The following is a 55285-nucleotide window of genomic DNA, read 5'->3' as shown; positions in this document are numbered from 1 at the left end:
CCTCTGCCCGGCGAAGCGACGCTGGGCGGGGCCGACGCCGCCGAAGTCTCGTCTGACGCCGCCCGCGCCCTGTTCGCCTATGCCCCGCAACAGGCCGTGCTGCTAGCCGGAAGCGTGCGCGAGAACCTGAAGCTGGCCCTGCCGGGCGCCGACGACGAGGCCCTGTGGGCCGCGCTGGAAGACGCCGATCTGGCCGAGCGCGTCCGCGCCGCCCCCGCCGGGTTGAACGCCCCCCTCGGCGAGAACGGCGCGCGGCTGTCGGGCGGTGAGCGTCGTCGTCTGGGTCTGGCCCGCGCCTATCTGCGCCCCGCCCCCTGGCTGGTGCTGGACGAGCCGACCGAGGGTCTGGACGCCGTCACGGAGGCGCGGGTGCTGGAACGGCTGGCGGCGCGTCTGGCGCGCACCGGCCAGGGCCTGATCCTGGTCAGCCATCGCCCCGCCCCCCTGGCCCTGTGCGACCAGCGCCTGACGGTGACGGGCCTGTCGCCGTCCGGCGCGGTTCAGATGGCGCTGCGAAAGGCCCCGACGACGGTCTGATCCGTTCGCATGCCTTTGATCTCCATCAAGGCGAAGCTGTCCGCAAACGGCTTTGCTGGGATCAAAGGAGATACCTCATGCCCGCAGACGTCGTTCCCGTCATCGCCGCCATTGTTTCGGCCTTCCTGGTCTTCATGGCCGCCCTCGGATTCGCCTCGGTGTGGAGCAACATGGGCGACAAGACCAGGCACTGACGCCCCTGGACCATGCATGAAAAAAGCGCACGCCCGCTGACCGGACGTGCGCTTTTTGTTTGCGTGAGCCGTGGCTCGCCGCCCGATCAATCGATGTCGGTCGGCCCGCTGCCCTGTCCCGGAATGATCGCCCGGAACAGCAGCTTGTCGATCCGGCGATCATCCATGTCGATCACCTCGACCTCGAACCGCCCCAGTTGCAGGATCTCGCCCTCGTGGGGCAGACGCGACAGGTGGTGCAGCACCAGACCGGCGACGGTGTGGAAGCTCTCGTGCTCGCCGAAGTCTTCGCCCAGTTCGTCGCCCAGTTCGTCCAGATCAGCCTGACCGTCCACGGCCCAACTGCCGTCCTCGCGCTTGCGGATCGACAGGTCCTGCTCGTCGTGGCTCTCGTTGAAGTCGCCGGCGATCATTTCCAGCAGGTCGGTGGCCGTGACCACGCCTTCGAAGGCGCCGTATTCGTCGACGACGAAGGCCATATGGACCTTGGAGCCCTTCAGGATCTCCAGCGCCTTCAGCACCGAGGTCGACTGCGGGATGAAGGCGGGCTCGGCCACCAGCTTCTCGATGTCATAGGCGCCGTCGGTCAGCAGGGCGTCCAGCAGGTCCTTCTTGTGGACCACGCCAAGGGGATTATCGACGTCGCTCTCGCGCGCCACCACGATCCGCGAATAGGGGCAGGTGCGAATTTCCTCGCGCAGCACTTCCTCAGGATCATCCAGAGCGATCCAGAAGACCTCGTGACGCGGCGTCATGGCGACGCGCACGGCGCGGTCCCCCAGGCGAAGGATTTCCTCGATCATCACCTGCTCTTCGGGCTCGATCAGGCCGGCGGACGCGCCCTCGGCCAGGATGCTCTCGACCTCTTCTTGCGTGACATCAGAACCGTCACGGTCCTTGACGCCCATGATCTTGAGGATGCCCGAGGTCGAAGCCGTCAGCAGCAGGACAAAAGGCTTCATCACCAGGGCCATCGTCGAGATCGGCGCCGCCATCTTCGACGCGATCGTCTCGGGGAAGATCAGGGCCAGGCGCTTGGGCACAAGTTCGCCGACGATCAGCGAGACATAGGTGATCAGGACGACCACCAGAGCGGTCGAGGCGATCTCGGAATAGGGTGCAAAGGCCGGAAAGCTGGTCTCCAGAATGCGGTCCAGCTCGCCCGCGATGGTCGCCTGACCATAGGCGCCCGCCAGGATCCCGATCAGGGTGATGCCGACCTGCACCGCCGACAGGAACTGCGTCGGTTCTTCAGACAGCTTCAGGGCCGTCCTGGCGCCGCGATCCCCGCGTTCGGCACGACTTTGAAGCTTGGATTTACGCGATGAAACGACCGCAAGCTCGGTCATGGCGAACAGGCCGTTCAGCACCACAAGCAGCAGCACGACGGCGATAGCGATGGTCAACATCGAAAGGGGAGAAACCCGCGGCGCGGCGCGACAACCGGCGTCCGCGCGGCGACAATAAGGCCGATCGTCCCGCTACGCCAGCATTTGATTGCCTAGAAGGCGCGGCCCGCGCCGATCGAGCCATAGACGCCGGACGAAGCTCGGCCGTCAGGATCGGGCGCCGACGCGCAAGCGCTCATGCCAATGATGGTGCCGATGAACAAGCCCAACCTGATCGCGCGCCGCATTTATGGTTACCCGTTTCTTAACGTCGAGCAGCAACGTCAGGCACGGGCCATGGTTCCAACAGCGGATTCAATCAGGCGGCGATCTCAGCCCGGGACCCGAGCCCGGCCGCAGCCATGCCGTGGCGCAGGCCCTCCAGCAGGATTTCCAGCGTCACCGGTTTGGCGACCAAGGCATCAGCCCCCGCCCTCATGGCCCGCTCATGATGCGCGTCCGTCGTGTTGGCCGTCAGCATGACAATGGGAGTGCGCCGCAGCTCATGTCGGGCCTCGTGCGCACGAATCTCGGCGATGGCGCTCAGTCCATCCATGACCGGCATCTGCATATCCATCAGGATCATGTCGAAGTCGCCGCTCAGAAAGCCGTTCACGCCTTCGCGCCCGTTGTCCGCCGTCACGATATCGAAGCCCAGAGGCCCCAGCAGGCAGCGAACCACCATCTGGTTGGCGGCGTTATCCTCCACCAGCAGAATTTGCTGCGCCCGGGCCGCCAATCCGTCGCTCTCGCCGCCTGTACGGTCCAGCGGCTGCTGCAGCCGTTCAATCGGCAGGACAACCGTGAACAGACTGCCTTTGCCTGGTGTGGATTCGGCGGTGATCTCGCCCCCCATCAGTTCAGCCAGGGAACGACAGATCGACAGACCCAGTCCCGTACCGCCGAACTCCCGCGATATGGTGTCGTCGGCTTGCACGAAGGGATGGAACAGGCGCGCCGCCGTTTCGGGATCAAAGCCGATCCCTGTGTCCTGCACTTCGATCATCAAGCGCTCGCCGGCGCTACCGGAATACAGATCGACGCGAACCTCAACCCGCCCCGCCGGGGTGAACTTGACCGCATTGGACACCAGATTGGACACGATCTGGGTGACACGGACACCATCCCCCATCACCAGCCCATCCGCCGCATCCGAAAAGACCACGGACAGCGCCACGTCACCCTGCTCGGCCGTAGCCGCTCGCATGTCCACGACCGCTGCGATCTCTTCACGCAAATCGAAAGGCGCGGGGGCGAGGCGGAACTGCCCCGCCTGCATCTTCGACAGGTCCAGCATGTCGTCCAGCACTCGACGCAGGGAATCACCCGCACCGGTGATCAGGGCCAGCATCTGCGCCTGACGTTCCGTCAGCGCCGTGTGCGCCAGGGCCGAAGCCAGGCCAAGGACGGCGTTCAACGGCGTGCGGACCTCATGGCTGATGTTTGCGAAGAAACGGTCTCGCACCTGGGCGGCGCGGCGCGCCTCGTCCTGGGCGACCTCCAGGGCCTTTAACGCCCGGACGTGATCGGAAACATCGAAGCGGATGGCCGTGTAGGTCTCGGGTCGGCCATCCGCCCCGAGGTTGGGCACGATGGTGGTGTCGACCCAATAGAGCTCGCCGTTCTTCTTGCGATTCTGGATCGTGCCGCGCCACACCGCGCCGCTGGCGATGGTGCGATACAGGGCCTGGAAGAATTCACGCGGGTGATGGCCGGAATTGACCAGCCGGTGATTCCGCCCGACCAACTCCTCACGACTGTAGCCGCTGACCTCTGCGAACTTCTGATTGCAGTACAGGATCTGGCCGGCGCGATCCGTAATCGCCACAATCGCCGCTTCATCCAACGCGCCGGACAGGCCTGCTCGTCGCGGCCAGTCGATGTCAGTCATGAACTTCCCTTTCCAATAGGAAGTCATGCGACGATCCCGTCGTCGGGTCGTTAATATCCCTGATATTCAGCCGCTTATAGCAAATTCCAAGGCTGTTTTGATTCAGGTCAATTGCCGAACACACCCAGGCCGCCCGCTGCAAGGGCGGAGGTTTTGTCCGGACGGCAAAACGGCCCCCCGGAGATCCGGAGGGCCGCTCTGTTACGCTTACTGTTCGGGTCCGGGGACCCGGATCGATCGATTACTCGACGATCTTGGCCACGACGCCGGCGCCGACGGTGCGGCCGCCTTCACGGATGGCGAAGCGCAGCTTCTCTTCCATCGCGATCGGCGTGATCAGTTCGACGTTCAGCTCGGCGTTGTCGCCCGGCATGATCATCTCGACGCCTTCCTTCAGGTGCACGATGCCGGTCACGTCGGTCGTGCGGAAGTAGAACTGCGGACGATAGTTCGTGAAGAACGGCGTGTGACGGCCGCCCTCTTCCTTCGTCAGGATGTAGGCTTCGGCCACGAACTTGGTGTGCGGCGTGATCGAACCCGGCTTGCACAGCACCTGGCCGCGCTCGACGTCTTCACGCTTGGTGCCGCGCAGCAGCACGCCCACGTTGTCGCCAGCCTGGCCCTGGTCCAGCAGCTTGCGGAACATTTCGACGCCCGTGCAGGTCGTCTTCTGAACCGGACGGATGCCGACGATTTCGACTTCCTCACCGACCTTGACGATGCCGCGCTCGACGCGACCCGTCACCACGGTGCCGCGGCCCGAGATCGAGAAGACGTCTTCCACCGGCATCAGGAACGGCAGGTCGATCGGGCGTTCCGGCTGCGGAATGTAGGCGTCGACCGCCTCCATCAGCTTCAGGATGGCTTCTTCGCCGATGGCGGCGTCGCGGCCTTCGACGGCGGCCAGGGCCGAACCCTTCACGACCGGGATGTCGTCGCCCGGGAACTGGTAGGACGACAGAAGCTCACGAACTTCCATCTCGACCAGCTCGAGCAGCTCTTCGTCGTCGACCATGTCCACCTTGTTCAGGAAGACCACCAGGGCCGGAACGCCGACCTGACGCGACAGCAGGATGTGCTCGCGCGTCTGCGGCATCGGGCCGTCAGCGGCCGAGCACACCAGGATCGCGCCGTCCATCTGCGCCGCGCCCGTGATCATGTTCTTCACGTAGTCGGCGTGGCCGGGGCAGTCGACGTGCGCGTAGTGACGGTTGGCCGTCTCATATTCCACGTGCGCCGTGTTGATCGTGATGCCGCGGGCCTTTTCTTCCGGCGCGGCGTCGATGTCGGCGTAGTTCATCGCCTTCGCGCCACCGGCCTTCGCCAGCGTCATCGTGATCGCCGCCGTCAGCGTCGTCTTGCCGTGGTCAACGTGACCAATCGTGCCGATGTTGCAGTGCGGCTTAGTGCGTTCGAACTTTTCCTTGGCCATGGCCAAACTCCTGTGGCCCGGGTCCAAAGCGGAGGGGCGCTTCTGCTCAGTTCAAAAAACCTGGAGCGGGTAGACGGGATCGAACCGACATCCTCAGCTTGGAAGGCTGCTGCACTACCATTGTGCTATACCCGCGCGAAGAATGCGTTGCCCCAACCCCGCAAGAGGTTGGCGTTTCCGCACTCGATTCCTTTTCTGGGTTTCCGTCCTCTCGGCCTCGAAACGCGCGTGGTGGGGGAAGAAGGACTCGAACCTTCGAAGCTTTCGCAGCGGATTTACAGTCCGCCCCCTTTGCCACTCGGGACATTCCCCCAGCGCGCGTTTTCAAAACCGGTCTGGATACGCAACTTAGCGATCTTTCGATCATTTTCGTCGCGAAAGCCTTCGTGTCCGGCGACGCCTGCAGTAGAGGAAGCGCCTGACCCGAAGCCCTGGGGCCCAAATCGGAGGCCGTCTTATAGTGTCGTCATTTCCAGAACGCAACGACCGGAAAACCGGTAAAAAACAATCTTTCCACAAGCGAGGCGAAAGCCGGCCCGAGAAGGGTCGGTCGCCTGCGCCGATTAGCCGTTCCGGGGGCGATTCCGCCCCCCGATCGCCGCGAAACAAGGCTGATGCGGATAATTTTATCTGGGGTCGCCATCCTGTTCTGGCCGCTCTGGCCAATCCGGCTCGTCGCGGCATGGGCCGTTTGATGGTCACAGAGGACCGCGCCGCTGAAATCGAACGGGAAAATCTGGCGAACGGCCACCGAATCGAGGTGATCGATTCGACCGCTCTCGCCCGACTTCTGCCCGCCGGCGCCGTTCACCAGGGCATGGTCTTCAAGGTTCAACCCCTGGAAGGCGTCTCGCTGGAAGACCTCGCCGAGGACGCTCGAGGCGTCATCGTCATGCTGGATCAGTTGACCGACACCCAGAACGTCGGCGCCATCTTCCGTTCCGCCCTGGCCTTCGGGGCCAGGGGCATCGTGGTGCAGGACCGGCATTCGCCTGCCCTGGCCGGCGCCCTGGCCAAGGCGGCCGTGGGCGCGACCGAACGCCTGCCCTGCGCCCGCGTCACCAACCTGAGCCGCGCTTTGGAAAAGCTGGCCGACATGGGCTGGCGCGCCGTGGCCCTGGACGGGGCCGCAGAGCTGACGCTGGAAGAGGCCCTCGATTCGCGCCCGACCGTCCTGGTCATGGGGTCCGAAGGCGACGGCGTGCGTCGTCTGGTGGCCGAGCATTGCGACGTCCTGGCCAAGATCCCCATGCCCGGCGGCTTCGAGAGCCTGAACGTCTCCAATGCGGCGGCCATCGCCCTCTATGAAGCCGCGCGCGCGCAGCGCTCAGCCTGATAAGCCGCCCTCCCGCCGGCCAAAGGTCGGCGGGAGCGTGACTTTGCCGCAGCGGCGTCTTGGCGCAGCCCGGCCCCGGGCCTAAGAAACCCGGATGGAATTCCTTTCAGACCCCCATCTGCTCAGTCAGGCCTCCGCCCTTGGCAAGGTCCTGATGATCGACCTCGTCCTGGCTGGCGATAACGCCGTAGCCGTCGGCCTGGCCGCCGCCGCCCTGCCCCAGGAACAACGCCGAAAGGCCATCCTGATCGGTCTGGCCGCCGCCGTCGTCATGCGCATCGGCCTGGCCCTGATCACCGTGCAACTGCTGGCCATCGTCGGCCTGCTGCTGGCGGGCGGCTTCCTGCTGCTCTGGGTGTGCTGGAAGATGTGGCGCGAACTGCGCGAACAGGCCACCCACGACCAGGCTGAGGCGGAGGCCGAGATCGAGCGGGCCATGGCCATCGAACACGGCGGCGGACCGTCGCCCGAGGAACTGGGTCTGAAGCGCAAGACCTTCGGCGCCGCCCTGATCCAGATCATGATCGCCGACCTGACCATGAGCCTGGACAATGTGCTGGCCGTCGCCGGCGCCAGCCATGACCACCCCTGGATCATGGTCTTCGGCCTGATCCTGTCGATCGCCCTGATGGGCCTGGCCGCCAGCTTCATTGCCAAGCTGCTGAACCGCTATCGCTGGATCGCCTATGTGGGTCTGGTCATCGTCCTCTATGTCGCCTTGCACATGATCTGGGACGGCGGCCGCTCCGTGATCGTCCGCACCGGCCATGCCGATCAGTTCAACGCCTCGGCCCCCGCCTTCCTCGACATCGGCGCGGAAGAACAGGCCAAGCATATGAAACACGCCAGTGCGGGCAGCAAGGACGCCACCCCGGCCGCCCTTCCCGGCGGCAGAGAACAACGAACGCCGCCGCCGGAACCGACCGCAGCAGCCGCCCCTTAGCCAGACCACAAAAGGCCCGGATTACTCCGGGCCTTTCTTGTATCCAGCCGGTTCAACGTCCGCGTAGCCAGCCCGTGATGGACAAACGGTGCGCGCCCGCCGATAGCGCCACCTGGGTGACGGAATGGGGCGCCGGCACGCGCAGGAGGCTCAGCGCGTTGAAGCGCGGGGTGAAGGCCTCGGCCACGTTGCCGTCCTCTCCATGGAAGGCCAGCAATCCGCCCCAGTCGATCCGCCAACCGGGGGTAAGCCCCAGGACATAGGCGAAGTAGCGCTGCTTGCCGTCCGCGCTGTCGTCATGCTGGTTCAGGAAATGGGCGGGCCGGAAGCGCGTCAGCTGGGCGTCGGCCATGGCGATGCGGGGTTCCCCCGTCAGGTCGCGCATCAGGCCCAGGAAGGCCTCGCCGTTCAGGAAGGCGACCAACTCGGACCAGACCGCCTCGGCCTGGCCCGCCTGATCCAGGTCATAGATCGGGTGGTTGTCGTAGAGATACTGAAACCCGTCCGTGGCCGAGGCCTGGACCCGTTCGCCCAGGGCCTGCTTCTGCGTCGGCTCCAGACTGGCCAGCCAGGCGGCGGGCAGATCGACATGGCCGTCGCCCCTGCGCGTCACCGTGTTGAACGGGGCGTCAGCGGCGCTGGCGGCCAGATGGTCCGCATAGGCGCCGCTCAGCAGATCGACGACCTGCGCCCGCCCGGTCGCCGCCAGCCGATCGCGGATCGACTGGCGCTGCGGGTCCGACAGGGGCGCGAGTTCAGGCGTCACTCGGCGCCGCCGAAGCGTTCGGTCCATTCCGCGACCTGGGCGTCCTCGATCTTGGCGAACAGGACGGCGGGGGCGGCGACCGTCTGGCCGGCGGGAACCAGGGTCAGCAGATCGGCGTCGGCGTTCGGCCACGACAGGTCGGTCGCGCCGACCGTGGCGCCGATGCGCTCGGCGCTGCCGGGCATGAAGGGCACGGTGATGCGGGCGAACAGGGCGACCAGCGACAGGCCGGTGCGCACCACCACGGCGGCGCGGTCACGGTCGGTCTTCAGCGCCGTCCAGGGGGCGGCTTCCTGAAGGTACTCATTGCCCAGAACCCAGAGGGCGCGCGCGGCCTGGGCCGCCTTGCGGAACTCCATGGCCTCGAACTCGGCGGTCAGGGTTTCCAGACCGGCCTTGATGTCGGCGGCCAGCTTGATCTCCAGCGGACCGGCCTCGCCGCCCTCGGGCACGACGCCGTCGAACTTGGATTCCGTGAACTTGACGATGCGGTTGACGAAGTTACCCAGCACGTCGGCCAGGTCCTTGTTCGTCGTCGCCTGGAACTGCTCCCAGGTGAAGGCGGCGTCGGAATGTTCCGGGCCATAGGCCGTCAGGTGCCAGCGCCAGTAGTCGGCGGGCAGCAGTTCCAGCGCCTGATCCATGAAGACGCCCCGGCCCATGCTGGTCGAGAACTTGCCGCCGTACCAGTTCAGCCAATTGAAGGCCTTCAGCTGGTCGACCGTCTTCCACGGCTCGCCCGAGCCCAGGATGGTGGCGGGGAAGCTGACGGTGTGGAAGGCCACGTTGTCCTTGCCCATGAACTGGACGTAGCGCACGTCGTCCGCGCCCTCGTCCAGACGCCACCACGAGCGCCAGTTTCCTCCGGACTGTTCGGCCCATTCCTCGGTCGCGCCGATGTATTCGATGGGGGCGTCGAACCAGACGTAGAAGACCTTGCCCTCCATGCCCGGACGCGGGCCGCCGTCGGGACCGACGACCGGCACGCCCCACTTCAGGTCGCGGGTGATACCGCGGTCGATCAGGCCCTCGTCCAGATGCTTGTAGGCGATGGAACGGGCCAGCGGCTGCCAGCCTTCCGAGCGGGCATCGACCCAGGCGCGCACATCGTCGGCCACCTTGGTCTGCAGCAGATAGAGGTGGCGCGTGTCGCGGACCTCAAGATTGCGGCTGCCCGAGACCGAGGAATAGGGATTGATCAGATCCATCGGGTCCAGCAGGCGGCCGCAGTTGTCGCACTGGTCGCCCCGCGCCTTGGGATAGGCGCAGTGGGGGCAGGTCCCTTCGACATAGCGGTCGGGCAGGAAGCGGGCGTCGTCGATCGAATAGATCATCCGGTCGACGCGCTCCTCGATCAGGCCGCGCTCCTCCAGCACCTTGGCGAAGTGCTGGGTCAGGCGGGTGTTCGGAGCGTTGGAGCTGCGGCCGAAGACGTCGAACGACAGGTTGAAGGCCGCGCCGGCCTTCTTCTGAACCTGATGCTGCTCGTCGCAATAGGTGCGAACGTCCTGCCCTGCGGCGGCGGCGGCCAGCTCAGCCGGGGTGCCGTGCTCGTCGGTGGCGCAGACATAGAGGACGTCGTGGCCGCGCCCGCGCATGAACCGCGCCCAGACATCGGCGGGCAACATGGACCCGGCCAGATTCCCAAGGTGCTTGATGCCGTTGATGTAGGGCAGCGCCGAGGTGATGAGGATGCGGGCCATGGTCGTCCAGTCTGCGGGAGGAAGCAGACGGATATAGAGGCCCGTTACGCCCGCGTCACCCCGCCGTCACGCCTCAGCTCAGGCCGGAAGCCGCCTGGCGATCCGCACGAAGCGCCCGGTCAGCAGCGCGCCGGAGATCAGGCTGGCCACGATGACCGACCAGACCAGACCATCGACGCCGATCCGGTGCGCCAGCCACCAGCCCAGCGGGATCATGATGACGCCATAGGACAGCAGATGCATCAGCGTCGGCCAGACCACGTCGCCCGCCGCGCGGTTGGCCTGGGCGGCGACGACCTGCTGGGCGTCAGCGACGAAGAAGAGGGTCGCCAGCACCAGGGCCGGGGCCGCGATGGCCAGGATGGCCGGGTCGGTCGTATAGGCGCTGACCACCAGAGGCGCGGTCAGCCACAGGCCGATGGCGATGATGAAGGCCAGAACCGTAACCACGCCGATGCCCGCGAGGCCGCCGCGCATGACGCCGGCCCGATCGCCCGCGCCGTAGCTGCGGCCGACCAGAACCGCCGTCGCCGATGACAGGCCCATGGGCACCATGAAGACGATCGCGGAGACGTTGATGACAACGGCCCAGCTGGCGGTCTCGGCCGCGCCCAGTTGCCCGGCGAACAGGGTCATGGCGGCAAACGCCCCGACCTCGATGAAATTGGACGAGCCCGCGCCGAAACCGACCTTCATCTGCTCGCGCTCGACGACCTTGTCGCGCTTCGGCTTGTTGAACAGGCCCCAGGCCTTCGCCTCGGGCAGGCGCAGAATGAAGATGACCAGGAAGACGGCCAGCGCCATGCGGGCGCCGAACGTCGCCCAGGCCGAGGCCTGTGCGCCGTGCAGACCGAGGCCCAGAATGTCCGGCACCAGCAGCAGGTTCAGGCCCAGGTTGACCGCATTGGCCACCCACATGGCGACCATGCCGGCCTTGGGCCGATGCAGGCCCTCAAGGAAGAACTGGGCCGCGACCGAAATCAGATAGGCGGGCATGGACAGGGCGAAGATCATCAGCACCGGCGAGGCGCCCTCGCCCAGCCCGTCCTCCAGACCCATGTGCTTCAGGCCGAACGGCCCCAGCGCCATCAGGGCGATCATGGAAACGACGCCGATCTGCAGGGCATAGACCATGCCGCGACGCAGGACCGCGCCGACCTCGTCCTTGCGGCCCTCGCCCAGCAGGCGGGCGGTCATGACCTGCACGCCCATCATCAGGCCGACCGCCGTGGTCAGCACGACCGACGACGGCGCCCAGGCCAGGGAGTGGAAGGCCAGTTCGCGGCTGGCGTAGTGGCCGACGACGATGGCGTCGGTCAGGCCCATGGTCATGATGCCCAGACGCGCCAGCACGACCGGCCAGGCCAGCTTCAGCAGCTCGGACAGGGTTTCGCGGGTCTTGAAGCTGAGCAGAGCATTGGTCATGGGAGCCGGGACAGGCCACGGGCGCGGCCAAAGGTCAACACCTGGCCCCTAATGCCACAAAAGGGTCACCAGGCGCCGAGTTCACGCAGCTCGCGCGCCAGATCGTCGGGCAGGTCCGTCGCCTCGGCCACCGACAGGTCCGGCGGCGCGTCCTTGGGCTCGAAATAGCGCCAGCCCTGAAACGGCCGCCGGGCCAGGGGCGCGGTGCGGATGACATTGCTGTCCAGCTTGATCTCACAGCGACTGGCCTTGCCCTCGCCGATGGTCGTGATCTCCAGGATGCGCTGACGGCAGGTCACCGAGCCCTTCATGACCCAATAGAGCGAGCCGCCGTCCTCGATCTCGGCGGCGCGCTTGGGCGTCATGCGGGTGTGGACGATGCGCCAGTCGGACCGCGCGGCGTTCGCCTCCAGCGTCTCGACCTCGGACACGCCGACGCAGAGTTTGATCATGTGAAGGGGCATGGGGTGCAGATAGTCTCTTGGCGCGATGGGCGAAACCACCCAGTCCGTCATCCCGAGGCCGCGCAGCAGAACCCGGGACCCAGGCGGCGGATCTTGCACGGCCCTGTCAGTGAGTGAGGCGAAGGCCTGGGTCCCGGATCGGCCTGACGGCCGTCCGAGATGACGGCGGATTAGTCGGCGGCTTTCACCACGGCCAGAACCGCGCCGTCTGTGACCTGATCGCCGACAGCGACGTTGAACTCGGCCACCACGCCGTCGAAGGGCGCGGTCAGGGCGTGCTCCATCTTCATCGCTTCCAGCACAACGACCGGCTGGCCCTTGGTCACGACGTCGCCGGCCTTGGCGGGCGCGGCGACGATCTTGCCGGGCATGGGGGCGCGAAGGCCGCCGTCGGAGGCCGAGCCGCCCGCACCCGCAGCGGCCTTGCGGCGGCGGAATTCGATGACGTCGCCGTCGTCGAAGACCACGATCCGCTCGGCGTCCGGGGCGAAGGCGGTGACGACGTCGCCGTCGACCACGACCAGATCGGTCTCGCCATAGACGCGGGCGGTTTCGCCCTCCACCCCGACGTCAAAGCTGGACTGGCGCCCGTGCCAGCCCGGCTCGCCCGCCAGGGTCACGGCGTGCTGCTGGTCTCCGTGGTGCAGGGCCGTGTGCGACTGGGCGGCGCCGTTCATGCGGAAGCCGAACAGGCCCGCCCGCCACGGAGCCAGCGACTTGTCCTCGACGTCAAAGGCTGCGGCGTCGGCCTCCAGCCCGATCAGGCCAGCGGCGCCGACGATGGCGCGCGCCGAGACGGACGCACCGAGGAGCACCCCCTCCTCTGCTGCGATGAAGCCCGTGTCCACGTCGCCTTCGACAAAGCGAGGGTGGTCCAGGCAGCGGGCCAGGAAGCCGGCGTTGGTGCGGACGGGCCAGACCTCGACCTCGCGGCAGGCATTGGCCAGACGGGCGGCGGCGGCTTCGCGGCTGTCGGCGTGGACGATCAGCTTGGCGATCATCGGGTCGTAGAACTGGCTGACCTCGCCGCCCTGCTCCACCCCGGTATCGACGCGGATGTCGTCAGGCATGACGAAGTGATCCAGCCGACCGATGGAGGGCAGGAAGCCGTGGGCCGGATCTTCGGCGTAGAGACGAGCCTCCATGGCCCAGCCCTTCATCGGGATGTCGGCCTGCGCCAGCGGGATGGGCTGGCCCGCCGCGACGCGCAGCTGCCATTCGACCAGATCGACGCCGGTGATGGATTCCGTGACCGGATGCTCGACCTGCAGCCGGGTGTTCATCTCCATGAACCAGATGCGGTCGGCCTTCAGCCCGTCGGAGGCGTCGGCGATGAACTCGATGGTCCCCGCGCCCTGATAGTTCACGGCCTTGGCGGCGCGGACGGCGGCGGCGGTGACGGCCTCGCGCGTGGCGGCGTTCATGCCGGGGGCCGGAGCCTCTTCAATCACCTTCTGGTGGCGGCGTTGCAGCGAGCAATCGCGCTCGTGCAGGTGGACGACATTGCCGTGGCTGTCGCCGAAGACCTGCACCTCGATGTGGCGCGGACGGGTGATGTAGCTCTCGATCAGGACGCGCGGATCGCCGAAGGACGACTGCCCCTCGCGCTGGGCGCTGGCCAGACCGTCGGCGAAGTCCTCAGGCCTATCGACCTTCTTCATGCCCTTGCCGCCGCCGCCGGCGATCGCCTTGATCAGGACCGGGAAGCCGATGCGGTTGGCCTCGGCCGTCAGGGTCTCAACCGACTGGTCCTCGCCCTGATAGCCGGGGGTGACGGGCACGCCCGCCTCGATCATCAGCTTCTTGGCCGCGTCCTTCAGGCCCATGGCGCGGATCGAGGACGGCTGCGGGCCGATCCAGACGATGCCCGCCGCCATGACCGCCTCGGCGAAGTCGGCGTTCTCGGACAGGAAGCCGTAGCCGGGGTGGATGGCCTCCGCCCCCGTCGTCTTGGCCGCCGCCAGCACCTTGGCCGCATCCAGATAGGATTCGCGCGCCGCCGCCGGGCCGATCAGCACCGCCTCGTCCGCCTCGCGAACGTGCAGGGCGTTAGCGTCGGCCTCGGAATAGACGGCGATGGTCCGCAGGCCCATGCGGCGAGCGGTGCGGAAGACGCGGCAGGCGATCTCGCCGCGATTGGCGACCAGGATGGACTTGAACATTCGGCTACCTTATTGCGCCCAGCTCGGGGCGCGCTTGTCGAGGAAGGCGCGGACGCCTTCCTGGCCTTCTTCCGAGACGCGGGCGCGGGCGATCCGTTTGGCGGTTTCTTCCAGCAAACGATGGTCGATGGCCTCGCCCGCCACGTCGTTCACCAGACGCTTGGCCTCGCCCATGGCGCCGGGGGCGCAGGTCGTCAGGCTGTCGGTCAGCATGGAGATGAACTCGTCGACCGAGCCCTCCGGCAGGACCAGGTCGATCAGGCCCGCGTGGGCGGCGTAGTCGGCGTCGAAGATATTGGCCGTCAGGAACAGCTGACGGGCGCGACGCGCGCCGACGGCCTCGATGACATAGGGGGCGATGGTCGCAGGGATCAGGCCCAGCTTGACCTCGGAGAAGGCGAAGCGCGCGCCCTCGACGGCCACGGCCATGTCGCAGGCGGCGACGATGCCCGCACCGCCGCCCATGGCCGCGCCCTCGACCAGGGCCACCGTCAGGGCCGGCACGTCGTGCAGGGCCTTGAGCATCTTGGCCAGGCCCATGGCGTCGTCGCGGTTGTCGGCCTCGGACCAGCCGGCGGCGTCGCGCATCCAGTTCAGGTCTGCGCCCGCGCTGAAGGTGCCGCCCGCGCCCCGGATAAAGACCACGCGCACCCGGTCGGCGCCCTGCAGGGTCTCGAAGGCTTCGAACAGGGCCGCGATGGTGGCCGCGTCGAAGGCGTTCTTCTTCTGCGGGCGGTTGATGGTCACGAAGACCACGCCCGACGGCAAGGCGTCGATCTTCACCAGATCATTGTCCGCATCCGGCGCCGGATCGGCGACGAAGGGATGGGCGATGGCGTTGATCTCAGCGGCCTCGGCGTCGGTGACGTCCAGGGCGTTCAGGTCTTCTTCAGTCGGCTTCTGGTCGGTCATGGTCGGCTCCTTCGCCGAAGTGAAACGCGGCAGCAGGGCTTTGGTCCTTGCTGCGGATCAAAGTTGAGCTTTCGCCCGATTACATCCGGAACACGCCGAAGGTCGTCTCGGGGATGGGGGCGTTCAGGCTGGCGCTGATGGCCAGGCCCAGGACGTCGCGGGTCTGGGCCGGGTCGATGACGCCGTCGTCCCACAGGCGGGCGGTGGCGTAATAGGGATTGCCCTCGTCCTCGTACTTCTGACGGATCGGCGCCTTGAAGGTCTCGGCCTCTTCCAGCGTCCAGGTGTCGGCGTCGCGGTGGACGGTGGCCAGGACGCTGGCCGCCTGCTCGCCGCCCATCACCGAAATCCGGCTGTTGGGCCAGGTGAAGAGGAAGCGCGGGGAATAGGCCCGGCCGCACATGCCGTAGTTGCCGGCGCCGAAGCTGCCGCCGATCAGGACGGTGAACTTGGGCACCTCGGCGCTGGCGACGGCGGTCACCAGTTTGGCGCCGTGCTTGGCGATGCCCTCGGCCTCATACTTGCCGCCGACCATGAAGCCCGAGATGTTCTGCAGGAAGAGCAGCGGAATCTTGCGCTTGCAGGCCAGTTCGATGAAGTGCGCGCCCTTCTGGGCGCTCTCCGAGAACAGGACGCCGTTGTTGGCCAGGATGGCCACCGGCTGGCCCCAGATGCGGGCGAAACCGCACACCAGAGACGTGCCGTACAGGGCCTTGAACTCGTCCATCTCCGAGCCATCGACGATGCGGGCGATGACCTCGCGCACGTCATAGGGGGCGCGGACGTCCTCGGGGATGATCCCGTAAAGCTCGGCCGGGTCATAGGCCGGGACGCGCGGCTCGCGCACATCGAGCGGCTGCGGCTTGATGGTGTTCAGGTTGGCCACGATGGAGCGGACGATCTCCAGCGCGTGCTCGTCGTTCTCGGCCACATGGTCGACCACGCCGGACTTGCGGCCGTGGGTCTCGGCGCCGCCCAGTTCCTCGGCCGAGATGACCTCGCCCGTCGCGGCCTTCACCAGCGGCGGACCGGCCAGGAAGATGGTGCCCTGGTTGCGCACGATCACCGTCTCGTCGGACATGGCGGGCACATAGGCGCCGCCGGCGGTGCAGGAGCCCATGACGCAGGCGATCTGCGGGATCGACTTGGCGCTCATCCGCGCCTGGTTGAAGAAGATACGGCCGAAGTGGTCCCGATCGGGGAAGACCTCGGCCTGGTGCGGCAGGTTGGCGCCGCCCGAATCGACCAGATAGACGCAGGGCAGGTTGTTCTGCTCGGCGATCTCTTGCGCACGTAGATGCTTCTTCACCGTCAGCGGGAAGTAGGCGCCGCCCTTCACCGTCGGGTCGTTGGCGACGATCATGACCTCGCGACCCGAAACCCGGCCGACGCCGCAAATCATGCCCGCGCCTGGCGCTTCGTCCCGATACATGCCGTTGGCGGCCAGCTGGCCGACCTCGAGGAAGGGCGAGCCGGGGTCCAGCAGGCGCTCGACCCGGTCGCGCGGCAGCAGCTTGCCGCGCGCCACATGACGGTCGCGGCTGGCGTCGGAGCCGCCGCGCGCGGCCTTGGCCACCTTCTCGTAAAGCTCATCCCGCAGGGCGCGATTGTGCGCATCCAGCGATTTGAAAGCAGGACTGTTGCGATCGACGGCGGAAATCAGCTTGGGCATGCCCCAAGGTTTAGGAGGCTTCCGCGCCGGTGGGAAGCGTCCGCTTTCCTGTCGAACAGATTCCGGCCTAAACCATGCTCATGGCTGCTGAACGTCCCGACACGCCGCCCGACTCGCTGGAAGCCGCCCTCGCGCGGGTCTTCGAGGGCACGAAGAACACCCGCGCCAGCTGGTTCGCCCTGACGCGGGGCGAACGGCTGTTCTCGGCGGGCGATCCCGCCGACACCCTCTATCTGCTGCGCGCCGGCCGGCTGGGCGTATTCCGCGACGACAACGGACGCGGCCCCCAGTTCATCGGCGTCATCAAGCCCGGCGATCCGGTCGGGGAAATGGCCATGCTGGCGGGCACCACCCACATGGCCAATGTCGTGGCCCTGCGTGACAGCGACGTGGTCGCCCTGCCCCGCGACGCCTTCTTCGAGGCCGCCCGCACCGAGCCCGCCCTGATGGCGGAGCTGGGCCAGGTCATGCTGACCCGCGCCCGCGATCGCAACTCCACCGGCTCTGATCCGACCGTTTTCGGTTTCATCTCGGCGCGAGCCCAGCCGATCAGAAGCTTCGTCGAGCGCGTGGCCCGCGCGGTCGAGGCCCAGGGCTTCACCTGCCGCATCATCGACCACACGGCCCTGTCGTCCGCCGCCGAATGGTTTTCAGGCGTGGAAGACGCCCACGACTACGTCCTCTACGTCGCCGAATCCGACGAGCCCGGCTGGGCCGCCCTGTGCGCTCGTCAGGTGGACCGGGTCTTCATGGTGGGCGACGCGGACCGCAGGCCGCAGGCGCCCATCCTGCCGTCCGAGATCGAAGACGAAGCCCACCCGCTGACCGATCTCATCCTGCTGCGTCCCGCGCACATGGGACGACCGACCCGCACCCGCGACTGGCTGGAGGCTTTCAAGCCGGGTCGCTGGTTCCATGCCGTCGAGGGCCTGTTCGACGACACGGCGCGCATCGCCCGCATCGTCACCGGCTCGGCGGTCGGGGTGGTGCTTTCAGGCGGCGGCGCCCGCGCCTACGCCCACATCGGCGCGCTGAAGGCCCTGCGCGAGGCTGGCATGCCGATCGACTTCGTCGGCGGATCGTCGATGGGCGCCGTCATAGCCGCCGGACCGGGTCTGGGCTGGTCCGACGAGGAACTGGACGAGCGCATCCGCAAGGCCTTTGTCCTGTCCGACCCCCTGTCGGACATCGCCTTCCCCATCATCGCCATGACTCACGCCCGTAAGGTCGCGCGCCTGATGCAGGACGCCTATGGCGACGTGAGTATCGAGGACATGCCTCTCCCCTTCTTCGCCGTCTCGACCAATCTGACCTCGGGCAAGGTCGAGGTGCATCGCGAGGGGATGCTGCGCCACGCTCTGCGGGCCTCCATCTCCCTGCCCGGCGTCATGCCGCCTGTGGTGATGAACGGTCAGGTCCTGGTCGACGGCGCGGTGCTGCGGAATTTTCCCAGCGAGGTCATGCGCCGCCTGAACAGCGGCCCGGTCGTCGGCGTGGACGTGTCCCAGACCCGCGGCGTCGATCCCAAGGCGCTGGAGGACCCGCCGTCCTGGTGGCGCTGGATCCTGTCAGGCGCGTGGAAGAAGGGACCGCCCATCGTCTCGGTGCTGATGCGCTCCGCGACCCTGTCGACCGAGGCCGAACTGATGCAGGCGCGAGCCGACACCGACCTGCTGATCCTGCCCCGACCCGAGGGCGTCGATATCCGCGACTGGAAGGCCTACGACCCCGCCGTGTCCTCAGGCTACGCCGCCGCCCAAGCCGCGCTGGCGACGCTGAAATGCCCGGTCGAGCACCTGCATCGCCACCGCGTCAACGCCTTTGCGCCACAAGAAACAGACGAGGAAATGGTAGAAGAGTCTGCCCCTGCGCCCGTCTAGGGAAGGCCGCTGACAACCGCCGGCCCAGCGCCTCGAGAAAGGCGTCCCGCGCCGACGGCTCGCCATCCAGGGCGGTCAGGTAAGGCCGCAGCGCCGTGCCCTTCATCCATTCCAGCACAGCGTCGTCGCCCGTCAGCACGTGCAGATAGGTCGTCGACCAGATGTCGATATCGTCGCACAGCGGCGCCAGTGCCTCATAATAGACCTCCGCCGGCAGCAGGGGCGCGATCGTGTCCACCCCCGCCAGCAGCGGCGCCCACGGACCGTCCGCCGCCGTCTCACGCATGATCGTGTGGTGGCGCGTCTCCCAGGCCATCGGCATCTGCACCGCCAGCAGACCGCCGGGCGCCAGGGTCCCGGCCAGGCGCGCGAAAAGGGCCGCGTGATCCGCCAACCATTGCAGCGAGGCATTGGCCAGAATCAGATCAGCGGGCCTGGTCGGCGTCCAGCTGGCGATGTCGCCGGCAGACCAGTCGACTTCGACCGACAGGGCGCGGGCCTGCTCCAGCATGGCCGTACTGGAATCCATGCCATGAACATGGGCGGTCGGATGGCGGCGTTTCAGCAGGGCCGCGTGCTGGCCCGCGCCGCAACCCAGATCCCAGATCTCGGTCGGCGCGAAATCCTCGGGCAGGCGCACCAGCAGATCTAGCGCGGCGCGGTCGCGCTGGGCTTCAAAACGATTGTATTGCTTGGGGTCCCACGCAGGTGCGGACATTTGATCGATACCTCCCGAACCGACGCCAAAGCGATTCTGTCGGGGAATGGTACAGCCTCTCAGGTTTGAACTGAGGACCTCCGGCTCCACAAACCGGCGCTCTAACCAACTGAGCTAAGGCTGCACATCTCTGCGCGAGGGCGGTTCTCTAGCGGGCCTCGCCCGATGGAGCAAGCGCCCTTTTTACCCTCGACGCTGGGAAATCGCTTTTATCCCCGTCAGTTCCATCCCCGACTGGCGATGTACTGCTCCAGCGCGGCGATCCGCGTCTGATCCGACGGGTGGGTCGAGGCGAACTGCGGGGTCGAGGACTGACGCTGCTGGGCCATGGTGCGCCACAAGGCCACGGCTTCCGAAGGCTTGTAGCCGGCGGCCGCCAGGTAATCGACGCCAAGACGATCGGCCTCCAGCTCATGGCTGCGCGAGAAGGGCAGCAAGACGCCCAGTTGCGCGCCCAGACCGCCAAAGGCCTGAACCGCCTGACCATAGTCCCCGGCCTGGCTCTGCACGGCTCCCAGAACCAGGCCCGTAGCGGCGTTGGTCGAGGATCGCTCGGCGGCATGACGCGCGACGACGTGACCCACCTCGTGACCGATGACGGTCGCCAGCTGATCGTCGTTCTTGGCCATGTTCAGCAGCCCCGTCGTCACACCGATGTGGCCCGATGGCAGCACGAAGGCGTTGGGCGTCGTGTCCTCGAACACCGCATAGTCCCAGTGACGATCCGTCAGGCGCGCCGCCTGGACGATACGGTCGCCGACGCGGCGTACGCGGGCGTTCTGTGCGGCGTTGCTCGACACCTTCTGGGTGCGAAGCGTCTCGGCCCAGGCGGCGCGCGACTGCTGGATCAAGGCGCTGTCGTCCACGATCAGGAACTGATTGCGGCCCAGGGTTTCATTGTAGGCGCAAGCGCCGAGGCTCACGAGCCCGACACCAAGCGTCAAAGTAGCGAGAATGGACTTGGGCGACACGGGACCTCCGGAAATGCTCCAGGCCCATAATGCACAGCCTCCTCTCAAGCTCCATGCTCGAAAGGCGCGCAGACAGCGCAAAGAAAAACGCCCCGGGGTGTCCCCCAGGGCGTTCAACCTGATCTCGGATGAGATCCTTAGTCCAGTCGGAACCGGGTCGTGAACTCGACGCGGGCGCCGACGGCGGCGCCGTCGACAGTCCGCGGCGCCAGACGACCCGAACGGGCCGCCCGAAGAACCGCCTGGCCGAAACCGGCGCCGGCAGGATCTTCGTCAACCACACGACAGTCCGAAAGGCTGCCGTTGGGCGCCACGGCGCAGTTCACCTTGGCCGAACCCGACTCGATACCGCGCGAGTTAGCGCGTTCCGGGAACTCGGGTTGGACCTGGCGCGACCAGCTCGGGTTGGTGATGACCGAAGGCTTCGGCGGCGCGGGAGGAGCCGGCGGAGGCGGAGGTCCGGGGACGATCACGGGCGGGCCCGTGTATTCCTGGCGGTCTTCCTTCTTCGTCGGTTCGACGGCCACAGTCACCGGAGGCGGAGGCGCCTGGGTGTTGATCTGCGGTTCACGCACCTGAAGCTTCGGCGGCGGCGGAGGCGGAACCTCCATCAGCTCAACGTCGACGACCTCGTCCTCGTAGGTCATTTCCTTCAGCTTGAACTTGTTATTGTACAAGTACAGGCCCGCCAGGGCGTGGACGATCACCGAAATGGAGATACCCACGATGGCGCCGGTCGAAAGCTTCTTCTTCTTCTTCGGCGGATCCAGGATCGGATCGCGGTGGACGTGAGGTTCAGCTGTCATGCTATTCGCCCGCCCCCCTTATTGCTCTTCGCCAACGAGGGCGACGCTATAGAAACCGTTGTCCTGGAGGGCGTTCATGACCTGCATGAAGTCGCCATACCGAGTCTGCTGGTCTGCACGAATGAAAATACGCTCGTCGGCAGGATTCCGGCGTCCGATCTGGACGCGCAGGTCATCACCGAGCGAACCCGGCGAGGACTGCATGTCGCCAATCCAGACATCGCCATCATTTTGAATGGAGATGAAGACGGGCGTCGGCGGATTCTTGCCGGGAGGTGCAACGGCGCGAGGCAGTTTCACCGGCACCGACACGGTGGCGAGCGGAGCCGCCACCATGAAGATGATGAGGAGCACGAGCATGATGTCAACGAAAGGCGTGACATTGATCTCGGCGTTAGCCTCGACGGTGTACTTGCCGCCGCCGGAACCGGAAAGTTTGGCGGCCATCCGTCTTATGCTCCCTTGTCGAGCTGACGCGAGATGGCGTTGATCAGTTCAGCATTGAAGCCGTCCGAACGGGTGCCGTAGGCCGAGATGCGCGTGTTGAAGTAGTTGTAGAAGATAACGGCCGGGATAGCGGCGAACAGGCCGATACCGGTGGCCAGCAGGGCTTCAGCGATACCCGGAGCAACGACGGCCAGGTTGGTCGTGTTGGACTCGGCGATGCCGATGAAGGAGTTCATGATGCCGTAAACGGTGCCGAACAGACCGATGAACGGACCGGACGAACCGACCGAAGCCAGGAACTGCTGGCCGCCCGACAGGCGCTTGGCCAGACCGGCTTGAACAGCGGCGACGGCGTTCTGCGAGCGCAGCAGGGCCGAGTCGCGATGGGCGCCGGTCACTTCCAGGCCAGCTTGACGCGACAGTTCGATTTCTTCGGTGGCGGCGGCGGCCATGTCGGCCAGCGGGTTGCCGTCGAAGTCTTCCGACGTGGCCACGCGGCGCATGTCAGCGATGGTGCGGGCGCCGCGGAAGGCTTCCAGGAAGCGGTCGGTGGCCTTGTTCAGAGCGCCGAACTCCAGCAGCTTGATGAGCAGCAGGGTCCAGGAGAAGATCGAGGCCAGCAGCAGGCCGATCATGACGGCCTTAACGACTGCGGTGGCTTCCATGAACATGGAGACCGGGGTGATGCCGCCGCCGTGGCCGCCCGAGACCGACTCGCTGACCGTGGTCGGATCAGCGGCGGGGGCAGCGGCGTCAGCAGCCGGAGCGGCGGCGTCAGCGGCCGGAGCGGCCGGAGCAGCGGCGGCGGCAGGAGCAGCGGCCGGAGCCGCAGCGTCTTGCGCCAGAACCGGCGAGCTCGCCATCAGGACGGCGGCGCCGGCCATTGCGAGGAGGATATTCGTCTTCTTGCTATCGAGCATTGTTCGCCAGTTCCTGCTTTGGTCTGACACGTGGAACCCAAGACACGGACCGCGTCAGTCGGCCGTCCCTATAATGAAATTGCGCCACCGCCGGATCGAGCCGGATCGGTGGAGCCGCCCCCCCGCGACATCCGTTCGAAAACGGACGCCGCCGCCAAGGTCCGGGCACAATATCCCGGTCACCCCGACCTGCAAGCAGGAATGCGGTTAAGTCCCTTTGGCGAACACCCCACGTAGCGTCAAGTGCGCAAAGTTTCTTTTCCCCTTCGCACCTGCAGCAATCAGAAAGTTCGGCACGAAATTTGCCGGCACCGCAACAAACACGACACGAAACCGTCGCATCACGCGATGTTACGGAAATGCAATTCCCAAGGCGAAATTTAGGCCATTTTACGGCACAGCTTCTCGCGAAGCAGAAAGTCGCATCATTTGTAAGGGAGTGGTGCCTGGAGGCGGGTTCGAACCACCGACACGCGGATTTTCAATCCGCTGCTCTACCAGCTGAGCTATCCAGGCGCACGACGTTGTCGCGAGAGGCGGGTCTATAGGCGAGGCTGACGGGGCTGTCCAGACGCCAATTCACTCAATTCAGCGATCTTTTTCATCTTCGGCCGCTTCTTCGGCCGGAATGGCGTAGCCGCCGGTGAACCAGCGTTGCAGGTCGATGTCGGCGCAGCGCTTGGAGCAGAAGGGCTTGTAGGCCGGAACGGCCTCCTGGCGGCGGCAGATGGGGCAGAGCGACATTATAGAGCCTCTTCAATTCTGACGGCGCCGGCGACCATCAATGGATCAGCCAGCACACTACCCCTCGGGCCCAGAGCCTCTGCCAGCGGCGCGGCCAGCGCCGCTTCTTCAGGCGTGCAGCGCACGACGAAACGCGGCGCGGCGGGATCTGACAGCATGGCGAGGCGAAGCCGACGCACGACGGCGATGGCTCGAGCTTCAAGGGCTGGGCGTCCGCCGGCGTCCAGCAGCCGTTCGTCCAGCGGAGTCCTGCGCCACGGCAGGGACAGCTGCACCAGACCAAAACGGCTCAAGGGCCCGAACAAGGCCTGCGGCTCCGTTGCAAAGGCTGCGCGCACCCCTTTCATTATAGTGTCGCCGTGCAAACCCGCGCCGATCAGATCGACCACGACCAGTCCGCCCCACCCTTTGAGCGTCAACAGACGGGCGGCATGAACCAGACCCGCTCGATTGGCCGCCTCCCGGCTCTTGCGGGAATCGCGACCCGGCGCGGGAGCATGGTCAATATCAACGGCGATCAGGGCGCGAGTGCGCTGGATCATCATGTCCAGCCCGCAGGCGGGATCAACGACCGAAGCGGACAGCGCATCCTCCTCGGCTTCCAGAGCGGCGCGAATCGCAGCCACGCCGGTCCGAGGCGCGACGCCTGGCGCTATAGACGAAAGCACCGCGGCCACGTCAGGCCCCGCCGCCAGCAGACGAGGTTCGCCAGACGCGTCACCCAGGCGGCGCAGCACCGGCCCCTTGCGTTCGCGCGGTTCGGCGGTGACCTCGACCTCGATCTTGGCCCCCTCCCCCCGCTTGTCATCCTTGCCCAGCGGCAGGAAGCCGAACGGCTCGCCCGCGCCCAGATCGACGAAGGCGGCGCGCAGGCCCGGTTCGACCCGCGCGATACGCCCCACGCAACGCGCGCCCAGCCGATCGCTCGGCCGGTCGCTCTCACGCTGCAGGATCAGATGCGTATAGAGGCCGTCGCGGGCGATGACGCCGCGGGTCTCGCCCGGCGTCTCATCGAGGAAGACCTCGATATCGGCCACGTCAGGCGCTCTTGGGCCGCCAGCCGGCGCCCCGAAGCAGGTTGGCCGCTTCATAAAGAGGCAGACCCATGACGGCGGGATGGCTGCCGACGATGCGGCGCACGAAGGCGGCGGCCGTCCCCTGGATGCCGTACCCGCCCGCCTTGCCGCGCCATTCGCCCGAGGCGACATAGGTCGAGATCTCTTCTGGCGACAGGGTCTTGAAGGAAACGCGGGTATCGACGACCCGGCAGGTCGCCTTTCCATCAGCGATCACGACGACGCCGGTGAAGACGCGGTGATTGCGACCCGACAACAGTTCGAGGAAACGCCTGGCCTCGGCTTCGTCCGCCGGCTTTTCCAGCAGGCGCCGACCCAGGGCCACCACGGTGTCGGCGGCCAGGACGACGGCGTCGGGCGAACGCGCCGCCACGACCTCGGCCTTGCCGCGCGCCAGGCGCTCGGCCAGACGCGACGGCGTCTCGCCCTTCAGCGGCGTCTCGTCGATGTCGGCGGGATCAACATGATCAGGAACCACCCCGATCTGCGCCAGCAGCTCAATGCGGCGCGGGCTCGACGAGGCCAGAACCAGCCGCGGAGCCGAAAGGTCGGGACGCGACACGCGCGTCCTTACTTGAAGCGATAGGTGATGCGGCCCTTGGTCAGGTCGTAGGGCGTCATTTCGACCAGCACCTTGTCGCCCGCCAGAACGCGGATGCGGTTCTTGCGCATCTTGCCGGCGGTGTGGGCGATGATCTCGTGGTCGTTTTCCAGCGTCACGCGGAAAGTGGCGTTCGGCAGCAGTTCGCTGACAACGCCGGGGAACTCGAGAAGCTCTTCCTTGGCCATGCGGTCTCTCTCGCCCGAAAAACGGCTTAAGGCTCGCGTCGGGCGTGAACGCGAGCCGTGAAGGAGGCGCCTAATGCACCAAAACGCCGAAATAGTCGAGTTCAGCCGCGTCGATAGACGGCGCAAACCAGCGTGAACAGCCGACGGGCGGTTTCCTTGTCGATCTCGACCTTGCCTTCGAGACGCGCGCGCAGCAGTTCCGCGCCCTCGTTGTGCAGGCCGCGACGGCCCATATCGACCGACTCGATCTGGCTGGGCGAAGAGCCGCGCAGGGCCTCGTAATAGCTCTCGCAGATCAGGGCGTAGTCGCGGATCACCGTCTTCATCGGCGACAGCGACAGGACATGGGTGCGAGCGAAGTCCGGCCCGACAATATCGAAGGCCAGCCGGTTGTCTTGTGACGACAGACGAAGCGTATAGGGCCCGCCCTCGGCCCCCTCCGGCGTAAAGCTGTTCTGCTCAACCAGATCGAAGATGGCCACACGGCGCTGATGTTCGATCTCGGCGGTCGCGGCCGGCAGGGAGGCGACGTCCACCTCGATGGACGACAGCTTGTGCGGACCACTCACGACTGCACCTCATCCAGATGTGTGGGCGCCACGCGCGCAGGCCAGCGGTCCGACAGGTCCGTCAGCACGGCGTCCAGGCACTCCACGTCGATACGCAGATCCCCGCCGCCGGCGAACATCAGGATGACGCGGCCGCCGGGGGCCTCGGTCGGCTCGAAATCGAGGGCCAGAAGCTCCAGCGCCGATTCAGGCAGGCGCGGCAGCCGCCTGCTCTTGACCGCCTCGACGTCGCCGAACTGCATCGCCGCCATGACGCGCGTGCCGCCGCACTCCCAGCAGAAGCGCGACAGGACGATGGTCAGACGCCGAGCTTCCTTTTCCCAGCGAATATCGACAGGCCGCATGATGGCGTCCTGAAGCGCGGCCGAAATGATCTGCAGATCGACGGCGTCCTCGGCCAGCAGGCGCAAGGGCTCCATGGGCGACAGGGCTTCCGCCGCCGCGTCGTTGTCAGAGATCGCCTCGACCTCAGTGCTCATCCGCCTCGCCTTTCACGCGCCGCACGTCGGCGCCGCAGGCCCCCAGCTTTTCTTCCATCCGCTCGAAGCCGCGATCCAGATGATACACGCGACCGACTGTGGTTTCGCCATCCGCGACCAGACCGGCCATGACTAGGCTGATCGAGGCCCGCAGATCGGTGGCCATGACCGGCGCCCCGTGCAGCTTCTCGACGCCACGCACCCGCGCCTCACCGGCATGGACCGAGATGTCGGCGCCCAGACGCGCCAGTTCGGGCGCGTGCATGAAGCGGTTCTCGAAGATGTTCTCGTGGATGACGCTTTCGCCTTCGGCCGTCGTCATTAGGGCCATGAACTGGGCCTGCAGGTCAGTGGCGAAGCCCGGATAGATCTCGGTCGTGACGTTGACGGCCTTGAGCCGCTGCGTCGGGTCGCGACGGACGATGACGCCGTCGGCGGTGGCTTCGACCTCGACCCCGGCCTCGATCATCTTGTCGGTCAGGGCGGTGATCAGGTCGGCGCGGCCCTTGGTCAGGCGCACCTCGCCCCCGGCCATCGCCGCCGCCAGCGCATAGCTGCCCATCTCGATCCGGTCGGGAATCACCGACCAGGTCGCGCCCGACAGCGACGAGACGCCGGTGATGGTCAGGACGTCGGTGTCCAGGCCCTCGATCTTCGCGCCCATGGCGATCAGGCAGCGGGCCAGGTCGCCGATCTCCGGCTCGCGCGCAGCGCGCTTCAGCACCGTCGTCCCGTTGGCCAGCACCGCCGCCAGCAGGGCGTGTTCGGTAGCGCCGACCGAGACGAAGGGGAACTCGATCTCGGCCCCTTGCAGCCCCTTGGGCGCGTGGGCGGAAACATAGCCCTCTTCCAGTTCGATCTGCGCGCCCATGGCCGTCAGGGCCATCAGGTGCAGGTCGACCGGGCGCGCGCCGATGGTGCAGCCGCCGGGCAGCGAGACCTTGGCCTCGCCCGAACGGGCCAGCAGCGGCCCCAGCACGTTGAACGAGGCCCGCATCTGACGAACCAGATCATAGGGGGCGAAGGTCGAGGTCAGCGTCGGCGCGTGGAACAGGGTCTCCTGACCGTCGACGCCGTTGCGCTCGGTCACCTCAACGCCGAACTGCTGCAACAGCTGGCCGAGGAATCGGGTGTCCGCCAGACGCGGCATGTTTGTCAGCAGCAGAGGCTGATCCGTCAGGATCGAGGCCGCCATCAGCTTGATGGCCGAATTCTTGGCGCCGCTGACCTCGATCTGGCCGTTCAGGCGGTTGCCGCCGTGGATGACGATGCTGTCCATGAAATCTTTCGCGGCCGGAAACCCTGCGTCCCGGCGAACAGCTTATCTAGCAAGCCCTTACGCCCTCGCGAAAGAGCTGCGTGCACGCAAGAACGATGACTTTCAGTTGCGCTCGGTAGCAGGGCGCGGCGAAGCGGTCGGCGCCTTGCGACGCTTCAGGTTGGTGCGCAGTGCGGCGGCCAGGCGAAGGGCACGCTCGGCCTTGGTCTTCTGCTCGCGCGTCGGCTCAATGGCCGGGGCGGCGGGAGCGGCGTCTTTGGGCGGTGTTTCCATGCCGCGCAGCAGACCGCGTGCAAAGTTTTTGATCAAGCATGCATTTTGCACTTGGCCCGGCCGAAGGGGTTGGCTATACGGCCGCTTCCTCAGTGACCGCCGCCGTAGCTCAGTGGTAGAGCGCATCCTTGGTAAGGCTGAGGTCGTGGGTTCGATTCCCCCCGGCGGCACCATCCCGACCCTTGCAGATCAACGACTTGCAAGGGTCGGGGCCACTCTCCCCGACAATCAGATTGCGCTGTCCTGACGCGGATGAAATGCGCCATTCGTCGCCTGACGTCTGGTCAAGCCCGCACCGCGCCCGCTAGACCTTCCGACCTCATCAGTAGGGGTATTGGGGGCTCTCATGAAACGCAGCCTGTTGACCACCGTCGCGGCCCTGGCCGTGGCCTTCCCGGCGTTCGCGCAAAATGCACCGGCCAGCGATTCGACGGCGACCGCCGCCGCGACGCCGGCCAAGCCGAAATGGGACGTCCAGAACCCGCCGGGCGCGTCGCATGATGCGACCATCGACGTCACCGAGGGCACCTGGATGTCTCTGGACGTCAGCCCGGACGGCCGCGAGATCGTCTTCGATCTGCTGGGCGACATCTACGTCATGCCGATCGGCGGCGGCGAGGCCCGCGCCATCGCCTCGGGCGTGGCCTGGGATATGCAGCCCAAGTTCTCGCCGGACGGCCGCTCCATCGCCTTCACCTCGGACCGGGGCGGCGGCGACAACCTGTGGGTCATGGATCGTGACGGCGCGAACGCCAAGCAGGTGTCGAACGAGACCTTCCGCCTGCTGACCCAGCCCGACTGGTCGCCGGACGGCCAGTTCATTGTCGGCCGCAAACACTTCACCTCGTCGCGCTCGCTTGGCGCGGGCGAGATGTGGATGTACCACCGCGCGGGCGGCGGCGGCGTGCAGCTGACCGAGCGCCGCACCCAGCAGAAGGACACGGGCGAGCCCGCCTTCTCGCCCGACGGCCGCTACCTCTACTTCAGCGACGACGCCACGCCCGGCGGCGTGTTCGACTACTCCAAGGACCCGAACACCCAGATCTATGTGATCCGTCGTCTGGATCGCGAGACGGGCGAGATCACGCCCTTCGTCACCGGCCCCGGCGGCTCGATTCGCCCCACCCCCTCGCCCGATGGCAAGTCCCTGGCCTTCATTCGGCGCGACCGGTACAAGTCGGTCCTCTACGTCATGGACCTCGAATCGGGTCGCGAGACCCCGATCTACGACGCCTTGGACCGCGACCTGCAGGAAACCTGGGCCATCCACGGCGTCTATCCGACGATGAGCTGGACGCCCGACAACCGCGGCATCGTCTTCTGGTCGGGCGGCAAGATCCATCGCATCGACGTGGCCTCGAAAGCCGTCAGCGAAATCCCCTTCCACGTCGCCGACACCCGCCGCGTACAGGAGGCTGTCCGCTTCCCCGTCGAGGTCGCGCCTGACCAGTTCGACGTGAAGATGGTCCGCTGGGCCCAGACCTCGCCGGACGGCTCCAAGGTCGTGTTCGAGGCCCTGGGCAACCTGTGGATTCGCGACCTGAGGAACGGCGTCGCGGGCGCCCCGCGCCGCCTGACGCGCCAGAGCGACCACTTCGAGCTCTATCCGTCCTGGTCCCGCGACGGCCGCTCCATCGTCTACACGACCTGGAACGATCAGGACCTGGGCACGCTGCGGGTGATTCCCGCCGGCGGCGGCGAAGGCCGCGTCATCAGCGCCCAACCCGGTCATTATCTGGAGCCGCAGTTCTCGCCGGACGGCCAGACGGTCGTCTATCGCACCTCCAGCGACGGCTTCCTGCGCACCGCCCTGTGGAGCCGCAATCCCGGCGTCTATCGCACCTCGGTGCGCGGCGGCGAGCCGACCCTGATCACCGAGAACGGTTCCAACCCGCAGTTCGGCGCCCGCAACGACCGGATTTTCCTGACCGCACGCGACGGCGACAAGCGCGTGCTGAAGTCGGTCAACCTGTCCGGCGAGGACGAACGCAAGCACCTGAGCAGCGAATGGGCGGCCGAGTTCTCGGTCTCGCCTGACGAGCATTGGGTGGCCTGGACCGAGCGGTTCAACGCCTATGTGACGCCCTTCGTCTCGACCGGCCGCGCCATCACGGTCGGCGCCGACACCAAGGCCCTGCCCCAGACCCGCGTGACGCGCGACGCCGGCGAATGGCTGCACTGGTCGGGTGATTCCAGCCGTCTGCAATGGTCGATGGGACCGGAGCTGTTCTCGCGTCCGCTGAGCGAGAGCTTCGCCTTCGCCGAGGGCGCGCCGGCCGAACTGCCCAAGCCCGCCGAGCATGGAATCAAGATCGGCTTCAGCGCCGACTACGCCAAGCCGACCGGCCGCGTGGTCCTGAGCGGCGCCCGCCTGATCACCATGAAGGGCGACGAGGTCATCGAGGACGGCGTGGTCGTCATCAACGGCAACCGCATCGAGGCCATCGGCCCGCGTGGCTCGGTCACGGTGCCCGCCGACGCCCGCGTCATGGACATGGCCGGCAAGACCATCATCCCCGGTCTGGTGGACGCCCACTGGCACGGCTCGATGGGCTCGGACGAGATCATCCCGCAGCAGTCCTGGGTCAACTACGCCGCGCTCGCCTTCGGCGTGACCACCATCCACGACCCGTCCAATGATTCGAGCGAGATCTTCGCCCACAGCGAACTGGCCAAGGCCGGTCGCGTGGTCGGCCCGCGCATCTTCTCGACCGGCACCATCCTGTACGGGGCGGCGACGCCCTTTACGGCCCAGGTCAATGATCTGGACGACGCCCTGTCCAACCTGCGCCGGATGCAGGCCATCGGGGCCTGGAGCGTCAAGAGCTACAACCAGCCCCGCCGCGACCAGCGCCAGCAGATCCTGGAGGCTGCGCGCGAACTGGGCATGATGGTGGTGCCCGAGGGCGGCTCGCTGTTCCAGCACAACATGAGCATGGTGGTGGACGGCCACACCACGATCGAGCACTCGATCCCGTTGGCGCATCTGTACGCCGACGTGCACCAGCTGTGGCGTCAGACCAAGGTGGCCTACACCCCCACCCTGATCGTGGCCTATGGCGGCAACTGGGGTGAGAACTACTGGTATCAGGCCACGGATGTCTGGAACGACCCGATCCTGACGAAATACGTCCCCCGCCGCATCCTGGACAGCCGCGCCCGCCGCCCGGTCCATGTGCAGCCTGACGAACTGAACCACATCTCCATCGCCCGCGAGGCCAAGCGCCTGGCTGACGAAGGCGTGTCGGTGCAGATCGGCGCCCACGGCCAGCGCGAAGGCCTCGGCGCCCACTGGGAGCTGTGGATGTTCGAGCAGGGCGGCATGACCCCGCACGAAGCCCTACGCGTCGGCACCCTGAACGGCGCCACGGCGCTGGGCATGGACAAGGACATCGGCTCGCTGGAAACCGGCAAGCTGGCCGACCTGGTCGTGCTGGACGCCAACCCGCTGGAGAACCTGCGGAACACGGTCAAGATCGGCTACACCATGATCAACGGCCGCATCTTCGACAATCACATGAACGAGGTCGGTCAGGCCCCGCGTCAGCCCTTCTGGCACCAGAGCGCCGAGGGTCAGGCCTGGAGCGCGGGTGCAGCCTCCGCCGACGCGGACGCCCACGGTCACGCGCACGGCCACGACTGACAATCGTCAGTCCAGATACGAAGAGGGCCCGACCATCCGGTCGGGCCCTTTTTCTTGCGCTGTGTAGAGAAATCTACTCAACCGTCGCGGCCAGCAGGGCCGACCGCCTGGCCGCCCTGCCCTTCAGCCAGCGCATGGCCACCACCGCGACCACGACCACCGCGCCAAAAGCGATCAGCATCAGGGTCGGCCCATGGGCCTCGCTCATGAACTCCAGCTGCGCCAGACCCTTGGCGGCCAGATAGCCGGGCGCCAGCATGGCCAGGACCCAGACGAAGGCCGAGGTGACATTGGCCAGCTGGAACACACGCTGGCGCATCCGCAGCACGCCGACCATGACCGGCACGAAGGCGCGCAGCGGCCCGAAGAAACGGCCGATGAAGATCGAGGCCACGCCGTAGCGACGGCAGTAGAGCCGCGTCCACGCGATCTTGCGACGATGCGGCAACAGCATGGGCTGACGCAGCACGCCCGTCCCCAGCCGACGACCGATCCAGTAGGAGATGGCGTCGCCCATGACCGCGCCGATGACGCAGCCGGCGATAACGGTCAACGGATCGAGAACGCCCGCCGCCACCAGACCGCCCGCAGCGACCAGCAATCCCGTCGCCGGCACGAAGGCGCCGATGACCACCAGCGACTCGAAGAATGTGACCAACCCCAGAACGACCCCGGCCCAGACATGATGTCTGGCGATGAAATCGGCGGCCGAACTAAGCAAACTATCCATACTGGTCCTCTATCTCCCAACGCATATGGGAGATCACCGCCCCAAGGGAATGCGGCGATGGGACGCCCCGGTCAAAACCCGGAGCGGCGTGGCGCGAAGGCCTCAGTCGTCGGCTGAATCGCCCGTGCGAACAGACATGCCGACCGTGGCGGCGTCATGAGACGAGCCTGATGTCAGGCGAAGCGGGGCATAGGCCCGCCCAGGCAGGCGTTCTCGCCCCCAGGGCTCGTTCACGCCAAATGGCCGACCATAGCCCGCATAGGGATAGTCCCAGGCCGATCCATAGCCGTAATAGCTCCACGGACTATTCTTGGTCTGGCTGATGCTGAAGTTCAGCACCCCCTTCTCGCCCAGGGGCATCGACACGGTCGCCGCATAGTCGCGATAGCCGCCTGTCCCCATGCCGACGCTGACCTCGCCATGCATCTTGCGCGGTTCGAACTGGTCGCCCCAGGGATCCGTCGGCGCGCGACCAGCCGTCTCAGCCGTGCGGTCGCCGATCCAGCGAGCGATCTGTTCGTCAGTGCTGAGACCGTGCGGAGCGGCGCTCTGAACCGTGGTGCTGGGCGAGGCGTCGGTGGTGGAAGCGGCCAGCATGGCGGCCGTGGCGGCCGGCACAGCCTGCTCGCCGCGCGGCGCGGTCGTGACCACGCCCTCGGGATCCATGTTCGCCAGCAACATCGCGGCGGCGGCCAGTTCGATCATCATGCGCCCGTACTCCCGTTCAACTCTACCCTAACCGCAAATGCGGCCCCAAAACGACAATTCGCTCAGGCCGTCCCGTCGCCGCGCCCCAGGGGGTCGGGCAGAGCCTCGCCTTCGGGCACGAAGCTGAGCGCGACCGAGTTGATGCAGTAACGCAGACCGGACGGCGGCGGGCCGTCGGGGAAGACGTGGCCCTGATGACTGTCGCAGCGGGCGCAACGGGTCTCGACGCGCACCATGCCGTAGCTGTCGTCGCGGATAGCGCGGACGTGAGTCTCGTCCACCGGCACGCTGAAGCTGGGCCAGCCGGTGCCGCTCTCGAACTTGGTGGCCGACCGGAACAGCGGCAGGCCGCATTCCCGACAGCAGAAGACGCCAGCCCGCTTCTCACCCAACAGGGTGCCGCAGAAAGGCGCCTCAGTGCCATGGGCCAGCAGGACGCGCTTTTCCTCGGGCGACAGGTCGGCTTCCAGCGCCACGCGCTGGCTATCGCTCGGCGGCGTCAGATCAAAGCCCGAGGGCGAACGCAGCGGCGTAGGGGATTCGGTCTGGGTCATATGGCTAAAATAGGAAGGGCCGGACGATGTTTCCACCGTCCGGCCCCAATAGCCTCAACACGCCTTCACCACCTGAATGGGCCTCAAGTAGCCCAAAGGGCGGTAGGCCCACTCATGAAATGAGCCCGAAGGGCGGTAGGCCTATTAGAAGAGACCGCCGACCCAGGCGCGCACGGCGACTTCGTCGGTAGGATTGCCGGTGAAGGCCAGGCCCTGGGCCGGGACATGGCCCTGGTTGTTGCCGCGCTGACGCGTGGTCCAGGCCTTATGGCCGTAGCTGAGGTCCGAATAGTTGGACGGCAGACGCTGCTTCGTCGGCTCGATGAAGATCGAGTCCACGGCCGTCGCGGAACCGGCCAGTTGCACATTGGGCAGTCGGGTCAGCAGGTCGAGCGTATCCAGGCAGCCGTTGGTGCAGCCGCCGTCGACGAGGACCACGACCTTGCCCTGCACCGGGTTGGCGGCGCCGGTGTCGGCGACCGACGGACGGCCCGGCATGACGAAGGTCTGCTGACCTGCCGCCAGAGCCGCGTCAAAGGCCGCAACGATAGCCTGGGTCTGTTCGATCACCGCACCCGACTCTTGCACGAAGCGCGGGTCCGATTGCATGCGGTTCAGAGTGTCGGCGAACCACTGGCGGTTGGCGGTGGTGGCGCGATAGGTGATCTGCCCGGCTTCCGGCTGGCGGCTGACGGTGAATTCCGGCGTCCAGATGCGGTTGGCCAGGCCATAGCCGCGCGCCGTGGCGTTGATGGAATCGCCCTCGGCCCCGCGCAGGTCGATGACCAGACCCTGGGCGCCCCGCAGGGCTGCGACCTGGGCTTCAACCTGAGCGAAGAAGGCGTCCCAACCGGCGTTGTCGGCCAGCGAATTGACATGAACCCAAGGGCGACCGTCGATCTGTTCGATCGAGAGCTTGGCGGCGCCAGGCGTGAAGACCGAAGCACGGTAGGCAGCCTCCAGGTTCACAGCCGTCGCCGGTTGCGGGCTCAACGTATAGTCGCGGGTGCGACGCCCGACCTGGAATTCGCACGTCGAAGGCACGCCGCCGGCCATCGGATTGTTGCGATTCCAAAGCAGGTAGGGCGCGGTCGCCACGCGACCGGCTTCGGTCGTGAGGTCGCCCTCGAAACCATCCAGCTTGGCCTTGGCGAAGTCGGCGATCGGCTGAACGTTGCAGCTCTTGACCACGGCGCCGACCGGCGGAGCCCCGCGCACGCCTGGCTGCACATAGGAAACGACATACTGACCATTGCGCCAGGCCGTGGCCACGCCCGGCCAGCTGGTCGCGAAGAAGGCGCTGGCGCCTTCAAAGGTCGGGCTCGTGACGATGTTCGCGTCGCGGAAACCGTTGGCGTAGTAGCGCAGCAGATAGGCGTGGCTTTCGCCGCTATTGACCTGACCAGCCTTGGACAAGGCGTCCTGCAGGCCGGCGTCGATCCAACCACGGAAGGTTTCGCTGGCCGCGCCCGGCACCACTGCGGCCGGATGGTTGGCCTTCAGGGCGTCGTGCATGGCCTGAAGGTCCTGACGCGCGAGGTCGCTGAAATTCTGGGCCGAGGCGCTTCCAGCCGCGAAGGCCAGAGCGAGCACTGCCGCCGAGGCGGTAAGCAGACGTTGCATGAAGGATACTCCCAGAGGGCCGTCGAAACGCGGTTTGGCCGTGTTTAAACCCAAGAAAGGGCCGGGTTCCACCCCCGTGACGAATTGACCGCGACGCTTGGGCTGGATCACGCCGGTTTACTCATGCCGGTCAGCGCCCTAAGCGAAATGCTCACAACTCCTGGACCCGAGGCCGGATGCACCGCTTCTCAGACCTGTTCCTGACGTCCAGCGGTCGTATCGGCCGGATTTCCTTCATCCTGGGCGGGGGCGTCCTGATGGCGCTGTGGGCGACGTTCGATCTGCTGGCGCCGCTCAGAACCCGCGACCTCGCCGGCTGGATCGTCGCGGCGATCCTCCTCTACAGCGGCGCCTGCGTCCTGTCGCAGAGGCTGCACGACAGAGGGCGTTCGGGCTGGCGGAGCGGGCCGATCCTGCTGGCCGTCGCCATGGCATGGCCCCGCCCGCAGGCGCCGCTGGACTGGATCGCCGCGGTCATCCTGATCCTGGTCGCCGTCGATCTGGCCCTTCTGCCCGGACAAAAGACGTTCAACCGCCATGGCGCGCCGAGGCAGGCTCAGAGCGGCCCCTCGCCGTCCTGAACCGGACCGAAAACCCGCTCGAACGAGGCCTTCAGGGCCCCATCCGCTTCGTCCATCGTCGCCAGTACGCCGAGATCGACCAGGCTGGTGACGCCATGCTCGGTGATGCCGCAGGGCACGATGCCGCCGAAATGATCCAGGTCCGGCTCCACGTTCAGGCTGATGCCGTGGAAACTGACCCACTTGCGGACCTTGACGCCGATGGCGGCGATCTTGTCTTCGCGGCTCCAGCCCGCCCCCTTGCGCTCGACCCAGACGCCGACGCGGCCTTCGCGCATGCCGGCCTCGACGCCGAACTGGTCCAGGGCGCCGATGATCCAGTCTTCCAGGCCATGCACGAAGGCGCGCACATCCTTGCCGCGCCGGTTCAGGTCCAACATGACATAGGCCACGCGTTGACCCGGCCCGTGATAGGTGAACTGCCCGCCCCGCCCGGTGCGATGGACCGGAAAGCGATCCGGCGCCAGCAGGTCGTCATCCCTGGCCGAGACCCCCGCCGTATAAAGGGGAGGATGCTCCAGCAGCCAGACGACTTCCTCCGCCTCGCCCGCTGCGATGGCGGCGACGCGCGCCTCCATCGCGGCGACGGCGGGTTCGTAGTCGACATAGCCGGTCGAGACCGCCCAGTGCACAGGGCGACCGTCGGCGCGGATCAGAGATGTTTCGGTCAGGCTTAACGGGTCGGCAAGCATGAAGCTTCAATGTGTGTCCGAACGCGTCGGCGCAAGGGCCGCCCGTTGATTGCGAGTATCGTCTTGAGCCAGATCGAAGCCGTCGATGTCGAGATTTCGGTCGTGCTGGGCCGTTCGGTCCTGCCGATGCAACAGCTGCTGCGCATGGGTCGCGGCGCTGTGATCCCGCTTGACGCCTCCGAACGCGACGAGGTCTGGATCCTGGCCAACAATCACCCGGTGGCGCGCGGCGAGATCGAGATTCGCGACGACCGCATCGCCATCACCGTGACCCGCACCGCCGACGTCTACGACTTCATGGCCGGCGCGGCTTAATTCTTAGCCGCGCTCAAAAGGCTCCGCCTTTTCGACCCGACGCGGCTTGATGTTGGAGCCGCGGTCAGACCGCGCCACGCATCCTTGTTGAGCCGCGACCAGAAGGCTCGGCCTTCTCGACCCGACGCGGCTCTCGATGGTGAATCAGCAGGAAAAGCCGAGACTTCACCTATTTGCGCAAAACCCCCTTTTCTTTCCGTCGCCTCTCCGCTATTGCCCGCCCTCCGATGCGAGCGGTCGTGGCGGAATTGGTAGACGCGCAGCGTTGAGGTCGCTGTGGGGCAACCCGTGGAAGTTCGAGTCTTCTCGACCGCACCATCTGATCTGACAGGGCGACACTCGGCTACTACCAGGCTGATCATCGGGGAGGCAGACACGTGACCAACACGGATTCCGCCTTCCCGGCCCCTGCTCCCGAAATCGAAACCGAAGATCACGTCGCCCTCGGCGAGGACTACGCCCTGACGGCGTCCTTCGTCGAAAAGGTCGTGGACGCCGCCGACGACGGCGACGGCATGCGCCTGCGCGGCTTGCTGGAAGACCTGCACCCCGCCGACGTCGCCGACCTGATGGGTTTCCTGACGGCCGAGCACCGCGCCGTGGTGGTCCAGTGGCTGCCGCCGGATCTCCTGGCCGACACCCTGCCCGAGCTGGACGACGGCATCCGCGAGGAGGTGCTGGAACGTGTCCCTTCGGCGACCCTGGCCGAAGCCCTGCAGGAGCTGGACTCCGACGACGCCGCCGCCGTGGTCGAGGACCTGGAGGACGACCAGCGCGAAAAAGTCCTGGCCGCCATGCCCGAGGTCGATCGCGCCGCGATTGAGAGCTCGCTGGGCTACCCGGAGGATTCCGCCGGCCGTCTGATGCAGCGCGAGGTCATGGCCGCGCCGCAGTTCTGGAACGTCGGCGACACCATCGACCACGTCCGCCGCCAGGGCGAGGAACTGCCCGAGCTCTTCTTCGACATCTATGTTGTCGATCCAGTGAACCGCCCGGTCGGCGGCGTGGCGATCAGTCGCCTGCTGCGGGCGCCGCGCGAGACGCCGCTGACCGAGCTCATGGAGCCGATCAACGCCATCGACGTCGATGTCGATCAGGAAGAGGTCGCCTACATCTTCGAGAAGTACAACCTGATCTCTGCGCCCGTCGTCGATACCGGCGGGCGGCTGGTCGGTCAGCTGACGGTCGATGACATCGTTCACATCATTCAGGAAGAGAACCGCGAGGACATCCTGCGCCTGGCCGGTGTTTCCGATGAGGACCGGTCGTCGGGCGTGCTGGAGATCGTGCGCGGTCGCGTGCCCTGGCTGGGTATCAACCTGTTCACCGCCGTCCTCGGCGCCGGGGTCATCGCCTTCTTCGAGGGCACGATCCAGCAAATCGTCGCCCTGGCGGTGCTGATGCCCATCGTCTCGGCCATCGGCGGCAACGCCGGCACCCAGGCCCTGACGGTCACCGTGCGGGCCCTGGCCACGCGTGAGCTGACCTCGTCCAACGCCGCCCGCACCTTCTGGCGCGAACTGACCGTGGGCCTGGCCAACGGCCTGGTCCTGGCGCCCCTGATCGGTCTGGCGGCGGGCTTCTGGTTCCAGGAATGGCGCCTGGGCGCGGTCATCGCCGCGGCCATGATCCTGAACCTGCTGGTTGCGGCCACCGTCGGCGTCCTGACGCCCCTGACGCTGTCGAAGCTGAAGTTCGACCCGGCCGTCTCCTCGGCGGTCTTCGTGACGGCGACGACGGACTTCTTCGGCTTCCTGATCTTCCTCGGTCTGGCGACCATCGTCCTGCTCTGATCCGACGTCGTTCGGAACGCGGCTTGCTGCTTCGCCTTGCGGGCGAGCGCGCCCGTTCCGAATTGGGTCAGTCCGTGTCCGCAACAACCTCCCAGCGTCTGAAGGTGTCCCGCGAGGGCCTGCTTCTGATCAAGAGCTTCGAGGGCTTCCGCCCCCGGACCGTACGCCGTCGCGACGGGGTAGCGGTGATCGGCTATGGCCATACGAAATCCGCCCGCGCCGATGCGACCATCACCGAAGCCGAGGCCGAGTTGCTGCTGCAGTACGACCTGCTGCCCATCGTCGAGGCCATCAACAACCGCGTCTCGATTCCACTCAATCAGCACCAGTTCGACGCCCTGGCCAGTTTCATCTTCTCGGTCGGAATCCAGCGCTTTGAAGGCTCCGACGTTCTGGAGCAGTTGAACGCCGGCGCCCCCGCCCGCGCCGCCGAGGCCCTGAGCGGATGGCCCGATCGGGTTCAGCCTCCCGTCGACGCCCCCTATCGACGTCGTTCGGCCGAACGCGCCCTGTTCGACGCCGCTCCCGATCAACCCGCTCCGCTCGACATGCTGTTGACCGCGCCGGTCCGCGGGGCGGATTCGCGGACCGAGGCTCCTGACGACGGCGCGCCCGCCACGATTCAGGTCTTGCGTCATGAAAGACGCGCCACGCCGACCTTGAATGACACCGGCGCCGTCGTCTTCATCGGCGGGATCGGTCTGCTGGCCTTCGCCGCCGGCGTCGCCGCCTTCCGCCGCGTCCTGGCAGGCCAACAGGCGACGGACGGCACCGTCGTCATTGGCGGCGCGCTGGCGATCATCGGCCTGGTCTTCATCGGCGCAGCGCTCTGGAACCTGACCCGCAAGCGGAACAATAAGAGCGCCGTCTGAGGCCGCTAGGCGAAGCGCGTGCGCGATGCTACGCCTTACGGCATGAGCATTCCCTTCGCGCCCCAATCCATGGAATTCGGCCTCGGCGAGAACGCCGACGCCATTCGTGAAACCACCGCCCGCTGGGCCGCCGACCGGCTGGCCCCCCTGGCCGCCGAAATCGACGAGAAGAACGAGTTCAAGCGTGAGCTCTGGCCCGAAATGGGCGAGATGGGCCTGCACGGCATCACGGTCGAGGAAGAGTTCGGCGGCCTCGGCCTCGGCTACCTCGAACATGTGGTGGCGATGGAGGAAGTGTCGCGCGCCTCGGCCTCGATCGGCCTCAGCTACGGCGCCCACTCCAACCTCTGCGTCAACCAGATCCGCCGCTGGGGCACGCCCGAGCAGAAGCACAAGTATCTGCCCAAGCTGATCTCGGGCGAACACGTCGGCTCCCTGGCCATGTCGGAGGCCGGTTCGGGCTCGGACGTCATGTCGATGCGCACCCGCGCCGACAAGAAGGGCGACCGCTACGTCCTGAACGGCACCAAGTTCTGGATTACCAACGCCCCCTCGGCCGACACCCTGGTCGTCTACGCCAAGACCGACCCTGAGGCCGGCTCCAAGGGCTGCACCGCCTTCCTGGTCGAGCGCGGCATGAAGGGCTTCAGCGTCTCCAAGAAGCTGGACAAGATGGGCATGCGCGGCTCGGACACCGCCGAACTGGTGTTCGAGGACTGCGAGATCCCCGAAGAGAACGTCATGGGTCCGGTCGGCGGCGGCGCCGGCGTGCTGATGAGCGGTCTGGACTATGAACGCGCCGTCCTGTCGGCCGGTCCCCTGGGCATCATGCAGGCGGCTCTGGACGTGGTCCTGCCCTACGTCCGCGAGCGCAAGCAGTTCGGCAAGGCCATCGGCAGCTTCCAGCTGATGCAGGCCAAGGTCGCCGACATGTATGTCGCCCTGAACAGCGCCCGCGCCTATGTCTACGCCGTCGCCCGCGCCTGCGATCAGGGCAAGACCACCCGCTACGATGCAGCCGGAGCGATCCTGCTGGCCTCGGAGAACGCCGTGAAGGTCTCGCTGGAGGCCGTCCAGGCCCTGGGCGGCGCCGGCTACACCAAGGAATGGCCGGTCGAGCGCCTGGTGCGCGACGCCAAGCTCTATGACATCGGCGCTGGCACCAATGAGATCCGCCGCTTCCTGATCGGACGCGAGCTTCTGGGCTGACGGAACGACACGGCGGGCGGACGGTTTTTCTTGCTCACGCAGGAGCAACCGCCATGCCCGCCAAGTCCGCCGCCCAGCAAAAGGCCGCCGGGGCCGCCCTGTCCGCCAAGCGCGGTGAGACGCCCCGATCCAAGCTGAAGGGCGCATCGCAATCCATGATGGAATCGATGACCGAGAAGCAACTGGAAGAGCTCGCCCACACCAGGCGCAAGGGCAAGCCCGAGCACGTGACGAAACATTAAGCCGCACCTGACGCGTCAGGGATGGCGCACCGTTCGTCCCGCCCCTAACTTGGCGAACCTTCGCTCCCCGAGTCTCGCCTGATGACGCTTGTCCCCACGCCGCCGCCCGACGAGAGCCGGACGTTCTCGGACGTTCTGGAATCTTTGGGCTATGGCGAAGATCCCAAGCTCAGCCTGAGGGAGATGGTCGCAGCCTTCGGGGAACGCGGCTTTGGCGCCGTCATCCTGATGCTGTCGTTGATGGCCCTGATTCCCTGGCCACCCGGCGGCAAGGCGGTCTTTTCGGTTCCGATCATCCTGATCGCCGCCGAGTTGGCCCTGCAACGTGACAAGGTCTGGCTGCCGCGCTGGCTGATGAAGGCCTCGGTCAGCCGCGCCACCTACCAGAACGCCAGCCAGAAAATCCTGCCCCGCCTGCGTCAGGTGGAACGACTGACGCGCCCCCGTATCCCGGTCCTGACAGGTGAGGCCGCCGACGTCGTCGTCGGGATCATCTGCATCCTTCTGGCGCTGATGATGGCCCTGCCCGTGCCTTTCGGCGACGCCCTACCCGGCCTGACCCTGGCCGTCTTCGGTCTGGCCATCATTCAGCGCGACGGGATCTTCATCATCGCCGGACTGATCGGCACAGCCGTCTGCGGCGTCTATCTGGCTCTGGTGTGGACCACTGTAGTGACGATCGTCCACGGCATCGCCCACTGGATCGGCACGTTGTTCTGACCACGCTCAAGCAGCGCGTTGCGCGATCACACAACGCAATCCCATGCAAAAAGCGCCGCCGGGTCGCCCCAGCGGCGCTTCATTGTCGGACCGCAAACGGCCTGACCGCTGCCTTCCCTAAGGATCAGGCCCGGGCCTCACGCGAGGTCCAGATCGCGGCCTTCGCTCGCGATTGATGACAATGAGACACTGGCCACCTCCTTTCGACTGCTGAACAGGAAGGTCAGGCTAGGACCGGTCGCGGCCTGTCGTAAAGGCCGCTCCCGCCATCGTGATCAGCTCCGGATCAGGCCGCCTGCGCCGGACCGGCCAGCCCCTGCATGATCATGCGATTAATATCGATCAGCGTCTCGAAATCGTCCTCGCCGCGCATCACTGCCGAGCTGTGACGACTGATGAAGAGGTCCAGAGAAATGATCTGCGCCCGCAGGGCTTGCGGCATGGTGTTGGACGGTTCGCTGCAAGCCGTGGCCAGCGTCGACCACAGCCGCCGGTTCCAGTCCAGGGCGTCGATCCGGGTGGCGATGTCCGACTTGTCGACCGTGGCCGCGTGCATCAAGGCGCGCGTCACCTGGCCGAAAAGCCGGTATTCCATGTCGCGCGGGGCTTCAGCCCGCGTCGCCGCCGTCTTGTACGCTTGAAGCGACATTGCCGAGCCTTTGGTCTTCGTAATCGACGATCTTACGGGCGCCCATCAGGGCCTTGTAGTACTGCCGCGCCAGCACATGCTTGGAGCAGGTGACACATTCCGCCAGGATGTCCGGGTTGCGGATCGCCCCCATGAACTCGGTCAGACGCAGGGCGAATTCGTCATAGAATTTCGACGCCTCAGCCTCGTCCAGATACATCATCATGACGGGGAAATAGATGCGGCGCGCCGGCGTATTCACGTCCTCGGGCTGCATGATGTCCTTTTCACGCAGGACGCTAGCCTTGTTCTGCAGGACCAGAACGCCGCGCCGGTCGCCGTTCTGGACGACGGCGCCGTTCAGGACGAATTTCTCGCCGGGCTTGAGCGATAGTTTCAGCGGCAAAGGGGATCTCCGTGGCGCGCCCCAACCTGAGCGGTCGGCGGCTGAGGAACCGTAAAGCGACGTGGTTAACCATCTCTTCTCCTCAGCATGCGGGAAACTCCGCCTGCCGCTGTCGCCAAAAGATCGGAACGTCGCGCCAGCCTGCGCCGTTAGGTCTTTCAGCAAGGAGGCGCAGATGAGCAGGCCGGAAATCGATTTCGATGCTCAGGACCAGGCCGAGGTCTATGATGAGACCCACATCGATGACGAAGGCGAAGGCGAACTGTCGCTGGATGAGGCTGACGACGTTCTGGACGTCACCCAGACCGAAGGCGACGCCGACGAAGAGGCGTTCGACGAGGACGACCTCGACCTGGAACGTGATCTGGCCCTGGACGGCGTCGAGGCCGAAGCCGACGCCCTGCTCGGCGTCGATGCGATCCGCATCGGCGAGGCCGACGCCAACGGCGAGGTCGGCTCCGGCCCGGACGAGATCGAGCTGGTCTACGCCGGCCTGATGCGCAACCAGCGCGGCGCCCAGGCCAGCGCCGCCCACTGGGAGGCCAAACGCCTGTCCGACGACGACATCGAGGACCTGGGCTACGGCCCCGACACCGAGGAGAGAGCATGAGCGACCGTCACCCGACCAAGGCCCAGGAAGACGCCGATCCCAATACGCCGCCCGCCAAACCCGCTGTGCGCGAGGTCGGCAAGCCCGATCAATTGAAGGATCAGGAAAAGGAAGCGGAAAATCGTCAGGAAGCCCTGATCGATGAAGGTGTGGAGGAAACCTTCCCCGCCAGCGACCCGGTCTCGGCCAAGCGCATCACCTGACCCGGCAACCTGTTCAGGCGCGTCTTGATAAGCTACCTGCTCATCTCCCCCCGTTTGGAGCAGGTCTTTCATGAGCCGGTTCGAAGGCACGTCCAACTATATCGCCACCGACGACCTGAAGGTCGCGGTCAACGCCGCGGTGGCGCTGGAGCGCCCGCTGCTGATCAAGGGCGAGCCGGGCACCGGCAAGACGGTCCTGGCCTATGAACTGGCCCGCGCGCTGAATGCGCCCCTAATCACCTGGCACGTCAAGTCGACCACCAAGGCGCACAATGGTCTTTATGAGTACGACGCCGTCAGCCGCCTGCGCGACAGCCAACTGGGCGACGAGCGGGTCCACGACGTCCGCAACTATCTGAAGAAGGGCAAGCTGTGGGAGGCCTTCACCGCCCCCGCCCGCCCCGTCCTGCTGATCGACGAGATCGACAAGGCCGACATCGAATTCCCCAACGACCTGCTGCAGGAACTCGACCGCATGGAGTTCTACGTCCAGGAAACGGACGAGACCATCCGCGCCGAGGTCCGCCCCGTCGTCGTCATCACCTCGAACAACGAAAAGGAACTGCCGGACGCCTTCCTGCGCCGCTGCTTCTTTCACTACATCCGTTTCCCCGACGCCGAGACCATGCAGGACATCGTCGAGGTCCACTTCCCCGGCATCAAGCCGCGCCTGGTGGCCGAGGCTCTGCGGACCTTCTATGAGATCCGCGACACGCCGGGCCTGAAGAAGAAGCCCTCGACGTCGGAACTGCTGGACTGGCTGAAGCTGCTGCTGGTCGATGACGTGTCGCCGGAAACCCTGCGCGAAAAGACGCCAGGCAAGCTGATCCCGCCCCTGCACGGCGCCCTGCTGAAGAACGAGCAGGACGTGCATCTGTTCGAGCGGCTGGCCTTCCTGAACCGTCGCGAAGGCGCCCGCCCCGGCTCCTGAGACGGCCGCGCTTCCGCCGCCGTCGATTACCGCGATTTCACTGGAATAGCTGCGCCTTGCGCGCACAATCGGACCCGAACAGGAGCCGACCATGCATCATCTCCTCTGGCCCGTCTGCGCCCTCGCGCTCATGACCGCCGCCTGCGACAACGGCGGCGCGGTGCGCATCACCTCGACCTCGTCCGGCAAGGATACGGCGGGCGTGCTCAAGGTCGTCGACGCCCTGCAATGCCCACAGACCCAGGGCGTGCTGACGCGCAAGGGATCGGCCCGTGCTGACGGAAACACCTGCGTCTACAGCGGCCCGCGGGGGTCCGAAGTCACCCTGCACCTGGTGTCCCTGAACGGCGGCTCAGCACGAGACGCCCTCAAGGCCTTCGAGGACCGGCTGTCCGCCGACCTGCCAGAAGCCCTGGCCGAGGCCCGCGCCAATGAGGATCGCGCCCGTGCCGAGGCCGTTCGCGCCGAAGCCGACGCCGCCCGGGCCGAAGCCGAGGCTGAACGTGCGGGCGCCGACGCAGAGCGGGCCGCAGCCATGGCCGGAGCAGCGGCTGACGCCGCGGCGGACTCCGCCCACATCAGCGCCCCCGGCATGCGCATCGACGCACACGGCGACAAGGCCACGGTCCGCCTGCCCGGCATGCACATCGACGCCGACGGCGATCGCGCCAACATCAAGATCGGCGGCATCACCATCCGCGCCGATGACAAGAACAGTCAGGTCAAGGTCCGCTCGACCGATGAGGTCGTCAGCATCGACGCCCACGACAACACCGCCCGCATCCGCACCAGCACGCCGGGCGAGGCGGTGCGGGCCACCTTCCTGATGACCGCCGACCAGTCCTCGACCACCGGCTGGCGCGTCGTCGGCTATGAGGCGCGCGGCCCGTCCGGCGGACCCATCGTCGTCGCCACCGTGCGCGGCAAGGATCGTAACGAAAACCGTGTGTTCGAGGCCGCCAAGGCCCTGGTGACGCTGAACGTCGGGGATTAACCCCCACGAATCGCAACGCTTGCCCTTGATCGGGCGTTCGGGATGCGTCACCTCACCTGCCCCATGCGCAGGACCCCGAACTTGGCTGAAGAACACGAAGATCTGGCTCCCAGGCCCAAGCCCAAGACCCCCAAGCCCCCGCGCGCCTGGCAGCGGATGCTGTCCGGCCGCCGCCTCGACCTGCTCGATCCGTCGCCCTTCGACATCGAGATCGAGGACATCGCCCACGGCCTGGCCCGCGTCGCCCGCTGGAACGGCCAGACCATCGGCGAGCACGCCTTCTCGGTCGCCCAGCACTCTCTGGTGGTCGAAGAGATCGCCGCCCACATCCGGCCGGGGCTGGAGCCGAAATGGCGCCTGGCCGCCCTGCTGCACGACGCCTCGGAATATGTGATCGGCGACATGATCTCGCCGTTCAAATCGGCGCTCGGCGCCGGCTACAAGGACTTCGAGGCCCGGCTGGAAGCCGCCATCCACGTCCGCTTCCAGCTGCCGCCCAAGACGCCGCAAACCATCAAGACCCTGATCAAGAAGGCCGATCGCGCCTGCGCCTTTTACGAGGCGACCCAGTTGGCGGGCTTCAACCGTCGCGAGTCGCTGCAGATCTTCGGCGCCCCGCCCGCCGGATACGACCTGATCATCGACCCCCTGCCCGCCTCGGTGGCGCAGCAACGCTATCTGGACCGCTACCGCGTTCTGGCCGAAGCTGTCGGCATCCTGCCCGGCGCCGACGCCTGGCACACGGAATAGGGGCTGCATGAGCGACGGGGGGCCGATCCAGGGCAACGAGCAAGGCGTGCGGATCGGCCTGTCGGCTGTGGTCATCGCCCTGCGCGCCGGTCAGGCCGTGGTCCTGACCACCCACGCCGCCGACGGAGCGCCGGCCCTGCCCTTCGGCCCGTTCGACCCGGCGCGCGACCGCACCTTCGAACTGGCGCTGCGCGCCTTCGTCACCGAGCAGACCGGCTTTCCCTTGGGCTTCGTCGAACAGCTCTACACCTTCGGCGACGCGGGCCGCGCCTCGCCGCGCGCCACGCCCGGCCCCGAGCGAGCGCGCGAGGTCTCGGTCGGCTATCTGGCCCTGACCGCAGACGCGCCCGAGGCTCCCGGCCTGGACGCCGCCTGGACCCCTGTCTTCGACATCTTCCCCTGGGAGGACTGGCGCGACGGCCCGCCCGCGGTGATGAAGACGCTCGAGCCCGCCCTGCGCGCCTGGGCCGCTGACGACGCCCGCCGCCTGGGTCGCGCCGAGACCCTGTTCGCCCTGACGCCAACGCGGCGCTGGAACGAAGAACGTGTGCTGGAACGCTACGAGCTGCTCTATGAGGCCAGTCTGGTCGCCGAGTCCGCCCGCGACCACGACCGCCCAGCACCGCCCGCCATGCCCGACCTGCCGATGGCCTCCGACCACCGCCGCATCGTCGCCACCGCCCTGGGCCGTCTACGCTCCAAGCTGAAGTACCGCCCGGTCCTGTTCGACCTGACGCCCGACACCTTCACCCTGTCGGCGCTGCAGGCCGCCGCCGAGGCCGTGGCCGGGCTTTCATTGCACAAGCAGAACTTCCGTCGCGGCGTCGAACGCGCCGGTCTGGTCCAGGCCACGGGCGTCTTTTCCAGCGACACCGGCGGTCGCCCAGCCGAGCTGTTCCGTTTCGTCGGCATTGATCCGCTGGGCGGTCCCGCCCCCGGTCTGACCCTGCCCGGACAGCGCTGAAACTTTTATCGAATTTCTTCGCCAGAATCGCTTGCGGCCCGCGCCGCCTTTGACTAGAGAAGCCCCTCGCTCGACCAAGCGAATATCGGCCCCGCGGAGAGGTGGCAGAGTGGTCGAATGTACCGCACTCGAAATGCGGCGTACGTGGAAGCGTACCGTGGGTTCGAATCCCACCCTCTCCGCCACCGGCCTTGATTTCATTGAACTTTTCCCCACTCGGGGGCCTCACCCATCAAACCACCCATCAAAAACTCTATGCCTGAATCCCACCTTTTCACGACTGTTCAGGTGGCGCCATGGTGTTTCAAAGGCCTTGAGGCCGCGCCGCTCTCCGCTTGATCATGCCAGATGGCTTCGCCCCCACGCCTTCGCCTCGACGAAGCCAGGTCATATAGAGATTGAACAGAATCCCCCCCTTGGCGACGCCCACGCGACGCGCGCGCCGGCCCTTGCCGCGATAGACTTCGAAACCTGCTAGTCGCCCGGTCCGCTTCGCCATCATCCGTCTCCGACTCATTCTCGCACGAGCTTCACCCATTCTCGGGCTTCCCTGAACCCACGACCGCGCGGGCCCCATCCCGTCACTCGGACGATCTTTGTCCGTCGCCCGCCACCTAGGTCGGCAAAGCGCCGATACCGTTGAAAAAGTCCGGCGACCGCTGAAACGGCGCAAACCACGGGCGGGTCCCGAAATTCCGCCCCAATGAAATCAATCGCTTAGTTTTCCGCGACGGCTCCAGATCGAGCCGAAAAGGCCGATCACGGCCGGCTCGCGGACTTTTTCAACAGTATCCGCCAGTAGCGGACATTGGCTGAACGCCTGGAGGCGGACCGTCGCTTCGAGCGAGATAGACCCTCACCGTAGGATCCTCTCCTCTGCCCGTGTCAGTCTGGCGAACCTCTTCCCGCCCCAACCTCTTAGACACGCCGCGCACTTGGGCTTGGGCGTCGCCGTTTCGGCAGTCCGCTCGGGTTGGACCAGAAGGTGAAGACCGCCAGCGATCCCAGCAGGGTCAGCGCCAACCCGGAGGCGGCGACCACAAGTCGATAGGCCAGCCCCCCGACCTTGGCGGCGTGGATCGGGTACTGGGCGTTAATGACCCGCAGCCCAAGAGGCAGCCCCATGGCGTCGCGTGTTCCGACAATCCGTCCATCGGCGGGATCGAACCAGACCTGGGTCCGGCCGTTGGGCAGCCATTCCGCCGTCCGCCGCATCCGCAGGCCAATCAGACCGCCCTGTTTGGTTGGCAGGGAGACGATGCGCGCCTCGGCGTCAGGGAAGCGGGCCTGGGCCGCCGTCATCATAGCCGGCCAGTCCAGATCGGCGGACAACACCCCCCCTTCATGTTCCGGCTGGGCCATGACCGCCTTCAGGTCGGCGCCCGGCGACAAGGCCTGGGCCAATCCGTCATACAGGGGCGATAGGGCCACGATCGCCCCGGTCGTCAGGACGACGGCCAGGACCGGCGCGCTCCACACGCCCATGTCGCGATGATGCTTGACGATCCCTGGGCGCTTCCACGCCCTCGGCATGACCGCAAAGACGAAGGTGCGCCGCGTGGGCCACCACAGGATCACCCCGGTGACGACAAAGCCCAGACCCGCCAGGCCCGCGATCCCGGCGATGGTTTTTCCCGTGTCGCCGATCAGCAGATAGTGGTGCAGGTCGAACAGCCACAGCTCCGGCCGCGCCCACAGGCTTTCCCAGCGCGCTACGACCGCGCCCGACTGGGCGGCGTAGGCGCCGCGCGTCTTGTCCTCATAGTTCAGTCGGAGGACGCCCAGACTATCAGAGGCCAGGATGACCGAACGCGGACGGTCCGGCGCCGCGAACGCCTGATCCAGCGCCGCGCCAATAGCACTTGGGTCCGAAACCCGCGCCTCTGCGGCGTGGGGTACGACCAGGCGCAGCCAGTCGTCCTTAAACACCAGGACCGTCCCGGTCAGCCCCAGGACGAACAGCAGCAGGCCGATCAGCCCCCCGGTCCAGCGATGCGCCAGTCGAACCAGACGCATCAGAAGCGACGGTCCCACCCGAGGGTGAAGGAACGGCCCCGACCGGCGAAGTAGCGCAGGTTGTCGGCCGGATTGCTGGTGTCGGAGCTATAGGTCACATAGTCCTCGTTGAAGAGGTTCTGCACCGCCAGCGACACCCCGCCGAAGGCGAAGTCATAGCGCAGGTAGGCGTCCGCCACGGTGTAGCCTTCGAAATTGTTGCGCACGTCGCCGCCCTCGAAATCACGCGCCAGATAGGCCTGGACCTGCAGACGCGCCGACAGGGGTCCGTTGGCGTAGACCGCCGCCGCATTGATCCGGTCCGGCGAGATATTGGCCCCGTCCAGATCGCGATCCACCCGACCGTCGTCATTGGTGTCGGTCTGACCGCGCAGGCGAGCATAGCCGGTCGAGACCGTCAGCCCCTCGATCGGGGTGCGGGCGCGCAGGTTCAGCTCCAGCCCCTCGATCTCGACCGCCTGCCTCTGGACGTCATAGACGCCGTCAGGGTTGCGAACGAGGAACTGCCCCAGGTCCGACGAGGACCAGAAATAGGTCGCGCCGGCCTCGAACGGCCCGCGTTTCACCTCCAGGCCGATTTCCTGATTGTCCGAAACCACCGGACTGATGTCGAGGAAGCTGTCGACCTTGACGCCATCGACATTGATCGAACGCAGGATACGGCCCACGTCCGGCACGGTGTAGCCCTCGGCATAGCTGGCGTAGGCCCGCACCCCGTCCAGCGGCTCATAGACCACCCCGCCGTTGACCAGGGTGGCCTCGAACTTGGGCGTGCCGCCCGTCACCCGACGCGAGCCGTAAGAGGCCAGGGTGGTGAAGTCGTTGACCGACAGTTCGACGTTTTCCTGACGCACGCCCCCAGCCAGGCGCACCTTGCCGTCGAACAGGCGCATGTTGGCCTGAACGAAGGGGGCGACGCTCTGGAACTCGGTCGGCGGCACCCAGGCGCGGTTGGTGGCGATCAGAAGCTGTTCGGTGCGGTCCTTCATCGCGTCCAGACCCAGGGTCGCGGTCAGACCCGGCACGCCCGGAACGGCCCGTTCATAGCTGGCCCGCGCGCCCAGCTTGCGCGAGCGGTTCGACGACTGGTCGAACAGGGCGCCGATCGGGGCGATGCTGGCGTCCTGCATGGTGGCGGAGCGGTCGCCGCCGAAGGTGTCGCGCGTGCGGTTGAAGAAGACCTGGGCGCTGAAGTCGCCGCCCCACAGGTCGCTGTCGGTCAGAGAGGCCGAGACCGTCTCGACCCGGTTGCCGGCGGGCTCGCCCTCGATCTGGCCGCGCTCGCTGGTGGCCGGACGGCCGATGCTGCGATCGCCAGGGGCACGGACATAGTCGCCGTCGCCCTTCAGTTCGAAGCGGTTGGCCAGCAGGTCCAGCCTCACCGTGTCCGTCAGGTTCCAACCGAAGCGGCCGAAGAAGGACAGGGCCTTGGAATCCTGCACCTCGCCCTGGGTGTTATCGACACCGACGCGGCGACCGTTCGCGTCATAGAAGGCGCCGCGCTGGTCGTAAGCCACGCCGAACACGCCGTCGAAGTCTCCGTGACGATAGGCGGCCAGACCGCCTAGCTTGGCGCCGATCCCATCGCCTTCCGGCCCGCCCGAACTGGAGACCTGGGCCAGCATCCGGCCGCTGAGGCCGTCCGCGGTCGGGGCACCGACCGTCACCTGATTGACCACGCCGCCGGTCGCGCCGATGCCCTGCAGGGCGTTGGAGCCGTAGATCAGCTCGACCCGGTCCACGAAGAAGGGATCGATCGTATAGCCGTCACGCGAACCGTCGCGGATCGGCGTCGACTGCGGAATGCCGTTGATGGCGAAAAGCGGCGAGCGGCCGCGCAGGCTCTCGCCCGAACCGGTCAGCTTCTGTCGCGTCGGCGAAAAGGACGGCGACAGGGTCGCAACCGCATCAATCACCGAGCCGCTGATGGCGACCTGTTCCGCCAGGGATTTTCGGTCGATCACCTCCACCGTCATCGGCAGGGCGCTGGCCGGCAGGATGGTTCGGGCCGCCGTGACCACCACGTCCTCAACCGAGCTCGCCGTCTCGCCCTGCGCCTGTCGCGCCGTCTGGGCGGCGGCGGTTGATCCCAACGCCGTTCCGGCGAGCAAAACGGACATGGCGACAAGGCCGTTGCGGCGGACCGACGGAAGACGCGGCGAAAAGAACATGGGGGCTCCTGGAGGAATCCCCGTCGCATAAATGCAAATGCGAGTGATACGCAACAATAAACGTTATCGCGCATTTGGCCTTGGGCCGCCGACAGCACCACGCCGACAAGGACCGCCGCAGCCCAAAAACGAAGAGGACCCGCCACCTCGAAGGGGGACGGGCCTCCCTGCGGAGCCTATGGGCTCGACGCTGGATCAGATCGGACCTGGAAATGGAGCGAAACTGATCACCAAACCTGTAAACCGGCGGGCGGCGAAGAAGGTTGCGGCCTAGCCTACGCGGAGAAGCAAACGACAAGCCCGCCCGGCGGCGTCGGTCCGGGGACCTCATCATCGATCTCCGCAACGGGTCATCAAACTGCAGGATAAGGCGCGCGCCTAGCGAGCGCCGTCACCAGAACTATTAGTGATAGAATGGTATCATTATTTGGCACTTTGCCCTATTATCGCTCTGATGATATCACTTATCACCCCTGCTCGCGCCCTTGAGAAACTCGGCGGAAATATCCGTGAGCGCCGCGTTGCGATGGGCTTCACCCAGGCTGGTCTTTCTGCACGATCCGGCGTGCCTCTGGGGACGCTGCGTAAATTCGAGCGTACTGGCTTGGGCTCCACCGAAGCTCTTGTGAAGCTGCTGTCCATTGTCGGCGGCCTTGAGGCGACCATCGAGGCGGCCAAACCAGAAGCGTTGACGTTTGCCTCGATTGACGAGGTCCTGAAGGGTGATCCTCGCTCCAGCCGGAAGAACGGATGGCGCACATGAACCTTTCACCCGTACCCGCAGTGGCCGTTGGTCTGGACTTCGGCGAAGGCCCAATCCGCGTGGGCCGATTGGCCGCGCGCGATCGCAGAATCTATTTCGAGTACGACGCCGACTTCATCGCGAACGCCGTCGAAATTTCACCGCTCAGCCTGCCGTTGCGACCAGGCCTTCAGACGGCTGATCCCGCCCTGTTCGAAGGCCTGCCGGGCGTTTTCAATGACAGTCTGCCCGATGGCTGGGGCCGCCTCCTGTTCGATCGCGCCTTGCGCGTCCAGGGCCTTCTTCCGGAACAGTTCAGCCCGCTCGACAGGCTGGCGCACGTGGGCGCCCATGGCATGGGCACCCTGACTTACGAGCCTGACCTCACGCCTGAAGAGGCGGCGCCCCCCCAGACGCTAGAACTCGACCGGATCGCCGATCAGGCCCAGGAGGTGCTCGAGGGTCAGGCGGATGACGTTCTGACCGAACTCATCGCCCTCAACGGCTCATCGGCGGGCGCGCGTCCGAAAGCGATGATCGGTTTCAATACGGTCTCCGGGGAGGCGTTGCACGGCGCACGATCGCTCCCAGACGGCTATGATCACTGGCTGGTCAAGTTTCCCAACAGCCATGACGGCAAGGACGCCGGAGCGATCGAATTCGCCTACGCTCGCATGGCGTTCGCCGCAGGCATCGAGATGATGGAAACGCGTCTCCTCACGACCGGCAGGGGCGCCGCCTACTTCGCCACCCGTCGCTTTGATCGCGATGGCGACAAGCGCCTGCACGCCCACACGGCCTCGGGCCTGCTTCACGCCGACCACCGGATTCCTTCGCTGGATTACGAAGGCCTCGTGGCGTTGACCGCGCGACTGACCCGCGACGTGCGCGAAGTCGAGAAGATGTTTCGCCTCGCCGCCTTCAACGTCATCGCCCACAATCGTGACGATCACGCCAAGAACTTCACCTTCCTCATGAACGCGCAAGGCGAATGGCGACTATCGCCTGCCTATGACCTGACCTTCTCCTCCGGTCCCGGAGCCGAGCAGACGACGATGGTGATGGGCGAAGGCCGGAATCCCACCGTCGATCACTTGCGGCGGCTCGGCGAAACGGCCGCGCTCAAGAAGACGCGGGTGAACGAAATCATCGACCAGACGCGCGCAGCAGTGCGCGACTGGCCCGACCTGGCCGAGGCCCACGGCGTGACCAGGACCAACATCAAGCTGATCGGCGAACGTCTGGACCGGTTCAAGTGAACAATGGGCGATGCAGGCGCGTCCTGACGCCCCCTGAAGTCACGGCTCGAAGCTCAGGCGCTGCGAAACGCTTCTCTACGGCGCAATATCATCCGGCGGCCTGGGATCCATGCAGGGACGTCGAAGCAGCGCGAACGAATAGAACCCGCTCGGACCTGATTTCTGGCTGGGCGGTGAAACCCGCCTCGGCAAAGGCGCGCTTCTGCGGCGGCGCTGACGCAGCAGCCTCCGCCCGCCACCAATCCAGGTCAGAGGACGCTTTTGGCAGAAAGCCTCCGACAATCCTCTCGATATCACGAAAGGTCAGCGTCACTTCCGGTGTCCGCTGCCGTCGCAGATACCGCACCAGGGGTGCATACTTCGCCATCGCCATCACCTCCGCCGCCCGGAAACCCCGAGACCCCACGCTACCGCAAGGCCAATATCGCCCACGGATTTAACGACATGTGCAGTGAATAGAAACGGTCCGACCAGCGCGCCAACAGGGGGGGCCAAAAGCGTGATGGTCGGACCGTGGCCCTCCCGACCTGGGGGAGGAATCCACGGAACGCGGACCATTCGTCGAAGTTCCGCAGGGCGGAGCAGACTCGCTGCAACCAAACCCCGCACTTCTGCTGAGGGAGCCGGCTACTGTCGGACCGAAGTCTGGAAGCCGAAATCAGAACCGTCTTGCTCGAGGGCGCACCGTCCTCCTATGGTTCAGCGCGTCTCCTGGGAGCCCCTATGTCGGCCGCACCTGACCTCACTCGCATCATTGTCGTGCAACGCGGCGGGATATGGCAGGTCCTATGCCCCGGACTTGAAGCCGGCCGTTTCGATTTCAGCGTCGACGCCCTTGATGCCGCCATCAGAACGGCCAGAACGCGCCTGGCCAAGGGTGAAACGGTCGAACTTCTGGTTCAGGAGAGGTCAGGACGCTTGCGAAATGTGAATCCTGAGGACGGCAGCGAACTCCACTAGCGTGGCGACCGATGGTTAAACCGCGCTGAACTTATCGGCGGCCTAGGTTCAGGAAGACACACTCGTCCAACTCTGCTGTCAGTTTCCCATTGAAGGCCAGCCAGACTGTCTTGGCCGATGTCGCCCGCTCCCTGTGATAGGGGCCGCCGGAGCCGTTCTTCACGGCGTCGTTCGATGATGATGTTGCGAGGGATCGCCCGAAGCCTGACAGTGTCGCGCATCACGGAATGACAGTTCGGCCCGCTCGGCGAGAGACGGTCCGAACTGTCCGTGAAGGCGAGGTCGGTCGCCCCCACGTCATCTTCTTAAGGCAAAGCCTGATCGCCTAAAAGCCGAAGTCGATCTGATCGACGTGGATCGGGCGGGCGCGCCGTTTTCGTTCAGGCGGTCTCGTAGCCTCCTTCGAGACCTCCGACTTCTCTTGTCGATCACAGACTCCATTCGACGCCGCCGGCGCTGAACGACCGGGCGCCCGGCGCGGCATGCCGGGCAGCCGAGGTCTCGAAGGCGGGACCAGCGCCCTCGTCGTCCCCCGCGCGCCCTTCCAGGCCGTCAGCTCGCTCTCCCACCACCCCACCCTACCCGGCGAAACCGTCACGGGCGTCGGAAATTCTCCGTTCCGCTGCATCCGCCAGGCCGTGGACCGACTGATGCCCGCGATGTCCTGGACACGCCTCCAGGGCAGCAACCGGTCCTCCGGTCCGCCTGAATCGATGAATTCTCCATCCACCCGGAAGTTCACGGCGCCAGGCCCAGGCGATGGTCGACGTCCCTGGCGAGGGCGGCATGGAGAAGACGGGCGTCATGCTCCGCATCCAGACCATCCCTTTCAGCCCATGCCTCGATCACAGCCTTGAGGGCGAAGCTCGTCGCCGGATCCGCGAGCAGTCCGTCCAACGTCGTGTGATCAATGGCGCCGATCTCACGCACGGCCCCGGCTCCTGGCCGCCGGGGGCGCGCCGGTCCGCACCTCGGTGATCTGCGCCTTCGCCCAGTCCCGCAACAGTCCGCGCGGGTAGTAGGGCCTGGAGCGGATATGGCGGCAGGGCGGACCGTTGGACGCCGTCGACCAGAGGCGCGCGAGGGTGGCGGGCTTGAGCCGGACGCCCAGGAGCGCGAGGAAGGCCGAGGCCTCCGCACGGGTCAACAGATCATCGTCGCCCTGCGGAACCATGGCGTCATCGCCGGAAACG

At 66.4% G+C, this 55285-nt stretch carries 57 protein-coding genes and 7 tRNA genes (2 of these 64 only partly in view); 24 read left to right on the top strand and 40 right to left on the bottom strand.

The window, feature by feature from the left end; genetic code table 11:
- Positions 1 to 537: the 3' end of an amino acid ABC transporter ATP-binding/permease protein gene (locus tag IFE19_RS05750; protein ID WP_225910427.1), read on the top strand. The gene continues 1125 nt to the left of window position 1, outside the view; 537 of the gene's 1662 nt are visible here — the last part of the coding sequence; its start codon lies beyond the left edge, outside the window; its stop codon occupies positions 535 to 537.
- A gap of 280 nt (positions 538 to 817) precedes the next feature.
- On the opposite strand, the gene IFE19_RS05745 is transcribed toward IFE19_RS05750, so the two are convergent.
- The 5 genes from IFE19_RS05745 to IFE19_RS05725 form a co-directional block, all read right to left on the bottom strand.
- Positions 818 to 2140, bottom strand: a complete 1323-nt coding sequence (locus IFE19_RS05745; protein WP_207826303.1) for a hemolysin family protein — start codon at positions 2138 to 2140, stop codon at positions 818 to 820.
- Positions 2141 to 2438: 298 nt separating this feature from the next.
- Complete coding sequence (locus IFE19_RS05740; protein ID WP_207826302.1) at positions 2439 to 4010, bottom strand: PAS domain-containing hybrid sensor histidine kinase/response regulator; 1572 nt, start codon at positions 4008 to 4010, stop codon at positions 2439 to 2441.
- Between the two features lie 241 nt (positions 4011 to 4251).
- The gene (tuf, locus tag IFE19_RS05735) at positions 4252 to 5442 is read right to left on the bottom strand and encodes an elongation factor Tu (RefSeq protein ID WP_207826301.1); all 1191 of its coding nucleotides are present in this window, start codon (positions 5440 to 5442) and stop codon (positions 4252 to 4254) included.
- A 61-nt stretch (positions 5443 to 5503) separates the two neighbouring features.
- Positions 5504 to 5577 (bottom strand) — tRNA-Gly (locus IFE19_RS05730).
- A gap of 94 nt (positions 5578 to 5671) precedes the next feature.
- A tRNA-Tyr gene (locus tag IFE19_RS05725) sits at positions 5672 to 5755 on the bottom strand.
- Between the two features lie 147 nt (positions 5756 to 5902).
- On the opposite strand from IFE19_RS05725, the gene rlmB reads away from it, so the two are divergent.
- Together rlmB and IFE19_RS05715 are read left to right on the top strand one after the other, a co-directional pair.
- Positions 5903 to 6778, top strand: coding sequence for a 23S rRNA (guanosine(2251)-2'-O)-methyltransferase RlmB (gene rlmB, locus IFE19_RS05720; RefSeq protein WP_207826300.1), 876 nt, complete (start codon positions 5903 to 5905; stop codon positions 6776 to 6778).
- 94 nt (positions 6779 to 6872) lie between these two features.
- The gene (locus IFE19_RS05715; protein WP_207826299.1) at positions 6873 to 7721 is read left to right on the top strand and encodes a TerC family protein; all 849 of its coding nucleotides are present in this window, start codon (positions 6873 to 6875) and stop codon (positions 7719 to 7721) included.
- Between the two features lie 52 nt (positions 7722 to 7773).
- Here IFE19_RS05715 and IFE19_RS05710 read toward each other — a convergent pair whose 3' ends face one another.
- From IFE19_RS05710 to IFE19_RS05680, 7 genes are all read right to left on the bottom strand, one after another.
- Positions 7774 to 8487, bottom strand: a complete 714-nt coding sequence (locus IFE19_RS05710; protein WP_225910426.1) for a 2OG-Fe(II) oxygenase — start codon at positions 8485 to 8487, stop codon at positions 7774 to 7776.
- Positions 8484 to 10190 carry a methionine--tRNA ligase gene (metG, locus tag IFE19_RS05705; RefSeq protein WP_207826295.1) on the bottom strand — a complete coding sequence of 569 codons (1707 nt, stop codon included), beginning with the start codon at positions 10188 to 10190 and terminating at the stop codon, positions 8484 to 8486. The genes IFE19_RS05710 and metG overlap by 4 nt, the downstream gene beginning before the upstream one ends.
- A gap of 78 nt (positions 10191 to 10268) precedes the next feature.
- A complete protein-coding gene (locus tag IFE19_RS05700) occupies positions 10269 to 11615 on the bottom strand; it encodes an MATE family efflux transporter (RefSeq protein ID WP_207826293.1) in 1347 nt (448 codons plus the stop codon).
- A gap of 65 nt (positions 11616 to 11680) precedes the next feature.
- Positions 11681 to 12079, bottom strand: a complete 399-nt coding sequence (locus IFE19_RS05695; RefSeq protein ID WP_207827433.1) for a DUF1489 family protein — start codon at positions 12077 to 12079, stop codon at positions 11681 to 11683.
- A gap of 170 nt (positions 12080 to 12249) precedes the next feature.
- Positions 12250 to 14241: an acetyl-CoA carboxylase biotin carboxylase subunit gene (locus tag IFE19_RS05690; RefSeq protein WP_207826291.1), complete on the bottom strand. Its 1992-nt coding sequence runs from the start codon at positions 14239 to 14241 to the stop codon at positions 12250 to 12252.
- Positions 14242 to 14250: 9 nt separating this feature from the next.
- Positions 14251 to 15153, bottom strand: a complete 903-nt coding sequence (locus IFE19_RS05685; protein WP_207826289.1) for an enoyl-CoA hydratase-related protein — start codon at positions 15151 to 15153, stop codon at positions 14251 to 14253.
- 79 nt (positions 15154 to 15232) lie between these two features.
- The gene (locus IFE19_RS05680; protein ID WP_207826288.1) at positions 15233 to 16825 is read right to left on the bottom strand and encodes a carboxyl transferase domain-containing protein; all 1593 of its coding nucleotides are present in this window, start codon (positions 16823 to 16825) and stop codon (positions 15233 to 15235) included.
- Between the two features lie 80 nt (positions 16826 to 16905).
- Between IFE19_RS05680 and IFE19_RS05675 the strand changes: the two genes are divergently transcribed.
- Positions 16906 to 18705: a patatin-like phospholipase family protein gene (locus tag IFE19_RS05675; RefSeq protein ID WP_207826286.1), complete on the top strand. Its 1800-nt coding sequence runs from the start codon at positions 16906 to 16908 to the stop codon at positions 18703 to 18705.
- Here the strand turns inward: IFE19_RS05675 and IFE19_RS05670 are convergent.
- The 15 genes from IFE19_RS05670 to IFE19_RS05600 form a co-directional block, all read right to left on the bottom strand.
- The gene (locus tag IFE19_RS05670) at positions 18638 to 19423 is read right to left on the bottom strand and encodes a methyltransferase domain-containing protein (RefSeq protein WP_207826284.1); all 786 of its coding nucleotides are present in this window, start codon (positions 19421 to 19423) and stop codon (positions 18638 to 18640) included. The two genes, IFE19_RS05675 and IFE19_RS05670, sit on opposite strands and share 68 nt — an antisense overlap.
- Positions 19424 to 19470: 47 nt before the next feature.
- Positions 19471 to 19547 (bottom strand) — tRNA-His (locus tag IFE19_RS05665).
- Between the two features lie 94 nt (positions 19548 to 19641).
- Positions 19642 to 20346, bottom strand: a complete 705-nt coding sequence (locus IFE19_RS05660; protein ID WP_225910425.1) for a M48 family metallopeptidase — start codon at positions 20344 to 20346, stop codon at positions 19642 to 19644.
- A gap of 185 nt (positions 20347 to 20531) precedes the next feature.
- Positions 20532 to 21200 carry an energy transducer TonB gene (locus IFE19_RS05655; protein WP_207826282.1) on the bottom strand — a complete coding sequence of 223 codons (669 nt, stop codon included), beginning with the start codon at positions 21198 to 21200 and terminating at the stop codon, positions 20532 to 20534.
- 18 nt (positions 21201 to 21218) lie between these two features.
- Positions 21219 to 21647 (bottom strand): ExbD/TolR family protein, encoded by a 429-nt coding sequence (locus tag IFE19_RS05650; RefSeq protein WP_207826279.1) that lies wholly within the window; start codon positions 21645 to 21647, stop codon positions 21219 to 21221.
- Between the two features lie 5 nt (positions 21648 to 21652).
- Positions 21653 to 22567, bottom strand: coding sequence for a MotA/TolQ/ExbB proton channel family protein (locus tag IFE19_RS05645; RefSeq protein WP_207826277.1), 915 nt, complete (start codon positions 22565 to 22567; stop codon positions 21653 to 21655).
- A 440-nt stretch (positions 22568 to 23007) separates the two neighbouring features.
- Positions 23008 to 23083 (bottom strand) — tRNA-Phe (locus IFE19_RS05640).
- 72 nt (positions 23084 to 23155) lie between these two features.
- Positions 23156 to 23311, bottom strand: coding sequence for a DNA gyrase inhibitor YacG (locus IFE19_RS05635; protein WP_207826275.1), 156 nt, complete (start codon positions 23309 to 23311; stop codon positions 23156 to 23158).
- The gene (locus IFE19_RS05630; RefSeq protein ID WP_207826273.1) at positions 23311 to 24348 is read right to left on the bottom strand and encodes a ribonuclease E/G; all 1038 of its coding nucleotides are present in this window, start codon (positions 24346 to 24348) and stop codon (positions 23311 to 23313) included. The genes IFE19_RS05635 and IFE19_RS05630 overlap by 1 nt, the downstream gene beginning before the upstream one ends.
- Before the next feature lies 1 nt (position 24349).
- Complete coding sequence (locus IFE19_RS05625; protein ID WP_207826271.1) at positions 24350 to 24949, bottom strand: Maf family protein; 600 nt, start codon at positions 24947 to 24949, stop codon at positions 24350 to 24352.
- 8 nt (positions 24950 to 24957) lie between these two features.
- Positions 24958 to 25176 carry a translation initiation factor IF-1 gene (gene infA, locus IFE19_RS05620; protein ID WP_003164348.1) on the bottom strand — a complete coding sequence of 73 codons (219 nt, stop codon included), beginning with the start codon at positions 25174 to 25176 and terminating at the stop codon, positions 24958 to 24960.
- Between the two features lie 101 nt (positions 25177 to 25277).
- Positions 25278 to 25745, bottom strand: coding sequence for a UPF0262 family protein (locus IFE19_RS05615; protein ID WP_207826270.1), 468 nt, complete (start codon positions 25743 to 25745; stop codon positions 25278 to 25280).
- Positions 25742 to 26224 (bottom strand): DUF2948 family protein, encoded by a 483-nt coding sequence (locus IFE19_RS05610; protein WP_207826269.1) that lies wholly within the window; start codon positions 26222 to 26224, stop codon positions 25742 to 25744. Before IFE19_RS05610 ends, IFE19_RS05615 begins: the two co-directional genes overlap by 4 nt.
- Positions 26214 to 27503, bottom strand: coding sequence for a UDP-N-acetylglucosamine 1-carboxyvinyltransferase (gene murA / locus IFE19_RS05605; RefSeq protein WP_207826268.1), 1290 nt, complete (start codon positions 27501 to 27503; stop codon positions 26214 to 26216). Before murA ends, IFE19_RS05610 begins: the two co-directional genes overlap by 11 nt.
- Before the next feature lie 102 nt (positions 27504 to 27605).
- Complete coding sequence (locus IFE19_RS05600; RefSeq protein ID WP_207827736.1) at positions 27606 to 27812, bottom strand: hypothetical protein; 207 nt, start codon at positions 27810 to 27812, stop codon at positions 27606 to 27608.
- A gap of 62 nt (positions 27813 to 27874) precedes the next feature.
- Here IFE19_RS05600 and IFE19_RS05595 point away from each other — a divergent pair.
- Positions 27875 to 27949: transfer RNA gene (locus tag IFE19_RS05595), tRNA-Thr, on the top strand.
- Positions 27950 to 28122: 173 nt separating this feature from the next.
- Positions 28123 to 31419 carry an amidohydrolase family protein gene (locus tag IFE19_RS05590; protein ID WP_207826267.1) on the top strand — a complete coding sequence of 1099 codons (3297 nt, stop codon included), beginning with the start codon at positions 28123 to 28125 and terminating at the stop codon, positions 31417 to 31419.
- Positions 31420 to 31492: 73 nt separating this feature from the next.
- On the opposite strand, the gene IFE19_RS05585 is transcribed toward IFE19_RS05590, so the two are convergent.
- The 4 genes from IFE19_RS05585 to IFE19_RS05570 form a co-directional block, all read right to left on the bottom strand.
- On the bottom strand, positions 31493 to 32149 hold the full coding sequence (locus IFE19_RS05585) for a DedA family protein (RefSeq protein ID WP_207826266.1): 657 nt from the start codon (positions 32147 to 32149) through the stop codon (positions 31493 to 31495).
- Positions 32150 to 32251: 102 nt separating this feature from the next.
- Complete coding sequence (locus IFE19_RS05580) at positions 32252 to 32857, bottom strand: hypothetical protein (protein ID WP_207826265.1); 606 nt, start codon at positions 32855 to 32857, stop codon at positions 32252 to 32254.
- 62 nt (positions 32858 to 32919) lie between these two features.
- Positions 32920 to 33411: a peptide-methionine (R)-S-oxide reductase MsrB gene (gene msrB / locus IFE19_RS05575; RefSeq protein ID WP_207826263.1), complete on the bottom strand. Its 492-nt coding sequence runs from the start codon at positions 33409 to 33411 to the stop codon at positions 32920 to 32922.
- Between the two features lie 144 nt (positions 33412 to 33555).
- The gene (locus IFE19_RS05570; protein WP_207826262.1) at positions 33556 to 35034 is read right to left on the bottom strand and encodes a hypothetical protein; all 1479 of its coding nucleotides are present in this window, start codon (positions 35032 to 35034) and stop codon (positions 33556 to 33558) included.
- Between the two features lie 176 nt (positions 35035 to 35210).
- Between IFE19_RS05570 and IFE19_RS05565 the strand changes: the two genes are divergently transcribed.
- Positions 35211 to 35615 (top strand): DUF805 domain-containing protein, encoded by a 405-nt coding sequence (locus IFE19_RS05565; RefSeq protein ID WP_207826261.1) that lies wholly within the window; start codon positions 35211 to 35213, stop codon positions 35613 to 35615.
- Here IFE19_RS05565 and lipB read toward each other — a convergent pair.
- A complete protein-coding gene (lipB, locus tag IFE19_RS05560) occupies positions 35591 to 36307 on the bottom strand; it encodes a lipoyl(octanoyl) transferase LipB (RefSeq protein WP_207826260.1) in 717 nt (238 codons plus the stop codon). The two genes, IFE19_RS05565 and lipB, sit on opposite strands and share 25 nt — an antisense overlap.
- Positions 36308 to 36316: 9 nt before the next feature.
- Between lipB and IFE19_RS05555 the strand changes: the two genes are divergently transcribed.
- The 7 genes from IFE19_RS05555 to IFE19_RS05525 all read left to right on the top strand — a co-directional run bounded on the left by IFE19_RS05555 (position 36317) and on the right by IFE19_RS05525 (position 41458).
- Positions 36317 to 36622, top strand: a complete 306-nt coding sequence (locus tag IFE19_RS05555) for a FliM/FliN family flagellar motor switch protein (RefSeq protein ID WP_207826259.1) — start codon at positions 36317 to 36319, stop codon at positions 36620 to 36622.
- A gap of 233 nt (positions 36623 to 36855) precedes the next feature.
- Positions 36856 to 36940 (top strand) — tRNA-Leu (locus IFE19_RS05550).
- A 59-nt stretch (positions 36941 to 36999) separates the two neighbouring features.
- Positions 37000 to 38415, top strand: coding sequence for a magnesium transporter (gene mgtE, locus IFE19_RS05545; protein ID WP_207826258.1), 1416 nt, complete (start codon positions 37000 to 37002; stop codon positions 38413 to 38415).
- Positions 38416 to 38438: 23 nt separating this feature from the next.
- Positions 38439 to 39287 (top strand): lysozyme, encoded by an 849-nt coding sequence (locus IFE19_RS05540; protein WP_207826257.1) that lies wholly within the window; start codon positions 38439 to 38441, stop codon positions 39285 to 39287.
- A gap of 42 nt (positions 39288 to 39329) precedes the next feature.
- Entirely contained in the window at positions 39330 to 40496 is a 1167-nt protein-coding gene (locus IFE19_RS05535; protein WP_207827430.1) for an isovaleryl-CoA dehydrogenase, read from the top strand.
- A gap of 53 nt (positions 40497 to 40549) precedes the next feature.
- Positions 40550 to 40738, top strand: coding sequence for a DUF3008 family protein (locus IFE19_RS05530; RefSeq protein WP_207826256.1), 189 nt, complete (start codon positions 40550 to 40552; stop codon positions 40736 to 40738).
- Positions 40739 to 40819: 81 nt separating this feature from the next.
- Positions 40820 to 41458 (top strand): exopolysaccharide biosynthesis protein, encoded by a 639-nt coding sequence (locus tag IFE19_RS05525; RefSeq protein WP_207826255.1) that lies wholly within the window; start codon positions 40820 to 40822, stop codon positions 41456 to 41458.
- A gap of 286 nt (positions 41459 to 41744) precedes the next feature.
- Here the strand turns inward: IFE19_RS05525 and flaF are convergent, their stop codons facing one another.
- Both flaF and flbT read right to left on the bottom strand, forming a co-directional pair.
- A complete protein-coding gene (gene flaF, locus IFE19_RS05520; protein WP_207826253.1) occupies positions 41745 to 42107 on the bottom strand; it encodes a flagellar biosynthesis regulator FlaF in 363 nt (120 codons plus the stop codon).
- Complete coding sequence (gene flbT, locus IFE19_RS05515) at positions 42067 to 42492, bottom strand: flagellar biosynthesis repressor FlbT (RefSeq protein WP_207826252.1); 426 nt, start codon at positions 42490 to 42492, stop codon at positions 42067 to 42069. Before flbT ends, flaF begins: the two co-directional genes overlap by 41 nt.
- A gap of 175 nt (positions 42493 to 42667) precedes the next feature.
- Between flbT and IFE19_RS05510 the strand changes: the two genes are divergently transcribed.
- The 7 genes from IFE19_RS05510 to IFE19_RS05480 all read left to right on the top strand — a co-directional run bounded on the left by IFE19_RS05510 (position 42668) and on the right by IFE19_RS05480 (position 47129).
- Positions 42668 to 43102 (top strand): hypothetical protein, encoded by a 435-nt coding sequence (locus tag IFE19_RS05510; RefSeq protein WP_207826251.1) that lies wholly within the window; start codon positions 42668 to 42670, stop codon positions 43100 to 43102.
- A complete protein-coding gene (locus IFE19_RS05505; RefSeq protein WP_207826250.1) occupies positions 43099 to 43305 on the top strand; it encodes a hypothetical protein in 207 nt (68 codons plus the stop codon). Before IFE19_RS05510 ends, IFE19_RS05505 begins: the two co-directional genes overlap by 4 nt.
- A 70-nt stretch (positions 43306 to 43375) precedes the next feature.
- On the top strand, positions 43376 to 44236 hold the full coding sequence (locus IFE19_RS05500; RefSeq protein WP_207826249.1) for an AAA family ATPase: 861 nt from the start codon (positions 43376 to 43378) through the stop codon (positions 44234 to 44236).
- A gap of 91 nt (positions 44237 to 44327) precedes the next feature.
- The gene (locus tag IFE19_RS05495) at positions 44328 to 45230 is read left to right on the top strand and encodes a methyltransferase type 11 (protein WP_207826248.1); all 903 of its coding nucleotides are present in this window, start codon (positions 44328 to 44330) and stop codon (positions 45228 to 45230) included.
- Between the two features lie 156 nt (positions 45231 to 45386).
- A complete protein-coding gene (locus tag IFE19_RS05490) occupies positions 45387 to 45980 on the top strand; it encodes a YfbR-like 5'-deoxynucleotidase (RefSeq protein WP_114817816.1) in 594 nt (197 codons plus the stop codon).
- Between the two features lie 7 nt (positions 45981 to 45987).
- Entirely contained in the window at positions 45988 to 46944 is a 957-nt protein-coding gene (locus IFE19_RS05485; RefSeq protein WP_207826247.1) for an NUDIX hydrolase, read from the top strand.
- 95 nt (positions 46945 to 47039) lie between these two features.
- A tRNA-Ser gene (locus IFE19_RS05480) sits at positions 47040 to 47129 on the top strand.
- Positions 47130 to 47862: 733 nt separating this feature from the next.
- Here the strand turns inward: IFE19_RS05480 and IFE19_RS05475 are convergent.
- Together IFE19_RS05475 and IFE19_RS05470 are read right to left on the bottom strand one after the other, a co-directional pair.
- The gene (locus IFE19_RS05475) at positions 47863 to 48960 is read right to left on the bottom strand and encodes a PepSY-associated TM helix domain-containing protein (RefSeq protein WP_178827166.1); all 1098 of its coding nucleotides are present in this window, start codon (positions 48958 to 48960) and stop codon (positions 47863 to 47865) included.
- Complete coding sequence (locus IFE19_RS05470; RefSeq protein WP_207826246.1) at positions 48960 to 51131, bottom strand: TonB-dependent receptor; 2172 nt, start codon at positions 51129 to 51131, stop codon at positions 48960 to 48962. Before IFE19_RS05470 ends, IFE19_RS05475 begins: the two co-directional genes overlap by 1 nt.
- A gap of 454 nt (positions 51132 to 51585) precedes the next feature.
- On the opposite strand from IFE19_RS05470, the gene IFE19_RS05465 reads away from it, so the two are divergent.
- Positions 51586 to 51894 (top strand): helix-turn-helix domain-containing protein, encoded by a 309-nt coding sequence (locus tag IFE19_RS05465; protein ID WP_172575514.1) that lies wholly within the window; start codon positions 51586 to 51588, stop codon positions 51892 to 51894.
- Positions 51891 to 53132 carry a type II toxin-antitoxin system HipA family toxin gene (locus tag IFE19_RS05460; protein WP_225910423.1) on the top strand — a complete coding sequence of 414 codons (1242 nt, stop codon included), beginning with the start codon at positions 51891 to 51893 and terminating at the stop codon, positions 53130 to 53132. Before IFE19_RS05465 ends, IFE19_RS05460 begins: the two co-directional genes overlap by 4 nt.
- Before the next feature lie 88 nt (positions 53133 to 53220).
- Here the strand turns inward: IFE19_RS05460 and IFE19_RS18165 are convergent, their stop codons facing one another.
- Complete coding sequence (locus tag IFE19_RS18165; protein WP_081461937.1) at positions 53221 to 53499, bottom strand: DUF7662 domain-containing protein; 279 nt, start codon at positions 53497 to 53499, stop codon at positions 53221 to 53223.
- Between the two features lie 356 nt (positions 53500 to 53855).
- Between IFE19_RS18165 and IFE19_RS05455 the strand changes: the two genes are divergently transcribed.
- Positions 53856 to 54092: a hypothetical protein gene (locus IFE19_RS05455; RefSeq protein WP_040345367.1), complete on the top strand. Its 237-nt coding sequence runs from the start codon at positions 53856 to 53858 to the stop codon at positions 54090 to 54092.
- A 325-nt stretch (positions 54093 to 54417) separates the two neighbouring features.
- Here the strand turns inward: IFE19_RS05455 and IFE19_RS05450 are convergent, their stop codons facing one another.
- The 3 genes in view from IFE19_RS05450 to IFE19_RS05440 are tightly spaced (at most 8 nt apart) and all read right to left on the bottom strand, a layout consistent with a single transcriptional unit that may run on beyond the window.
- Complete coding sequence (locus IFE19_RS05450; protein ID WP_225910484.1) at positions 54418 to 54822, bottom strand: helix-turn-helix transcriptional regulator; 405 nt, start codon at positions 54820 to 54822, stop codon at positions 54418 to 54420.
- 8 nt (positions 54823 to 54830) lie between these two features.
- Positions 54831 to 55022 carry a hypothetical protein gene (locus IFE19_RS05445; protein ID WP_003164900.1) on the bottom strand — a complete coding sequence of 64 codons (192 nt, stop codon included), beginning with the start codon at positions 55020 to 55022 and terminating at the stop codon, positions 54831 to 54833.
- Positions 55015 to 55285, bottom strand: partial view of a hypothetical protein gene (locus tag IFE19_RS05440; protein WP_115616103.1) — the 3' portion only. 11 nt of this gene lie beyond the right edge of the window; the window shows 271 of its 282 coding nt (coding positions 12-282); the start codon falls outside the window, past its right edge — the gene reads right to left on this strand; it ends in the stop codon at positions 55015 to 55017. The genes IFE19_RS05445 and IFE19_RS05440 overlap by 8 nt, the downstream gene beginning before the upstream one ends.

Origin of the sequence: Brevundimonas pondensis, from assembly GCF_017487345.1 — a bacterium.
GTDB classification, from domain to species: Bacteria; Pseudomonadota; Alphaproteobacteria; order Caulobacterales; family Caulobacteraceae; genus Brevundimonas; species Brevundimonas pondensis.
This window is presented reverse-complemented; position numbering and strand designations above follow the sequence as displayed.

Excerpts from the sequence above, each read along its gene's own strand:
- IFE19_RS05745 (WP_207826303.1), bottom strand. The coding sequence starts at position 2,140 with ATGTTGACCATCGCTATCGCCGTCGTGCTGCTGCTTGTGGTGCTGAAC.
- IFE19_RS05740 (WP_207826302.1), bottom strand. The coding sequence starts at position 4,010 with ATGACTGACATCGACTGGCCGCGACGAGCAGGCCTGTCCGGCGCGTTG.
- tuf (WP_207826301.1), bottom strand. The coding sequence starts at position 5,442 with ATGGCCAAGGAAAAGTTCGAACGCACTAAGCCGCACTGCAACATCGGC.
- IFE19_RS05715 (WP_207826299.1), top strand. The coding sequence starts at position 6,873 with ATGGAATTCCTTTCAGACCCCCATCTGCTCAGTCAGGCCTCCGCCCTT.
- metG (WP_207826295.1), bottom strand. The coding sequence starts at position 10,190 with ATGGCCCGCATCCTCATCACCTCGGCGCTGCCCTACATCAACGGCATC.
- IFE19_RS05700 (WP_207826293.1), bottom strand. The coding sequence starts at position 11,615 with ATGACCAATGCTCTGCTCAGCTTCAAGACCCGCGAAACCCTGTCCGAG.
- IFE19_RS05695 (WP_207827433.1), bottom strand. The coding sequence starts at position 12,079 with ATGCCCCTTCACATGATCAAACTCTGCGTCGGCGTGTCCGAGGTCGAG.
- IFE19_RS05690 (WP_207826291.1), bottom strand. The coding sequence starts at position 14,241 with ATGTTCAAGTCCATCCTGGTCGCCAATCGCGGCGAGATCGCCTGCCGC.
- IFE19_RS05685 (WP_207826289.1), bottom strand. The coding sequence starts at position 15,153 with ATGACCGACCAGAAGCCGACTGAAGAAGACCTGAACGCCCTGGACGTC.
- IFE19_RS05680 (WP_207826288.1), bottom strand. The coding sequence starts at position 16,825 with ATGCCCAAGCTGATTTCCGCCGTCGATCGCAACAGTCCTGCTTTCAAA.
- IFE19_RS05675 (WP_207826286.1), top strand. The coding sequence starts at position 16,906 with ATGGCTGCTGAACGTCCCGACACGCCGCCCGACTCGCTGGAAGCCGCC.
- IFE19_RS05670 (WP_207826284.1), bottom strand. The coding sequence starts at position 19,423 with ATGTCCGCACCTGCGTGGGACCCCAAGCAATACAATCGTTTTGAAGCC.
- IFE19_RS05655 (WP_207826282.1), bottom strand. The coding sequence starts at position 21,200 with ATGACAGCTGAACCTCACGTCCACCGCGATCCGATCCTGGATCCGCCG.
- IFE19_RS05650 (WP_207826279.1), bottom strand. The coding sequence starts at position 21,647 with ATGGCCGCCAAACTTTCCGGTTCCGGCGGCGGCAAGTACACCGTCGAG.
- IFE19_RS05645 (WP_207826277.1), bottom strand. The coding sequence starts at position 22,567 with ATGCTCGATAGCAAGAAGACGAATATCCTCCTCGCAATGGCCGGCGCC.
- IFE19_RS05635 (WP_207826275.1), bottom strand. The coding sequence starts at position 23,311 with ATGTCGCTCTGCCCCATCTGCCGCCGCCAGGAGGCCGTTCCGGCCTAC.
- infA (WP_003164348.1), bottom strand. The coding sequence starts at position 25,176 with ATGGCCAAGGAAGAGCTTCTCGAGTTCCCCGGCGTTGTCAGCGAACTG.
- IFE19_RS05610 (WP_207826269.1), bottom strand. The coding sequence starts at position 26,224 with ATGAGCACTGAGGTCGAGGCGATCTCTGACAACGACGCGGCGGCGGAA.
- murA (WP_207826268.1), bottom strand. The coding sequence starts at position 27,503 with ATGGACAGCATCGTCATCCACGGCGGCAACCGCCTGAACGGCCAGATC.
- IFE19_RS05590 (WP_207826267.1), top strand. The coding sequence starts at position 28,123 with ATGAAACGCAGCCTGTTGACCACCGTCGCGGCCCTGGCCGTGGCCTTC.
- IFE19_RS05585 (WP_207826266.1), bottom strand. The coding sequence starts at position 32,149 with ATGGATAGTTTGCTTAGTTCGGCCGCCGATTTCATCGCCAGACATCAT.
- IFE19_RS05580 (WP_207826265.1), bottom strand. The coding sequence starts at position 32,857 with ATGATGATCGAACTGGCCGCCGCCGCGATGTTGCTGGCGAACATGGAT.
- msrB (WP_207826263.1), bottom strand. The coding sequence starts at position 33,411 with ATGACCCAGACCGAATCCCCTACGCCGCTGCGTTCGCCCTCGGGCTTT.
- IFE19_RS05570 (WP_207826262.1), bottom strand. The coding sequence starts at position 35,034 with ATGCAACGTCTGCTTACCGCCTCGGCGGCAGTGCTCGCTCTGGCCTTC.
- IFE19_RS05565 (WP_207826261.1), top strand. The coding sequence starts at position 35,211 with ATGCACCGCTTCTCAGACCTGTTCCTGACGTCCAGCGGTCGTATCGGC.
- lipB (WP_207826260.1), bottom strand. The coding sequence starts at position 36,307 with ATGCTTGCCGACCCGTTAAGCCTGACCGAAACATCTCTGATCCGCGCC.
- IFE19_RS05555 (WP_207826259.1), top strand. The coding sequence starts at position 36,317 with ATGTGTGTCCGAACGCGTCGGCGCAAGGGCCGCCCGTTGATTGCGAGT.
- IFE19_RS05535 (WP_207827430.1), top strand. The coding sequence starts at position 39,330 with ATGAGCATTCCCTTCGCGCCCCAATCCATGGAATTCGGCCTCGGCGAG.
- IFE19_RS05530 (WP_207826256.1), top strand. The coding sequence starts at position 40,550 with ATGCCCGCCAAGTCCGCCGCCCAGCAAAAGGCCGCCGGGGCCGCCCTG.
- IFE19_RS05525 (WP_207826255.1), top strand. The coding sequence starts at position 40,820 with ATGACGCTTGTCCCCACGCCGCCGCCCGACGAGAGCCGGACGTTCTCG.
- flaF (WP_207826253.1), bottom strand. The coding sequence starts at position 42,107 with ATGTCGCTTCAAGCGTACAAGACGGCGGCGACGCGGGCTGAAGCCCCG.
- IFE19_RS05510 (WP_207826251.1), top strand. The coding sequence starts at position 42,668 with ATGAGCAGGCCGGAAATCGATTTCGATGCTCAGGACCAGGCCGAGGTC.
- IFE19_RS05505 (WP_207826250.1), top strand. The coding sequence starts at position 43,099 with ATGAGCGACCGTCACCCGACCAAGGCCCAGGAAGACGCCGATCCCAAT.
- IFE19_RS05500 (WP_207826249.1), top strand. The coding sequence starts at position 43,376 with ATGAGCCGGTTCGAAGGCACGTCCAACTATATCGCCACCGACGACCTG.
- IFE19_RS05495 (WP_207826248.1), top strand. The coding sequence starts at position 44,328 with ATGCATCATCTCCTCTGGCCCGTCTGCGCCCTCGCGCTCATGACCGCC.
- IFE19_RS05490 (WP_114817816.1), top strand. The coding sequence starts at position 45,387 with ATGCTGTCCGGCCGCCGCCTCGACCTGCTCGATCCGTCGCCCTTCGAC.
- IFE19_RS05485 (WP_207826247.1), top strand. The coding sequence starts at position 45,988 with ATGAGCGACGGGGGGCCGATCCAGGGCAACGAGCAAGGCGTGCGGATC.
- IFE19_RS05475 (WP_178827166.1), bottom strand. The coding sequence starts at position 48,960 with ATGCGTCTGGTTCGACTGGCGCATCGCTGGACCGGGGGGCTGATCGGC.
- IFE19_RS05470 (WP_207826246.1), bottom strand. The coding sequence starts at position 51,131 with ATGTTCTTTTCGCCGCGTCTTCCGTCGGTCCGCCGCAACGGCCTTGTC.
- IFE19_RS05465 (WP_172575514.1), top strand. The coding sequence starts at position 51,586 with ATGATATCACTTATCACCCCTGCTCGCGCCCTTGAGAAACTCGGCGGA.
- IFE19_RS05460 (WP_225910423.1), top strand. The coding sequence starts at position 51,891 with ATGAACCTTTCACCCGTACCCGCAGTGGCCGTTGGTCTGGACTTCGGC.
- IFE19_RS18165 (WP_081461937.1), bottom strand. The coding sequence starts at position 53,499 with ATGGCGAAGTATGCACCCCTGGTGCGGTATCTGCGACGGCAGCGGACA.
- IFE19_RS05455 (WP_040345367.1), top strand. The coding sequence starts at position 53,856 with ATGTCGGCCGCACCTGACCTCACTCGCATCATTGTCGTGCAACGCGGC.